Genomic DNA, 55658 nt, shown 5'->3' on the forward strand with positions numbered 1-55658 from the left:
TTTAACCTTCGACAACTTCGCGAAAGCGAACAAAAAAACAGCATCGCGCTGGAGGAGGCACCGCAGGCGGAAAGAGCTAATTTATCCACAGGTTAGCGAGCGCTCTTTTCACTTGAAATGTGGATAAGATGAAACTCTACCTGTCAACGTGGTTATTGTAATGGTGGTTATGGTTAGTGTGATCATGATGATCGCACTAATGGTTAATATTGAAATGGTAACCTAGGGTATTATTATCCTCATTGAAGGCACACAGCCTTCACACACAACCCAAAGGAATAAGACCATGAAAACCATTAAAACACTTACCATCGCCGCTGCTGCCGCTCTTTCACTGATGTCTGCTGCCAGCTTTGCCCAGAGCATCTCCGTTGAGTCTTCAACGCTGGACGGTGCAGAAGCGAAAGTAGCCGCAGTAGCTCAACAGCAGGGCGCACAGTACAAAATCACTGAAGCGAACACCAATAACCGTGTGCACATGACGGCAGAACTGTACAAATAATTTCAGTTTCCGCTTCAGCGTTAAGGCCGCCTCCGGGCGGCTTTGCTGTTTTTATCTTCAGCTTATTGCCTTTACAAAGCGCTGCGTGATTTGCTGAGGCCGTGTAATAGCTCCCCCGACGACCACCGCATGTGCACCGAGATGTAAACACTGAGACGCCATTTCAGGTGTTTCTACATTCCCCTCTGCGATCACCGGCACCTTGACTGCGGCGAGTACATCACGCAAGAAGACAAAATTATCCGCTGCCAGATAAGCGCCTTGGGTTTCCGCCGTATAGCCATGTAGCGTGGTGCCAATACAGTCGAAACCGAGTTCTGCTGCCAATTGTGCTTCTTCCACCGTGGCGATATCTGCCATCAGCAACAATTGTGGGTAACGTTGACGAACTGCCGCTACCAACTGTGGCAGCTGCAATTCGCCCGGTCGGTGATGCTGCGTAGCGTCTAAGGCTATCATCGCTGGATGAGCAGCCATCAGTTCATCCACCTCTTGCAGCGTTGCGGTGATATACACCTCGCTGCCCGGATAATCACGTTTGACGATCGCGATGATCGGCAGATCGACGGTTGCCATTATCTGTTGCACATCGACCAAACTGTTGGCACGGATGCCGGCCGCGCCACCTTGCTTTGCCGCTAACGCCATCCGAGACATGATAAATGGACTGTGCAGCGGTTCATTCTCCAGTGCCTGACAGGACACCACCAATTTTCCCTGAATCTGCTGCAACATGTTTGCTTTCATAGCGCGAGTAACTCCTCAACTTCATTTTTGATAATGGTGACGTGTGGGCCATAGATTATCTGTACGCCTTTGCCACGTTGGATCACTGCACGTGCTCCCGTGGCTTTCAATGCGGCTTCATTAAGCTTAGCGCTGTCGTGAAGCGTGATACGCAGACGCGTGGCGCAGCAATCAAGTTCAGCAATATTTGCTTTACCCCCCAGCGCTTCGATGACCTGCAAAGGGCGTTCTCCTGCAGCAATCAGCGGACTCTCTGCGCTGACATCTTCCCGACCGGGCGTTTTGAAATTGAAACGGGTAATCACAAAGCGGAAGGTGAAGTAATAGAGCAGGAACCACGGCACACCAACCAGCGGCACGTAGAGCCAGTGTGTTTTATCTTCACCTTGCAACACGCCGAACAGAATGAAATCGATCAAGCCGCCCGAGAATGTCTGCCCAATAGTGATGTGAAGCATATGGGCGATCATAAACGCCAGCCCATCGAATACAGCATGGACCACATACAACACGGGAGCGACAAACAGGAATGAGAACTCAATAGGTTCGGTAATCCCGGTCAAAAACGAGGTGAGGGCTGCGGACAGCAATAATCCTGCCACGCGTTTACGGTTCTCGGATTTAGCTGTGTGATACATCGCCAGACAGGCACCTAATAGCCCGAACATCATGGTAATAAAGCGACCTGACATGAATCGCGCCGTGCCGATGTAGAACTGTTGCGTGTTGGGATCGGCCAACTGAGCAAAGAAGATTCGCTGTGTGCCTTCAACCAGATGACCATTCACCATTTCGCTGCCACCTAAGGCGGTGGTCCAGAACGGCAAATAGAAGATATGATGCAAGCCAAAAGGCCCGAGCATGCGCAGTACAAAGCCGTAGATGAAGGTTCCCAAGTAACCTGTGGCATCAACCAGGCCACCCAAGCCAAAGATGAGCTTCTGGAAGTGAGGCCAGATGATGGTCATCGCCGCGCCGACCACAATCGCCACAAAAGAACTGATAATAGGCACAAAGCGTGAGCCGCCAAAAAAACCGAGGAACTGCGGCAGCGCGATTTTGCTGTAACGGTTATGCAGCAGTGCGGTGACCAAACCCATCACTACGCCACCAAAAACACCCGTTTCCAATGTTTGTGTGCCGAGCGCTATCCCTTGTCCTACCGCGCTGAGATTGCTGCTGGCCAGCACGCCGGTCAGTGTTAACAGTGCATTGATGGTGGCGTTCATCACCAAATAGGCCAGCAGTGATGCCAGACCTGCCGTGCCTTTATCACTTTTGGCTAAACCTACCGCCACGCCCACCGCAAACAGCACGGCAAGGTTAGCGAAGACCACTGATCCTGCACTTGCCATAACGGTGAACACACCTTGCAGCCAGCCGACATCGAGAAAAGGATAGGCTTTGACGGTATTGGGATTGGATAGCGCGCCCCCGATGCCGAGCAACAGGCCCGCAGCAGGCAATACAGCGATGGGCAACATAAAGGATTTACCAAAGCGCTGTGCTTTTTCAAACCAGCCTCCTGAGGAGGCACCACTCAATATCGACATAAATTTTCATCCCCGATGCGTTGTTGTGGTAAAAATTATTATCACAATCTACTTCATGGGATGAAAATTACTACCATTTGTGTGATAGCTTTCACTTATAATCGAATCTGCTGGCTTAACGTGGGACCTTTACGCACACTAAGCGCCATCGAAATTGGTCAACGGAGGGATGCCATGACGGACAATGAAAACATTTTGCTGCATTTGCGCCAGGGACTGCCGGGCTTCAGTCCGGCGCTACAAAAACTAGGCGATTTTATCCTCACCGAACCTCAGAAAGTGCTGTATCTCACCATTACAGACCTGGCAAAAGAGACGGATACCAGTGAAGCCAGCGTGACGCGTCTATGCCGCATTTTAGGTTGCAAAGGCTACACCGAGTTCAAGATGGCGCTGGCACTGAACGTTCAGCAAAATCAGCCTGTCGCAACTGACGACGGTGACAGCATCGATGCCTTGGTTGAGGAGTCTGTGCAGGCATTGCGCGATACCGGAAAATTTATCAATCGTGACGTCCTTCAGCAGGCGGCAACTGCGTTGCATCAGGCTCGCTCTATCCAGATCTACGGTGTGGCAGCCAGCGCAATAACGGGTGAATACCTGCATTATCGCCTGCTGCGTCTGGGGAAATCCGCCCAGTTATTTGGGGATATGCATCGTGCTGCCATGAACGCCTCGACATTGATCGAGGGTGATTTGGTGATTGCTATCTCTGCCTCTGGCTCGACCAAAGACTTGATGCATGTTGTGAACGTTGCGAAGAAGCGTAAAGCACAGGTGTTGATGTTGAGTAACACGCTACGCAGCCCAATGGGCAACCTGGCGGATATGCTCTTGGTGGCTGCACGTCCAGAAGGACCGCTGAACGCTGGAACGCTCAGCGGGAAAGTGGGTGCGATGTTAGTGGTGGAAGTGTTAATGGGGGAGCTGATGACGCACGATGCCCATTACATCACCGCCAGCCAGCAAACGGCGAGCGCGACCTTGCCCATGCTGATTTGATTATTAGTCAGGCCGCCTACAGATGGCGACCTGCTAAGGGTTACTCGCTCGCCAACGCTGCCACCGGGTCCATACGAGCGGCTTTGCGAGCCGGCAAATAACCGAAAATCATGCCGATGATGGTTGAGCAGGCGAAGGCCGCGCCCGCTGATTCCCAGGAGTAGATAGCGGTCAGCACGCCGCCCGCCATCAGGCTAATCAGTGGACCGATCACCAAAGAGAGCGCGACGCCGAGCGAACCGCCCACCAAACACACCAGCACGGCTTCGATCATAAACTGCTGCATGATGTCGCCACGCCGTGCACCCACCGCCATCCGTACGCCAATCTCATGCGTGCGTTCAGTAACGGACACCAACATAATGTTCATCACGCCGATGCTGCCAATCATCAGCGCAATCGATGCCACCATTAAAATCAACAAGGTCAACGTTGCCGCCGCACCTTCGATGGCTTTGCGGTACTTATCGCGATTGAACATCAGGAAGTCTTTGGTTCCGTGACGCGCGGTCAATAATTGCGTCAGTGATTCCACCGCCGGGCCGCTTACCACGTCATCTTTGAGTTTGATGCTGATACTGGTGAGCGCGGTTTGCCCGCTAATGCGGTACATCATGGTGCTCCAGGGCAGCCAAACGCTTAAGCGATTAGGGGAGATACCGTTATCTTCATGCGCAACACCAATGACGCGCACCGGCACGGAGCCCAATACAATCATCTTGCCGATGGGGTTCTCATGAGGGGCAAAGAGCTTGTTGCGCGTATTGGTATCAATGATGATCTCTTGCTGTGCGTGGCGCTCGTCACTGAAATTGCTGCCTTCAGTGAGTTTGATGCCCTGAATCTCAAAATAATCTTTGCCGACACCCGATACCGATGCTTTCGAAGCATTTGACAGGTAGCGGATAGGTTGAGTTGAAAGTAACTCTGGACTGACCTTATCCACAAACTGCTGACGAGCAATCACATCGGCATCGGCCATCACGAGCGTTAAGACGGGATGTGCGTCATCCTCGGCGAAATCCCCACCCGCATAAACAGACACCACGTTAGTGCCGAGGCCGGAGATGCTTTCCAAAGTCTTTTCACGCGCGCCTTGGCCTAATGCCACTACTGTGACAACGGCTGCGATGCCAAAGATGATACCGGTCATAGTCAGCGCAGTGCGTAAACGATGAGTATTCATGGCGTTCAGTGCCATGCTCATCGACTCGCGCAGGCGGTCAACAAAGCCCCTAAGCTTGCTCTGACTTTTGCGTGGCGCCGGGATATAACGCGCACGCACGGCATTTTGCTGGCGACCGCTGTCGGCAAAAATTTCCCCATCCTGAATTTCAATGATGCGCTCAGCATGCTGAGCCACCTTCATATCGTGTGTAACGATAATCACCGTATGACCTTCACGATTCAGGTCGTGCAGAATACGTAATACTTCCTCACCGGAGTGCGAATCCAGCGCACCGGTGGGTTCGTCGGCGAGGATGATCTCCGCGCCGTTCATCAGCGCACGTGCGATACTGACGCGTTGTTGCTGGCCACCGGAGAGTTCGCCCGGCTTATGGTGCTCTCGACCCTGTAGCCCCAACCGTTCTAGTAACTGAGCAGCGCGCTCACGGCGTAAATGTCCAGGCTGATTGGCATAAATCGCCGGGATCTCGACATTGCTTAACGCGGTGAGGTCCGGCATCAAATGGTAGCGCTGGAAGATAAAGCCAATGTGTTCGCGGCGTACTTTGGCTAGCGCATCGGGTGAGAGTGAAGCGGTGTTTTTGCCATCAATAAAATAGTCACCGCTATCGGCAGCGTCCAGACAGCCGAGAATATTCAAGAGCGTTGATTTACCCGAACCGGACGGGCCAATAATCGCCACCATTTCACCGCTGGCGATTTGCAGGTTGATGTCTTTCAGCACATGCAGAGATTGTGAACCGTTAACATAGCTGCGCTGAATGTTTTTCAGTTCGATGATACTCACATCACCACCTTGTCAGCGCCCACCGCTTGGGTGGCAAGGATCACTTTTTCACCCACCTTTAGGCCGCTTAACACCTGAATATCAACACTGTCAGAAATACCGGTGGTGATGATACGTTTCTCAGGCTGTTCCTGTTTATCCGCCACTTCAACAAAGGTTTTGCCTTCCGCATCTTTTTTGGTGGCTTGGACCGGAATCAACAGTGCATCTTTGGCCGCATCCCGCAATAAATTCACCTGCGCAGTCATCGAGATGCGTAGCGCGTTATCTGGGTTGGGCACATCGAGTAGGGCATTGTAATAAATGGCCGCGTTGGTGCTACTGGTGGGCGTGCTTTCACTGTTGCCCATCAATGCGTCATCTTTCATCACCGACTCTGGTGCCAACTCAATGCTGCGCAAAGTGGCGTTGTAGCGTTTATCCGGATTAGCAAACGTCGTGAACCACGCCTGCTGACCGGGTTTGACGTTGTTGATATCCGCTTCGGAGATCTGCACCTTGATAGTCATCGTGCCGAGCTGCGCCAGTTTGGCAATGGTCGGCGCACTCTGCGCGGCGTTGACGGTTTGACCCTGCTTGGTGACGATCGCGATGACCGTGCCATCCATCGGCGCCATGATGCGGGTATAACTCAGATCGAGCTGTTTTTTATCGACCTCAATTTGCGCCTGAATGACGCGCGCCTTCTGGGCTGTCAACTCCGCGCGCGCGGTGCTCCAGGCTTCAGCGGCTTCGTCGTAATCCTGGCGGGAGACGGCATTGGTTTTCAGCATCTGTTGCAGGCGCTTAAACTGTGCATCCTGTCGTATCAAAGCCGCTTCACGCGTTTCCAAATCGGCTTGGGCTACGCTCAATGCCGCCTGCGCATTGCGTAAATCACTGCGCTGCGGTTGATCGTCAATTTCAGCGATCAGTTCACCTTTGCTCACGGCATCACCGGCTTTGATATAGAGCTTTTTAACCTGACCGGACACCTGCGCACCGACATTCACGCGTTCAATGGCGTCCATCTTACCGGTAGCGGCAATCACGTTTTCAATATTGCCTTGGCGCACGACGGCAGTGACCAGTGAATTGGGTTTAGGCCGTGAGTTGCTGTATGCCCAGACCAAAAGAATAATAACCAGCGTTGCAATAGCGACCAAAAGCCGCTTTTTAGAGGTATTCAACATAATCATCCCTTTAATGAAGCGAGAATAATAATCACTAAATGCAACAAACAGGAGAAAATTCGTCAGGATTTTTCCACTAAACAGGGTGTGTTCAGAAAAAATTGAAAATTTTCCGAATAGAAATCGTTGTTGAGTTGTTTACCCACTAAATAACTCACTCTTCGGGAATTGCTATGTCTGTTTCGACTCGCCATAAATCGCGTCAACGCTATGACGCTTTCAGCATGACGCTGCACTGGATCACCGCCTTTAGCGTAATTTTTCTTTTTACTTCCGCGCATATCTGGGAACAACTGGAGAAAGGGACGCCGATGCGCAAAGGATTGCAGGCATGGCATATCTCATTTGGCATTTTATTGGCACTGGTGATGATTGTGCGTCCGCTGTGGCGGTTATATAGCCAACGTCAGTCGCACCTGGCTGTCGCGCCAGCCGATAACAGTGCGCTGATGCGTATCATGGCGCATGCGGTACACGGCCTGCTGTATCTGCTGCTGTTTACTCAGGTTGTATTGGGTTTCCTGTTCCGCTGGTCACAACAGGAACCTTTTAGCTTCTTTGGTTTATTCGATGTACCAACTTTTATTCATGTCGATACTGCGCTGCGCCACACGCTGGCGGGTTTGCATAATAACGTTGCCTGGGCGCTGATTGTTTTGGCAGGTGCACATGCAGTGGCAGCGTTACTCCATCACTACGTTCTGCGTGACAACGTGCTGCGCCGTATGCTGCCGTTGCGCGATTCAATGCCACTCCGTGAGGATAAATGATGAAGATGATCAATCAGGTTCGCTGGTTTGCCGTGCCCGTGCTGCTCATGGTGCTGCATGCACCCGCTGCATTGGCGATGGGTGATGACGACAGCGACAAGAAAACCCCGGACTGCCCGAAAGGGCAAGTGTATGACAGCAAAACGAAGTCCTGTATGCCGGAAAAAACCACCATGCTGAGTGATGAAGATAAGACGAACTATGCTTATCATCTGGCGAAAAAGGGCGAGTACCAAGCTGCGCTCAACCTACTGGATACGTTGCACAATCAAAACACCAAAGAGGCTTGGAACTATCGGGGTTACGCCACGCGCAAACTGGGCCGAACTGATGAAGGTATGGCTTACTATCAGAAATCTATCGCGCTGGATCCCAAATACGCGAAGGTCCGTGAATATCTGGGCGAGGCGTGGATGATTAAAGGGCGCCCCGATCTGGCGAAGGAGCAACTGACCATTATTAAATCGCTGTGTGGGGTTAACTGCGAGGAATATCGCGATTTGCATGCAGCCATCAATGGTCACCCAGAAACCTGATGATCACCGTTGAAGGGGGACGTAAAAATTACTAGCACTGAAGTTCGCCAGCATCTGGCGGCACATTTGGCGCGCATGTGGCGTTATGCGATGGTGCTGTCGCGTAATCGCGATGTGGCCGAAGAACTGGTGCAGTCCACCTGTGTTCGGGCGCTGGAACGCAGCGCCCAATACACACCGGGTACGCGCATCGACCGTTGGCTGTTCACTGTGTTGCATTCGGTGTGGATCAATGAACTGCGCGCGCAGCGAGTACGCATGGGGCAGGGATTTGTCGAAAGCGATGAGCTTCTGGCCCCCGATCACCAATATCAAAATGAGCAACGCATGCAGTACGCCAAAGTGATGCAGCGCGTGGGGCAGTTACCCGAAGCGCAACGCAACGCGGTATTCTTAGTTTATGTTGAAGGCTTCACCTATCAGGAAGCTGCTGACACGCTGGCCGTACCGATTGGTACCATAATGAGCCGCCTTGCTGCGGCACGCACCACTTTAGCCAGCGCAGTGAAGGCGCGGCCCGCGGTACAGGAGAAACGCTTGTGAATGCCCCTCGATTTACTTCGCCCTATGCCGATGAGGCGATAGTTGCCTGGCTGGATGGTGAGATGCGCACGGAAGATGCACAGGCGTTTGAGACCGAACTGAAACGCAGTGAAACATTGTCAGCACGTACTGCTGAGTTAATGAAAAGCAACCAACCTTTTGCCGATGCATTCGCGCCGATGTTGAATGACGCGCCGCTGGAACGCATGGAGTCACGGCTCGAATATTTGTTGGCTAATACGCCATCGGCACCGACTAACGTGCCTGCGCAAGTTAGCCGCCGCGCATTGATAGCCGCATCCGTGGGTTTTCTGCTGGTGGGCAGTGGTGTCGGTTTTTTGGCGCGCCCCGTGGCAAAAGCAGAACAAAGTGAAAGCGAGCGGATTCGTGAACTGGAAGCGCAATATATGTCGCTCTACAGCCCTGAAACCTTGGCTGATGTTGATAGTTCTGCCCCGGTGTTGGCGCGTTCACTAGAGCGCACAGCGCGCGATCTTGATCTGCATCTGACTGCGGCACAACTGACGCTGCCGGAAGCGAGCCTGAAGAGCGTGCGCATGCTGCGCTATGATGATGCGCTGATCACACAAATTGCGTGGAATCATCACAATTATGGACCAATGGCGCTGTGTATTTCGCGGGAGGAACATCCGCACCAAAGCGAACTGGCGCAGGAAAAACGCCATGGTATGAATCTGGTATGGTGGCACCGCAACGGTTATCAATACGTTTTGCTTGGGCGTAACCCGGCGGACCAGTTGAAGAGAGCGGCGCAGGCTCTGAGCGCCGCTCTGGTGTAAATTGCTACTGAGTGGCAGAGGCGCGATTCATCGCGCCGCTGCCGTCCTTTTCAGCAAATTACGCTAGCCCTAACTGCCGTTTCAACTGTGCAATTTCATCCTGCCATTGCGCTTGAACCCCCGGTTTTTGATGCTTAGGCTTGCGCGCGAGATCATCATCAAGCTTGCTTTCCAGTTCGCACAACGCCAACAGCAAGGCATCCTCATCGTCTAATGATTGAGGAGACACCGCTTGGGTGATTGAGGTTGTGGCCTCCATGGATTGCTCGGCGCGCATTTTCTCGGTAGCCTGGTCGAAATCATGCCATTCACTCAACTGTTGATCCTGTATCAGCCAGAAACGGTTACAACTGCTGGCAATCAAACTGCGATCGTGTGACACCAACAGTACGGCACCGACAAACTGATTCAGTGCCTCAGCCAGTTCCTCCTTGCCGACCATATCCAGGTGGTTGGTCGGCTCATCCAGCAACAACAAGGAATATCGCGCCAACGTTAAGCCGACAAACAGCAGGCGCGAACGTTCGCCACCGCTAAGAGAACCGACCCGTTGTTGATGACGCAAATAAGGAAACCCTGCACCAATCAGCGCCATTTTGCGCTGATCGTCACTCAGTGGGGCAAAATGCGCCAACGCCTCACTTAATGTTTCTTCATCTCGCAGCTGATAGAGACTTTGGTCGTAGTAACCGAGCCGCGCGCGAGGGTGAAACAGGGATGTGTTTTCGCTTTGGTAATCAAGCCAGAGCTGACGCAACAGTGAGGACTTGCCGCTGCCATTGCGTCCAACGATCGCCACCCGATCGCCGCTTTTCACCTGCAATGACGGCAAAGCAAACAGTGCAGGAGCATGTTCAGTGGGATGAACGGTCATCTCCGGTAGCGCCAGCACGCGGTCAGCGTCCAGAGATTCTCCCTGTAACTGTAGCCGCCACAGGCTGCCTTCGGTGAGTGTGGTTTGCGCCTCTTTTAACCAGCCCGCGCGTTTTTCCATTTGCTGCGCTTTACGCGACAATCCTTCGTTATCATAATTGCGCCCCCAAATAGCCAACCGTTTGGCACTCTTCTCGACCCGATCAATCTCGTTCTGCTCAGCCTGAAAGCGCAGCGCATCTGCCTCATCTTGCATGGCCAATGCGCGCCTTGCCGCGGTGCAGGGTAGACGGAAAAACCGCAGGCATTTATCACGAAGAATCCAGCTACAGTTGGTGACCTGATCCAGCAAGGTACTGTCATGTGAAACAAGGATAAAACTGCCGTTCCAGTTGTTCAGGAACTGCTCGAGCCACAGCATGGTGGGTAAATCGAGATGGTTGCTGGGCTCATCCAGCAACAGCAGATCAGGTTGCAGAATGAGTGCGCGTGCCAGCAACAGACGCATATGCTGGCCACCACTGAGCGTGCTAGCGGATTGATGCTGCTGCTCTGGGCTAAACCCAAGCGAGGAGAGTAATGCTTCGGCACGCCAGGTTTCGCTAAGCTGTTGTTCGGGGAGCATAGCGGTAACGCCTTCCAGCAACGTAGCCTGCTGCAACTGCGGCGGCAAATGTTGCTCGATACGCGCCAGCAAGCAGTGATTCGCCAGTGTAACGCTGCCTTGGCTGCTGGCAATCTCACCACTCAGAATCTTCAATAGGGTGCTTTTACCGGTGCCGTTGTCTCCCAGCAATCCGATACGATCGCCTTTTTTCAGGCTGAAATGGATGTTATGAAAAAGTGTACCGAAGGCATTATCGAAGCCGACAGCCTGGGCGGAAAGTAATGTGCTCATGTGCTTACTCATAAGTTGCAGGCGCAAAAAAGCCTGACGTCATTAATCGCTGACGACAACCCGGTAAGCCGGAGGAAGGGATTAGATTTTCAGTTAACTTCGCTCAGGCGGATTATCGCAGCACGAATGCAGAGATAGCTGAGCGCGGCCAATTACTATAAAAGTGTGCGTAAACAAACAACTCACACGGTGACATAGTAATCCTCCTTAATTATCAATGGGTGGTAGAGTGGGTTGATGATAGCCACCCTTACAGGCACTATCCAGAAAAGATTCAATATTCCGTGAGGCCGATGTCTCCGAATCGTTGAAATACCCTAGCGAATCCTACAAGTTAAAGGAGTAACTGATGAACACTGCCCCATTACCGATTGTTCTGATACCGGGTTTCATGCTGGATGAAACGCTCTGGGATGATTTTGTGCACAACTATCCTGAAGACCGCGTTTTTATCCGAGCCAGTCTGAGCAAAGGTAAAAGTATCGCGGAGTATGCGAGCCAAATCGTTGAAAATCTGCCACCCCGCTTTATCTTGGTCGGTTTTTCCCTCGGTGGATACGTTGCGCGCGCCATTGCAGAGGCATTCCCAGAACGCACCGCGGGTATGGTACTGATCGCGACTTCACTGCGCGAAGATACGCCCGAACAGCAGGCGCTACTGGATAAGGCTTCGCTCACGGCGCTTCAGGGAGATTTTAAGGGTTTCAGCGACGCCGTATTAAAACCGTCGTTACACGCATCGCGCCAAAATGATCAGGGCCTTATCCAAAAAATTCGGGATATGGGCAAACACCTTGGCGCTGAGGTTTTCCGGGCACAGGCGTTGTTAGACCGTCGTGATATCACGCGCAGCCCCATAGCCTGTCCTCTTTTGGTCATTGCTTCGGAAGGGGATGGCATGCGTGGTCTTAACGAGTCCCGCGAGATCAATGCACTCTTGGGTGGTGATTTCGTCACCCTCAGTGATAGTGGTCATATGCTCCCTCTGGAGCAGCCTTTGGTATTGGCTAGAACGCTTTCAGTCTGGTTTAACAATAACCACCTTTAATACAGGCGCTACAGCGCCGCTCGGCGCATTTCTCTGCAATGGGCCGTCGTGCATCCATGCTCAGAACGTCGTATATTGTTCGCATATACGAACAAGTGTACCTATATGGATTTTCTATGAGTGAAGTCGTCCGTTCTGCCGCCCGTGTTTTAGATTTGCTGGAATTCTTCAGTGAAAGCGGCAAAGAGGCCAATCTGGCCGCTATTTCGCAAACCTTTCATCTGCCTAAAAGTAGCGCTTTAGGGCTTTTACGTACGTTATGTGCACGTGGCTACCTGGATAAGACAGAACAGGGTATTTATCGACTCAATGACGCATTCCGCAGCCATGGTTTTAGCTGGGGAGGGGCACGACTGACAAAGTTACTGTCGCAGGCTCGGCCAGTGATGGCAAATATGGCAAGTGAGCTTGAAGAGACGGTTACACTTGGAGTGTTGTCTGCCGAAGGTAAAATTCGGCTTGTACATCAGGCATTAGCCTCACAGACCATCCGCTATGAAATGGCGATGTCAACCCAATTGCCGGTGCATTGTACCGCCATGGGGCGAATGTATCTGGCAATGAAAAGTACAGAAGAGCGGCAGGCGCTACTGGCTCGTTATCCCATTGTTCCGTGGACAAAATATACGGTTACCGACCCCAAACAGCTTGAGGCCTTATTAACGGAGGCTGCTGCACGTCACTATTCCATTTCTGCTGATGAAGTTGATATCGGTGGGACGGGGGTGTGTACGCCAGTTTTAGATGCGCAGGGCGAAGTGGTGGCAATGCTTAATGTTTCCTGTGTCTCTGCCAGGTTTAGTGACAAGAAGAGTCGCATTATTAAATCAGTCCTTGAAGAGGGGAAAAAGCTTTCCGATCTCTTGGCATAGTGTTTTCTGAGAAGAGAAATTTTTTAGTTATGATACGAACTTCTTATTTTTAACGTTAAGTTTCTCCTTTTCAAAGCTGCAAAACTGGCAGTTTTAATCACATAAATAGCGATAATTATCGCCATATACATGTTCATTAGTTTTTAATGCCGATCATTTTCGTTATCTGCGGGGATGCTACTTTTCTGTCGCGGTACTTCCGGTGCGATAGCCCCTCTTTATCTCCTGAATAAATTATGTCAGCGTAATTCATATATGGGAACCATTGTTCGCATATGTGAACCTCCTTTTTCTGCCGTCCTGACTGAGAGTTACACTATGAGCCAAGACCAGTTCACCCAGGCGTTAAATGATTACCCACAGGGCCATGCTGTTGCCCCGAAGCGGCGGCAGCTGTTTGCTGCAATGATCGGCAACGTGCTCGAATATTATGACTTTATAATTTTCGCTTACATGGCTTCGCTGATTGCCCAAAACTTTTATCAGGGAGACGGCGCAACAGGTTTATTGGCCAGCTTCGCTACATTCGGCGTAGGCTTTCTGGCGCGACCGCTAGGAGGCGCTGTAATAGGACGGATTGCGGATAAATATGGCCGTAGTCTGGCGTTGAAGATCACCATCTATGGCATGGCATTGGGCACCGTGGGTATCGGGCTACTGCCAACGTATGAAACTGCCGGAATCATCGCACCCATCCTGTTAGTGATTATTCGTTTAATTCAGGGCTTGGCTGCTGGAGGAGAGTGGGGGACTGCGACCACCTTCGTTGTGGAATCAGCCCCCATGGGAAAACGTGGATTCTATGGTGCCTTAGGTCAGGCGGCTATTGCCTCCGCACAGCTTGTCACAAGTTTGGTTGTAGCGGTGATCACGCTCATCTTCACTGAACACCAAATGGCTGAATGGGCGTGGCGCATTCCCTTCCTGTTAGGAGCCGTATTATTACCTGTTGGCGCATATATGCGTCGCAACCTGGAGGAAACGCCAGCCTTTATTGCCGCGAAAAACAATCCTGCTCCAGCAGAAAAAATGCCTACTCGTATCGCCATGCAACTGATGGGAAAAACATTTGGTTTTGCCATTATCTGGACAGTTTCCTACTACGTAATGCTTTCGTGGATGCCGACTTTCCTTAACAAACAAGTGGGTTTCACCCAGACTCAGGCGCTTTTTTCCAATGCAATTGCGCTGACGATTATGGTCACGACGATTCCTTTCTTTGGCGCGCTTTCCGATCGCATTGGCCGAAAACCTCTGTTGTTAGCCTGCTGCTTGGCGTTCGTCGTGCTTTCCTACCCCCTTTTTCTTTGGGTACTCACGAGTAAGACCTTGGCGGTTGTGCTGACGGTCCAGATTATTTTCAATCTATTTATTGCCGCCTTCTCAGGTGCTGCGCCAGCGGCGCTATGCGAGATATTCCCTACGGCTTCACGCACCATGTTGCTTTCAATTGGCTACAGCCTTTCCACAGCGATCTTTGGTGGATTCGCTCCGTTCATCTCAACGGGATTGATTGACCTGACCGGCATGGCCATCTCGCCAACCTTTTATTTAATGCTCGCGGGATTGGCCTCTGGGTTGGTCATCATGCGTTTACGTGAAACCGCTAAAGCGTCACTGCAATAATCTGGAGGTGAGTGTTATGGACAATAAAATATTGATCTGGGGCGCGGGTGCCATAGGTGGCACCGTAGGGGCTTATCTTGCGCGTGCAGGCTTATCTGTGACTTTTGTTGATATAGACGCAGACCATGTCTCCCAGATTCGCGATCCGCAGCGGGGGTTAAGGATTACGGGATTGGAAGACTTTAATGTGGTCGCACCCGCATTCTTACCTGACGAACTGCAAGGGCGTTGGAAACGTATTTTTCTGGCTGTGAAGTCACACCACACTGCACAAGCCACCGCTCTGCTGCAGCCTTTCCTGGCAGAAGATGGCTATGTGTTGTCATTACAAAATGGCTTATGTGAATCGACAATCGCGCAAGTTGTTGGAGCCGATCGTACTTTGGGCGCGTTCGTCAACTTTTATGCCGACTGGATGGCGCCGGGCGAGATCCATTTTTCTAACCGTGGTGCCGCAGTGATAGGGGAATTGGATGGGAGCATGACGACGCGACTGGACAAGTTGTGTCGGGATCTGCGCCATTTTGAGCCTGATGTCATCCAGACTAAAAACCTCAATAGCTGGTTATGGGGCAAGCTGGCTTATGGATCGCTATTGTTTGCACAGGCGACAGGTCAAATGGGTATCGCAGATTGTCTGGCAAGGCAGGATATCCGCCCCGTATTGACGCAACTAGCAGCAGAAATCGTGCAACTGGCTGAAGTGCTGCGAATCCCACTCAAAGGCTTTAATGGTTTTGAGCCTTCTGCCTTCCTACAGGCTGCCAGCGGCAAGGAAAGAGACAATACCTTTGCAGCGATGGTGGCGTTCAATCGTCCGAACAGTAAAACACATTCTGGTATCTGGCGGGATTTAGCCGTGCGTAAGCGTGTCACTGAAGTGGATGGTCAACTGGGAATTGTCACCAGGATGGCGGCAGAACAGGGAATGGCCTGTCTAACGGTTGAGGCACTCATCACGATGATTCAACAAATCGAAACGGGGCAGCGTCTCCAGGCCGATCACAACCTCAATGAGTTACTGCCATGATGATTTCATTTAGTGGTAAACGCATCGCCATTAGCGGTGGAGCTATTGGTTTTGGACGTGAAATGGCACAGCAATTTAAAACCCTGGGCGCCGAAGTCCATCTGTGTGATATCCGTGCAGAGTCAATGACGGATTTAGCGCAGTCAGGGATCGCGACGTCGGTGGTGGATCTTCTCGATCGCCAGGCGACAGCCGAATGGATGGCTGGCATCTGCGCATCAGGCCCCGTGGATGTCTTAATTAATAATGCCGGGGGTGTCGCGGGTCAACAAGGTAAACCCTTGGAACAAGTCAGTGATGATGAGTGGAATCGCGTCATTGATATTAACCTCAGCGCTGCATTTGTACTGAGCCGAGCTGCTGCGCCTGCGATGAAACAGCAGGGCCGGGGACGGATAATCAACATCTGTTCGGGTGCGGCTCTGAAAGCCTCGCTGACGGGCGTGCAAGCCTATTGTGCCGCCAAGCACGCGATGCTCGGCCTCACCCGTCAGCTCGCTCATGAGTTAGGTCCAGAAGGCATCCAAGTTAATGCTATTGCTCCAGGTTTTGTTTTTACAAACGAGGCAACGCAAAAGCAATGGGATAATTTTGGCGTATTACGTCAACAGCAGGTTTTAAACGCTATTGCGCTGCGCCGCCTTGGCACGGTTCAGGATATTGCCCATGCCGCGATTTTTCTGGCGTCGGATCTGGCGTCATTTATAAACGGACAAATCATCTCAGTTGATGGTGGGAGTTAAACAGATGCAAGATCAACAACCCTGGCAGTGGCCAGACTCTGTCTGGCAGGAAAAGGTCAACCATGTACGTGCAGGCAAGACGCTTAAACCTAAGCAATGGCCTAACGGGGCCGAATTTGCAGTGGCACTCTCTTTCGACAGTGATCATGAATCAAACGAATTACGCGATGGTGGCCAATCTTTTGGCCGTATGAGTTGGGGGCAATTTGGTACGCGCGTGGGGATTCCACGCATAGAGACACTGTTGAATAAATATCAGGTGCCTGCCAGTTTTTATGTGCCCGCCGTGTGCGCGATACTCTACCCAGAGGAGCAGACGCGTTTATGTGCGCAAGGACATGAGATCGGTTTACACGGATGGATTCATGAGCTGAATTCCGTGCTCTCATATGAAGATGAACGCGCACTGATGCTGAAGTCAGCTGATACGCTGGAAAAAGTATTGGGTAAGCGCCCTGTCGGGATGCGCACACCCTCGTGGGACTTCAGCCCCCACACGTTACGAATCGCTCAGGAGATGGGGTTGATCTATGACTCTTCACTGATGGCTGATGAAAATTGCTATGAGTTGATGCTGGATGGCGAGCCAACAGGCGTGGTAGAACTGCCGGTTGAATGGATAAGGGATGATGCAGTGTATTTTATGATGAACCGGTTTCAGGCTCATCGTCCTTACACGCCACCGGAAGCAGTATTTGATATTTTCCGTCGTGAATTAGAGTATGCACATCAGGAGGGCGGATTGTTCCAGCTCACCATGCACCCGCATATTATTTCAGCACGTTCACGCATCTGGATTCTAGAAGAAATTATTAAGCTAGGAAAATCCTATAATGCGTGGTTTGCTACTCATGAGGATATTGTTCGTTGGGTAAAGGCAAATAGCTGAAAACGCAGTCATTTGCCGTTGGAATAGTAAGCCGGAGCAAATCATGCTCTGGTTTATTTATTCATTACCTGAAACTCCATTGCACCGTAATAACAAAAACTGAAGGTATGATAATGCCTGATTCTATGCCGAAGTAAGGTGTGAAATTATATTGAAACCCATGGTAGATATAGGGTGAGAAACCAATACCTGTAGCTTTCTTAAAGTCATGATAGGAACCATGATCCCCGCAATTTTGAAACGCATCAAAGAAAAACTCACCGGTATAGCCGTATATTCCTTTAAATGTCCAGCCGTTGTCCCACTTTTCCCAGTCTCTGCGAACACCGATAGCGATACAGCGGTCATCAAAACTGTTTTTCATTGTCCCTACCAGCACACTGTATTTTGAGTCTTCTGAAAGTTTACGTTCTACAGAGAAGAAATTATTTTCAAAATTTTCAGTGTATTGGCCATGGTTCCCTGTTAAATGATAGACAAAGGACCCCGTATTAATTGAATAAAGATTAATTTCACTCGCGTGGCAGCAGAATGATAGTAAAAAAGTGAATGCTACGAAACTCCATAATAACTCGGTGTTTTTTGTGGCGTTATGTTCTGTTATACCATTCATATTTCCCTCACCTTAAGAATGAGACAATGAAATTAGAGGCAACAGCGTCATTTGAAAGATTTAACTTGTTGAGATTAACGGGAAAAATTAATAACTCTTTTCATGGTGGGATTAGCACCACCCGAAAACAAGAAATTAGCTATACATATTAGCATATTTTACAAATAACGATAAAAACTCGGAGTGTCTTCAGTTATTTACTACCACAACGATGTAGGCTGATCTAATGTCTTTAACATGTTGTTTATGCGGACATTAGGTCAAGCAAATGAGCATGACAAACCTTGGTTTCAGGCATACTATGGCGCTTACGAAAAATAATGTTGGATAGAATAAGCGCAGCGATCATGGGTAATTTTGTAACGAACAATGAACTCGTTTCTTTGAATTTACATTTGTCATCCATGCAAAATCACATGGATGGCTACGTATGAGCGTCGTGGAAGAGTTTGTTTCTGGGCGGGTTACGTTGCAAGCACTTCGCGCTCCGGATATCTGTCGTGATGATGTACTCAGTCGATTTACGCATCTCGTCAGCACTACGCTGGATGTACCTAGCAGCTTTATCTCCGTGCTTGACGATGATTTTCAGTACATCAAAGCGGCCCATAATTTTGTTGTTGCTGAATCAGTTCGCGCTGACTCGATTTGCCAATACGTTTTCGAGGGCGACGCTCCGCTTGTTATCAATGACACTCAGCAAGACAGTTGTTTTGCGACCAACCCCTTTGTCATTGGTGCACCCTTCGTGCGTTTTTACGCCGGTGTTCCGCTAACGAGTCAGGAAGGTAAGGTGCTGGGTACGCTGTGCGTTGTGGACAATCAACCGCGCGAATTTAGCGAAGAAAAACTGGCTACCTTGACATTACTCTCACAACTGGTGATTTCGTTCCTTGAAGCCTGGCATTCGGTTGGATACACCGATCTTGTGACGGGCTTGCCCAACAGACAGCAGTTGCTGCGCGACTTGCAAACCCTTCGTGCAGTGCGCGGTAGTCAAACTCATCGTTTAGTGCTCATTGATTGCATCGATATGCCGCGAGCCTATGAACTGGCGCGCTCACTCGGAATGGGGCCTGTTGAAGGGCTGCTAAGAGATATAGCGACCTTGCTGCCACTGCGGTTACGCCCTGGAAAAAACGAATTGCTTTATACCGTCGCAACGGGTCGATTCGCGTTGCTCTCTGTTGAAAGCCATCATTTTGATGCGGAATGGGTAGCCGCCAGGATGGAGGGCGTTCGCGCTGAAATAGGCGAGGGACTGTCAGTGGACCTCACCACACACACGGGTGAAGCCCTATTTGTACCCAGTGAAATATCCGCTCAGGAAGTGCTGCGTCGTGCAGTCAGTGCTCTTCATGAAGCCATCTGCCGCGATGTTCCCTGCATGAGTTTCAGTGAACAAAATGATGAGCGGCGCACTGATGATTTTACGCTGATGAATGATTTAGTCACCGCTGTTCGTCATAATCATGGTCTCTATCTGGTTTATCAACCCAAGATTTGCCTCATGACCGGATTGCCGATTGGGCTTGAGGCGTTAATTCGCTGGCGGCATCCCACCAGAGGAGAGCTGTCACCCGCTCATTTCATCCCGCTTGCTGAGCAAACCTCCCTTTTGCAAGAGATCACCGAGTGGGTGATTGATAAAACCATCGAACGCTTAAAAAGGCTTCAGGGGCAAGGCATACAGCTACCTATAACGGTCAATGTCAGCGTACGCGATTTCAGTCATGGGGATTTTGCCGACAGAATTGAAGCTAAAATGACGAAAGCGCGGCTTCCAACAAGTCTATTGGGCATCGAATGTCTGGAAACTGAACGCATTCTTGAGAGTCCCGCCGCTATTCGGGGACTTGAAATGCTGAAACAGCGAGGTTTTGATATCTCGCTGGATGATTTTGGCACTGGTTACAGTAACTTCAGTTACTTGCGGCGGATGCCTCTGGATGTGATTAAAATCGATCGTTCTATTGTTAGTGGGGTAACTACGGATACTGCCTCGCGCATTATTACTAAAAGCATTGTCACCATGTTAAAAGAACTGGATTACGTGGTGCTGGCGGAAGGGGTGGAGAATAGTGAGACGCTGGAAGCCTTAAAAGAATTAGGTTGCGATCAGGTACAAGGCTTCTTCCATTCCCGCCCTCTACCCGAAGACGAAATCGACCGCTGGTTAAGTTGGAAAATGAAAGTCTGATATTTTAAAAAAACTGCCAATTTTCAGAACGTCCAGAGAAAGCCTTCTCTGGACGATGTCAGTTTCTTTGCCTTGGCAAAGAAGTTGAAGGGTAATTAGTCCTGATTGACCCAAATTAGCTTATCAACCGCGAAACCCAGTCGTTTAGCCGTTGTAAGATACTGTTGTTTCACGTTGTCGGGGATTTTAGGTTGGCGCGATAAAATCCATAAATAATCGCGATTTGGGCCGCTGACCAGTGCGTACTGATAATCTTCATCTAGAGCGATAACGTTATAGCCACCATAGAAGGGGCCAAAGAAGGAGACTTTCAGCGCGGCGATATCAGGTTTCCCGGTAAAATACGCTTTGCCATCACTCTCGTTCCACTGTTTTTTCACTGGATCATAACCGCGATTTAGCACGTTAATGCCGCCATCATTGCGTTTCGCGTAGGTGGCAGTCACGTGATCTTTACCGCGCTCAAAGCGGTGATCGAGACGTGCAATCTCGTACCATTTTCCCAGATAACGATTCACATCGAATGGGGAGATCGGCGTGACACCTTTTGGCGGCGTTGGCGATTTACAGGCTACCAGCGTCAAAGATAACGCGGTAATTGCGGCGAGAGGCCATAACTTCATCACTGCTCCTTAATCAAACTGAATCCGTTGATCATGAAAATATCAGTGTGATTATAGGCAACATTTTCACAGGCGGTTTTAAACCGCCTGATCAAAACGTTTATTTTTTGTCTTTATCTTCATCAGCAGGAATAAGCGGCTCGTCGACCGCAATGGATGTATCTGACTTCAACAGTTGGATATCCAAAATCACATAGGTCATGGTGGTGATAAACAGTGAAATCACGCTGCCAATAACGCCGCTGGTGGTAAAGGTGAAATAGTTATACATCACCACCCAAGTGACACAGATAAACAGTGCCAGCGCGACATTAATCGCTGATTGAGAGTAGTTTGTTGTGCGCGCACCCATTTCGTTGATCTGAAGATAGAGCGTTGAGCCAGTATATTTTTCCAGAATAGAAATACTTTGATCCCAACTGCGTAAACGTCGCGCGCTGCTGCGGGTGAAAAACAGGAATAGCAGCGAAACAAAAAGACCAGAAAAAGCAATCAACACCGGCACGGCTTCTAGCGCGTAAACCAAGCTTTTGTGGCTGGGTGCCTGCGTGGTGAGATCCAGCGTCAATGACGCGCCTATGGCAGCATAGAGGAAAATAAACAGCACTAAGAACAGTGCATTGCGTCTCCAGTCGAGACCCGCTTCATGATTTTTCTGCTGGCGAGCCACCTGCAGTGCTTGCTGTAAACGCAAATCCGTCGAGGCGGTATCAACCTGTTCAATCTCTTCACCCAGCAAACGATGAATAAACGGCTGATCGGAGGAATCAATAATGATGCGCATAACTATCCTGATGGGGTAACTATCGTGGGCGACAGTGTAACGTAAATCAGGATGGAAACAGGAATCTGCGAGACAGACCGCATTTTAATCTCGTCATTGGCTCATCTTTTGGGTGTTATTCATACACTTTACTCTGCGGTCAACGTTGGCCGCGTGACGCACGACGGAGGACAACGCTATGTCGTATGTTGACGGTTTTGTGGTCGCGGTCCCAGAGATCAGCAAGGAAGAATACCGCGCCATGGCAGCGAAAGCCGCGCCGCTTTTCAAAGAGTTTGGCGCGACTCGCATTGTAGAGTGTTGGGCGGATGATGTTCCCGAGGGCACACTGACTGATTTCTACATGGCGGTCAAAGCGGAAGAGGGTGAAACAGTGGTGTTCAGTTGGATTGAATATCCCTCAAGAGAAGTTCGCGATGCGGCAAATCAAAAAATGATGTCCGATCCGCGTATGAAAGAGATGGGCGAAAACATGCCTTTTGATGGCAAAAGAATGATTTACGGCGGTTTCTCGATACTACTCGAAGAGTAAGTCTGGAAGGGCGCGCTGGCGCCCTTAACAATGTTATACCTGAGGCCACTGTTGACACTGAAGTACCGTGCGATAGCCATCATAATCCTGGAAGGTTTGCCCTTGCTGCTGCCAATAGGGATTAAACGAATCCACCGGTTTGAATCCAGCCTGAATCATCTGCTGGCAAGTCAGTTGCCACATGTCGCGATCGGGTAGATACAACACCAACAAATCTTCGGGGGTCGGGCTGGGCCCTACCGGATGTGAAGTACATTGCGTGAACTCAAGATGCCACGGCACGCCCGCTTTACCCAGCATCACACCATTAAAACCTTGATGATCTTCGAAGGCCCCGACAACCTCCAGCCCTAATCCAAGGCGATAAAGTTCTCGACTCCGCTTCAAGTCCGAAACGGGGCGCGCCACGCGAAGGGTAAGTGCTGTCATAAATAAACTCCTTGGCTGTTAAATGTATTTCCTGTTGCTTTGACTCTAGCTGACCCAAACGCGTGATGGTGCAATACGTGCTAATGCTAGAAAGCGCCATAGAGAGTGTGAGTTGTATCATTCATGCCGGTGGAATGATGTGCTGGGCGAGATTTACGTCGAATTTTGTGTTACTTATTGAAAACGAGTTGATGACTTAAGTTTTCATGCTGTCAGCGCATCTCATATCGACAAGGAGTTAATATGCTGGATATTATTCATTTCCCTCTTTTCCTCGCATCTGTATTTCTCTTATGCATCACACCGGGTCCGGACCTCGCTTATGTCGTAGGCCAAAGCGTGGCCAATGGCCGTCGCAGCGGGGTGATATCAGCAACGGGTGTGGCGCTTGGCAGTTGTACCCATGCGTTAGCTAGTGCAATAGGCTTAACGGCATTAATTACCGCCTCGCCGATGTTATTTACAGTGATTAAATATATCGGTGCTGCATATCTTATTTATTTGGGCAGTAAGATGGTGTGGGAAACCTTTGTCGTTAAATCTCAGTGTAATGAGGAGCAAATTGCGGCTCCGCGCACCAATACGCGTAATCTCTTAATACGAGGTTTTATTACCTCTATCACTAATCCCAAAGTATTATTGTTTTTCATTTCTTTCTTCCCACAATTCGTGGTGGTAGATGGTAACTATCATGCGAGTTCCTTCCTGTTGTTGGGACTGACATACGCGGTGATCGGGTTGATCACTGATGTGACATTTGCCCTGCTGGCGGGTGGTGCTGCGAGTGCGGTATCGCGCAATATTACGCTGCAAAAGCTGTTAGATCGTATCGTCGGTATGACATTCATTGGCCTGGGGATTCGCCTGGCCCTGACCCGACGTTAAAAATGCAGAAGAGACAGCAAGTCTGATGATTGGCGATAGGGACTTAATCGGGTAACTTGAGGTGTCTTACGTTACCTACAAAATAATGACCGCACGCTAAGTTGCAGGAGAGCTCTTTCATGGCCGTTAATCCCAATATCATCGGTATCGTCAGCGATGAATTCACTAACCCAAATACCGTCACGATGCTGAATGAAATGACGCGCCAGCTAAACGCGCGTGGTTTAGTGACACTGTTGCTGAATGTCGATTCAGCAGAAAACTATCAACGTATGTTGCAGAATGCCGCATCTTTGCCGCTGGCGGGGTTAGTGTTTCTGACATCCCTGTTTGAGGATGAATTGGATACCGCAGCAAAACTACTGCCTAACGTGACGACGGTGCATTTAAGCCAAAGTCGTGAGGTGGGTGCTGAGGTCGTGATAGCTGATGGTTTTGATGCGGGTGCCGAGATGGGGTTATTGCTACTGTCTCAAGGGCATCAGCGCTTTGGCTTTATGCACAGCCAAGAGCTTGCCGATCCCGCGCGTCAAATGACAGGACTGGTTTCCAGTCTTGAGGCAGAACACAAAACGCTGAACATTCAGTTGGTGGCCGGGGCTAACGACCGCGAACAGGCTTATCAGGCCATGATGGCCTACCTGAAGAAAACCCGTGCAGCGGAGCGCATTAATGCACTCTTCTGCGAAAGCGATGTGCTGGCCTTTGGTGCATTGCAGGCAGTGCGTGATTTTGGCCAAGGCGCTCACGTGGCGGTTGTAGGTTTTGACGATGTGGATGAAGCGCGCGCCTCAACCTGGCATCTGACCACTTGGGCACAGCGTCGTGACTTGCTGGTCAACGAAGCACTGAATCGCTTACTGGAAAACCGTGCGGATACCGGCAACGCCTGGCAGCAAGGTGAGTTGCAGGTGCGTCACTCCCATCACGGTAAATATGTGCCGGGTGAAATGTCGCAGTGTGGTTGTGCGATTCGACACTAATTTTATTGGGTCGCCTGCCTGGCGACCCGCTGCAATCAATTCCCTAAACGCCCGACAAGGCTTGCAGAACCCAGCGCGTGACCTTTCAATTTTGCGACTAACTGAGTGTGACTGAGTCCTGCGGGTAAACTGCCTTTCGCCAGGTCGGTCGCCACCAGCACAAAGTTGTAGTGGTGATAGCCCGCGCCCGCGGGTGGGCAAGGGCCATAATAGTTTTGCGTGCCGGGCGTATTGGTGCCATAGCTAAAATCTCCCCCTGTGCTTAACTCACCCTGTTGGAATTTATTACGCGTCGCATCAATGTTGTATGCCAGCATATGCGTCACCCCCAAGCCTTTGGCGCCAGCCGGATCGGTCAGCAGTAGCACATAACTCTGGGTGCCCACGGGTGGATTCGCCCAATTGAGCGCGGGCGAAAGGTTTTCGCCGCTGCAGGCGAGGTTGTTCTTATCATTGCCACCAAATGCTTTCTTCATCACGCCGTTGTCAGCAAAGTCTGCCGACTTAAGCGAAAACGTCGACGCATGGGCAAACAATGGCAGGCTGCTTAAGCAGAGTACGGTGATTAACTTCTTCATTATTGCTCCTCAACAAGGACGGGTTGTGCGTGCGACAGTCGATCCCACGCGTAAAAATCAGCGCTGGGATAGCGTCGTTGGCTGACGCGTATGACGCGCCGAATAGAGCACGACGATGGCAGAAAACAGGGCAAATGCGGCAGCGCACAGCAACATGCTGGCAAACCCATCGGCGTAACTGGTGATGACGAGTGGCTGTAACGAGACCTGATTAGCGGCGTCATACATTGCTAGTGCATGGCTGAAATCACCGGCGATAACCTGTGCGCTAAAACCGGGTTGAAGGGGCAACTGCGCGTTTAGCATCGCTGATTGTAAATGCCACTGTGTGCTGGCCGCCAGAATCGCACCCAGCGTGGCAAATCCTAACAAAATGCCGGAAAAACGGGCTGTCGTGCTGATACCCGATGCCATTCCTGCTTGTTGCGGAGGCACGGTTGCCATAATCGCCTTTTGAGTTTCGCCATTGAGCAGTCCACCGCCGCTGCCGAGTATGGACATACCCGCCAGGCTTAGCAGCAAATGGTGGTGGAACACGGCAGTAGCAATCACCATGTTGCCAAAGGAAACGGTGACCAGGCCAAGAGCCAGCAAAGTGGCGGCATGCAGGCGTTTGCCGAGCCAGCGCGCCACAACAGGAAACAGCAGCATTGCCAAAGCGAAAGGCAGCATACCCGCTCCGGCCATTAACGGCGTCATTCCCTCAACATTCTGTAATAACAGCGGCAGCAATGAGGTCATGACTTGCGCAGTAGCAGCGTAAGCAAACATCGCTAATACCGCCCCAATAAAGGGGAACGAGCGGAAAAGTTGCAGATTCAACATCGGCCTGCTTTTGCCACTTTCCACACGGATAAACAGGCCAAACCACAACGCGCCAAGACACAATCTGCCCACCACCTCACGGCTCAACCAGCCATGCTGCGGCGCTAATATTAATGCCCAGGTCAAACAGAACATGCCTGCGATAAACAGCGCGATGCCAGGTAAATCGAGTTTTCCCGCGTGTTCATGCCTGGATTCCTCAATGTGGCGTGTGACGGCCAGCATCAGCAGGGCACAAATGGGAATATTGACGAAAAATGTCCAGCGCCAGCCGAGCAACGTACTGATCATGCCGCCGGCCAACGGTGCCAGCACCATGGTCAATCCCATCACACCGCCCCAAATCGCCCATGCGCGGTTACGTGCCTGAGTATCACGAAAGCTGTGCGCGATAATGGCCAGCGCTGGCGCCAGCAGAAATGCGGAGCCAATACCTTGAACCGCACGGGCAATATTGAGTGCCAAAACGCTGGTCGCCATGCCACAGGCGAGTGAGGCCAGCGCAAACAGTAAAATGCCGCCGAGAAAGAGTCGGCGTCGGCCAAATTTGTCTGCCAGCGACCCTGCCGGCAAAAGAAGTGAAGAAAAGCTCAGCACGTAAGCGCCGATGACCCATTCCATGTCTGCAAAAGAAGCATGCAGACCTTTAGCGATGGTAGGTAACATGACGCCGACGATATTGGTGTCGATCACCGTCAATGCGCACCCGGTTGAGGCGACGAGTAAAACACGATTCAGATGGCGATGGTCAAGGGCGATTGTAGCAGTGGACATCTTTTCTCCAGCGAGCAAGGTAGTGAATGCACTACAGCTTGAATCCATCAATGAAGTCATTCAATAAACCGCACTGAAGTTATTGTTAGGAAAAACCTAACAACATTTATATTGCTGGCGTTTCGGTTTCCGGTAATGATCGACAGGTCGATCACCTAAGATAAGTAGGAGGTAAAACGTGGAATTGCGCCATCTACGCTATTTTCTGGAACTGGCAAAAACGCTGCATTATGGCGTGGCGGCAGAGAATCTCAATATATCCACTCCGACGCTGTCGGTGCAGATTAATCAATTGGAAGAGGAGTTAGGTGCGCCGTTATTTTACCGTACTCAGCGTAAAGTCGAGTTGACGCAGATTGGCGAAATTTTCCAACAGGAGGCGCGAGAAACGCTACAACATGCGGAACAGGCCAAAGCCCGAGTGCGGAGTGCCGCACGCGGCGAACGTGGCTATATCCGCGTGGGCTATGTTGCATCAGCGCTGTTGTCAGGTGTTTTAACGCGTTTATTGACGTGCTTCAGCGCAGGGGCGCCGGATATCTCAATCAATGCTCGTGAATCAGCCATGGATACACTGGCCACACAGGTCAGCGAGCGCACAATTGATGTTGCCTTCGTGCGCGGTCCTGTGCCGTTGCCCGCCGATGTCGGATATAGTGAGGTCGAACAAGATCACTTCGCGTTGGCACTGCCGGATAACCACCCGCTGGTTGCGCAAGAACAACCCATCGAACCTGCGCAACTAAAAGGGGAAATCTTTATTTTGCCTGAACAAGTTTCTGGCACCGTTACTTTTGCTCAACGTGGCGGTTTTATTCTTAGCCGTAGCTGGTCGGCGGGCAGTTTAAATGAAGTGCTGGCAAATGTCGCATTAGGTAATGGTGTCGCGGTAATACCGGCTATCCTGGTGACTCAATTAAAATTACCGGGCATTACTTATCGCGAAATACCCGGTGCCGTTATTCCTTCATCCATCTGGTTCTTATATCGTAAACGCGAACGTACTCCCGCAGTGAATAAATTGGTACGCATGATTGAACGAAACGCCTAACTATTTTATTTGCAACGTCGCAACGCGATCCTTCAATGCGCGCTCAATCGCCTTACGGTGATAAGGTGACATTCTCCGCCATTCCTGAGCCTCTTTACGCGTTCGGCCACAAGCGCGACACCAGCCATTTTTTCCTTCAAAAATACAGACATCAGTACAGGGTGATTTTACAGACATGGAGATCATTCCTTAGCAGTTTGGCCGCTGCAGCCGGTTAGGGCGGCAATATCATTCATGGTGTGCATCTCGTGTCGTGATAAGTTGAAAGCGTCATTGCAGTGCCGTAAAATCAAAAAACTCAAAGAAAATATACTATACACCAGTATACATAGAGATCAACAGGAGCCTAACATGGGCCATACACTCAAACATCAGAAAAGCCTGTTAACCCGCGTACGTCGTATTAAAGGGCAGGCAGCTTCGCTAGAGACCGCATTGGAATCAGGAGAAGAGTGCCTAAAAGTGTTGCAGCAGGTGGCTGCGGTACGCGGGGCTATCAATGGCCTGATGGCAGAGCTGCTGGAGGGACATATCAAAGAGCACCTGATGAATGACTCGGCCACTGAAGCGGAACGCAGTCAGGATTTGGAAGAGATTGTCAGTGTTATTCGTTCCTATCTGAAGTAGGAGCAAACCATGCTGTGGCTCATCGTAAAATACGCCATCACGGCGGGCATGGTGGTGCTGATCTCTGAAGTTGCGAAACGCAGTGACCGTCTCGGAGGATTGATTGCAGCACTGCCTTTAGTGACGGTATTGGTCCTGATCTGGATGAAGTTGGAAGGTCAGAGCCAGGCAAAGATCGCCAGCCACGCTTGGTATACCTTCTGGTACGTGGTGCCGACCCTGCCGATGTTTGTCGCCTTTCCTTTTCTCTATCAGCGCTGGGGATTTTGGCCCACGCTGGTAGCGAGTTGCCTGTTAACGATCGTGCTTTTTGTCCTGTGGGCAACGTTGCTAAAGCGCTTTGGCATACAGTTGATGTAGTCTGATTTTTCCTGATTTTTATGCCTTTTCCCGTTTTCTTTACGCCTTTTTTATATGGGCGCGGTATTAACCGCGCCCGTAAATTCAAAATAGAGCGTCAGCCGTTGCTGCAAGTTGGACAAACGGACCCGATAGCGTCTGGTTGTGATGGGCAATGATCTGGGCTGCGCTAATCTGCCCGTTGTCTGTCGTGCTATGCGCATCGCTGATTAATACCACACGAAAGCCTAAATCTGCCGCTGCCCGACAAGTGGTATCCACGCAATATTCTGTTTTCATGCCACAAATTACCAACTCTTCAATTTCGGCGAGTTGTAGCGAAGCCAATAGCGTCGTGCCACGGAAACAGTTGGGGTAGCGCTTCACAAACACACCATCCGACCCGGCATCTATCGCCAACTGTGGAATAAGCTGTGTGAGCGGGCTGCTCTCCGCAAGAGGCGATCCCTCAGGCCCGGTATGACGGGCTGCAAAGACCGGGGCTTTTACGTCGCGTGCTTGGGCAATTAACCTGTTGATATTGTTGAGCAGAGTCTCTGCGGCAAAAGGCTGCTGCGGCGCAAAAAACAAGCCGTGCTGCATATCGACAATCAATAGCGCTTTTTTACTTGGGGAGGGCATGCTGTGTCTCCTTTCACTGGGTGATGAACGGAGACAATCCCCGTCCATTGGCTGACGGGGTGAAGATTCTGTACGCTACGTTGTCGCTACAGATGCATCCACGCCGCCGCCGAATGCGGTGGTGGTGACCTCTGTTGTCAACGTAATGAACCAAGACATAATCGGCTCGCGGCAGATTTGGGAAGAGAATTGACGTTACCACAACATCGAACAAAATCCCTGTGTTTTTTACGTAGAGGAAAATACCTCAGAGTGGTGACGTCTGCAGGTGTGACAGGCCGCCTTGAGCCAAAAGAAAAGGCTGCAAAGATTAGAATTGCAGCCATGAATGAAGCCAATGTTATTTATAAAGTTGAGGCCTATAGCCCGGATTTAATGCTGTGTGTCTTTGCCCGTATTATCGCGATTGCGAAAAATGTGTGTGACGTTGTTAGTATCTTTAATCGTTACGCCTTCGGTGTTGGATGATTGCATGTTGTTCATCACTTCTGCCATGGCGCGCTGCAGTGCTTTTTGGCGGGTTGAGTTAGATTCCATGGATGCCATAAAGCGCAGCTTATCCAACAGGGCGCTATTGGTTATAGGACCTGCTTTTTGCAACAGTTGTAATACGGCATCGCCCATGACGATATCCGTTAATCTTTCTTCATCACTTCTGTTCATACGCGTTCTCTGTTGACCGCAACAGGCCTGCGACAGGTAGCAAAGTGGATTCAGTCTAACGTGAAATGACCTATGAGGCGGAAGCCACTTTGTCCGATGTCAGGTCAGCGCGCATGTTCTCGGGGGTTATCGCTCGGAGGTAAACATCAGGCCAATAAGCTGCTGCAAATGCAGTTCTTCTTCCAGACTATCGGCTTGCTCCAAATGGCAAATAAGCTTGGTACACAATGTCTTGCGGCTCAGAGATCGTCCTGATCGCAGGATCTCCACCACTATTTTCCCCAAGGTTTCCTGCTGAGAAGGCAGAGAGGCTTCATTAAAGTAACGTGCAATCGCATCCAACGTTGATGAGAGGTTCTTATCCTGACGCATGGTTCCATCCTCCAGGTTAACAAATGAGCACAAGGCTTAGTAAAGTTATACAAGGAAAAGCCTGTTGTACAGGAATATGGCCAAACATTAGGAAAGCTGTTTTTGCAAAAAGTGCTAGTTCATTAATTACAGATGCTTATATAAAAGCCGCAGTTTTGAGCATCATGAAAAATCAGTTTTGCTAAAAACAGGGTGTTGAATGGAGGTGTGATACTTAGTATCATAGATTTTGTATGTGGGGGACAAGGAGCGTCCTAATCGAATCACAGTAAGGAGACGCCATGGCAATTTATGTGTTAAAGCCATTCGATAGGAATACTAAAACTGAAGGTCTTGACGACGGCAGGTTATGCACTGCAGCGTTAGAGGTCATAGCGGGCCAGTATGAAGCTAATCTGGGCGGTGGGGTATATAAGAAACGCATTCCTTTGGGCAAAGGTAAAAGTAGCGGAGCAAGAGCTGTCATAGCTTTCAAACTGGGGAAACACCTCTTTTTTGTTAACGGTTATGCTAAATCAACCGTGAAAAGCACAATGCGAGAAATGGCAGAATCTGATCTCATACTCTATAAGCAGCTTGCTAAAGAGTTGTTCAATCTCACTTCAGAACAGGCAACGTAGGCTATCAATATGGGGAAAATGCGAGAGGTAAAATGTGATGGTTAATCACCTCAAGGATCTTCAAGAAATCGCGCATGATTTTAATGAAATTGGCGCGGTATCCGATGAGCTAAAAGAAAAAATCGACTCAAGGGTAAGATTGCGCGAGTTACGTGCGGCTCTTCCTGTTCTGCCTATGATGTCAGGTCAAGCTATTAGGCAACTGCGTGAGCGTTTGGGGCTGAGCCAAGCCATGCTGGCTGCTTGCGTTGGAATGTCAGTAGCAACGGTGATCAAATGGGAACGCGAAGAAAAAAAACCTAACGGTGCTGCGATTCGTTTACTTAACATCATGGATCGTAAAGGTCTTAGTGTTCTTCAGTGATAATGAAGCCCCTTCATCATGTGGCTTCATTGTTTTACGTTTCTGTTTCACGTGCGCCAACTTTATTTTCTGGCCCACCCGCTGTCTTTTATGCTGACAATACCGCTACTCCCCATCGGTAGAACGTGTCAGCGCTTCCCACGCTTCAATCTCTGCACTCATCGCTGCAAGTTTATCCTGCACTAGCTTCAATGCATCGCTACCGAGCAGCAAATGCGCAGGTGGGTTATCGCTTTCAATGATAGCCAGCATCGCGCGGGCGGCTTTCTGTGGGTCGCCTAACTGCTTACCACTTTTCTTTTCACGCGCCTGACGAATAGGATCAAAGAGAGCATCATAATCACTGATGCTGCGTGCGCTGCGCACCATGGAGCGACCTGCCCAATCAGTACGGAATGAGCCCGGAGCAACAGCGGTGACATGAATATTGAAGGGCGCAAGTTCTTTACTGAGGGTTTCTGAAATACCTTCCAGCGCAAACTTACTGCCACAGTAATAGCTAATGCCTGGCATGGTGATAAATCCACCCATCGAAGTGATGTTAAGGATATGCCCACGCCGGCGTTGGCGCATGAAAGGCAACACCGCTTTAGTCATCGCCACGGCACCGAACACATTGACGTCGAACTGGCGGCGCATTTCCTCCAGTGAAGACTCCTCCATAATTCCTTCGTGTCCATAGCCCGCGTTGTTGACGAGAACATCAATCGGACCTTGCTTGTCTTCAATGTCGGCAATAAGCGTATCAATAGAGGCGAAATGGGTGACATCCAATACAAAACCCAGCGCATTTTGGCCATGAAGCTGTTCAAACGCCGCTTTTGCTTCGGCATTTCTCACTGTACCGATCACACGATAGCCGTTTGCTAAGGCCTCCTGCGCCAGTGCACGGCCAAATCCGCTGCTGACACCGGTAATCAAAAGTGTTTTAGAAGTAGACATCGTTTTTCTCCCGACATGAATGATGCATGCATAATATTCTCTGGAAGTCGGCGCTATAAGGCCGTATCTTCTATTTTTATTGCCTAATCTTATGAGTAAGGGGAAGTAGTGGTAGATCCAGATGCACACACGCGCACGGTGCAATTGCTCAAAGAACTCGCACCACGCGAGGGATACAACCTGACGGCACTCTCTGATGTGCGCATTTTGCGTTCAGATCGCCCATTAGCCCGCACGCCGGTGCTTTACGATCCCGGTATTGTGATTGTTTGTCAGGGCAGTAAACGCGGATTCTTCGGTGATCAGGTCTATCTCTACGATGAGCAACACTATCTGGCGGTTTCCGTGCCGGTTCCCTTTACCATGGAAACCGCGGCCAGCGCAGAACACCCGCTGCTGGCGATCTATATGCACCTTGATTTCAGTGTGGCGACAGCATTGTTGCTGGAATTAGAGCAGCAGCAGGTGCCTTTTGCCGCTAAAGCGGCGCAGAGCATGATGTCGAGCCCAATGGATCAAGCGCTACGTGATTCAGTGTTACGGTTCCTGACGGCCCTGAGTCATCCTCTGGATGCTCAGATCCTCGGACCCGCACTGGTGCGTGAACTCTATTATCGAGTGTTGACGGGTGCACAAGGTCAGGCACTGCGTGCCGCGCTGACATTGCAGGGGCAGTTCGGCAAGGTGGGCAAAGCGCTGCGCCATATTCATGCCAGCTACGCACAGACGCTCAATCTCGCGCAGTTGGCGTGTGAGGCAGGCATGAGCGTGCCGACGTTCAGCGCGCATTTTAAAACCATCACGCAGCAGTCACCGATGCAATACGTGAAATCGGTTCGCCTACATCAGGCGCGTATGCTGATGGTGCGTCAGGAGATGACGGCGGCGGCGGCGAGTCATGCGGTGGGCTATGAAAGCGCCTCACAATTTAACCGTGAATTTAAACGTCTGTTCGGGCTGCCACCGGCGGAGGAGATCAAACGCATGCAGCGCAATTTCGCGGTGCCGCCTGCACAACAAGCTGCTGTGTTTGTCTCTTCGCATTAAGGCTCATATTGCCGGTTTCAGCACCAATACCGCATAACGGCAAATGTCATCGGTAGCATTGCTAAACACGCAATCCGTGGGATCGCCCAGCTCCAGACAATCACCCACATTCATTTCAAACAGATTATCGCCTTCCAGGAAACGTAAAGTGCCTTCCAGCACCCAAATTAACTGGCGGCGTGAAAGGTAGGAAATGGCTGGCATGGGCACGTCGGTACGCGGCGGCAGTTCAACACTCACGACATCCAACGGAATATCGCCAGGTGAGACATGGCGACGAATGTAGCCGGTTTCCGGATCTTGCCATACCGGTTGTTGTGCATGACGCAGCAATGTACCAGGTTGCACTTCGGTGAGCGCGATCAGCTGTGACATGCTCATCGCGAATGAACCGGCGAGGCGCGCCAGTGAAGTCGCGGTAGGGCTACTTTCACCTCGCTCTATTTTGTGAATCATCGCCCGTGAAACACCGGATTGTTCTGCCAGGTCGGTTAACGACCAGCCGCGTTTTTCTCGTTCGACTTTAATGTTCTGACCAATGCGTGCATTGATACCATCTTCTTTACTGGACATTTTGTCTAACATAATGGATAACTACGATAGTAAACGAATCATCCACTATAGTGACGAGGCGGACATCATGCAAATACGTGCAGCAGAAGAGGGCGATGCAGGGGCGATCGCGGAGATCTACAACGACGCAGTACTCAACACCACCGCGATTTGGAATGAGAATACCGTGGATATCGCTAACCGCATCCAGTGGATGGCTGCACGGCAGGCCGCTGGGTTTCCGGTATTGGTGGCGGTTGAGGAGCAAGCCGTCATCGGCTACGCCTCCTATGGTGACTGGCGTCCCTGGGACGGCTATCGTCATACCGTGGAGCATTCAGTCTATGTTCATAAAAACGGGCGCGGCAAAGGGGTGGGCGGCATACTCATGGTTGCCTTGATTGAGCGGGCGCGCGAGCAGGGCAAACACATGATGATTGCCGGGATTGAGTCAGAGAACAGCGCTTCAATCGCGCTGCATAAGAAACTGGGTTTCAGTGATGGCGGCAGATTAAATCAGGTAGGCTGCAAATTTGGCCGTTGGCTCGACCTGACCTTTTTGCAGCTTCAGCTTGATGCAAGGCCGCAGCCTTAAGTTAGTGTTTCTGCAATACGTATTCACTGGGTAAGCTGTCGATATCCTGCATGATCCGCGATACATGCTTGCGCATGCGATTACGTGCTACGGCGGCGGATTTTATCCCATTGAACGTTCAGCCAGTCGCCACGCTTTTGGCGACATCCCCGTCTCGCGTTTAAACGCATGGCTGAAGGCGCTTTCTGAAGTGTAACCCAGCGACTGCGCCACCACGGCCACCTGATCGGACTCCTCACGTAAGGCGCGTTCGGCTAATCGCATGCGCCATTGTGTCAGATAGGCAACCGGTGTCACACCCGCAACAGTACGAAACTGCTGAGCAAAGGTGGTGCGTGACATGGCGCAGGCTTTTGCCAACTCTTCCAGATGCCAATTTCTTGCCGGATCGCCATGCATCAGTTGCAGCGCAGGCGCAAGACGCGCATCACCAAGGGCACGCAGCCAACTGGCGGGGAGTGCATCACAGGTTTGCAGATGAGCACGCAAAATCTGAATAAACAGCAGTTGCGCCAACTGTGACGAGGCCAGTTGTGAACCTGGCTGTGTGGTACGACGCTCTTGTACTAACTGGTCTAGTAACCAACGGAACGAGGCCGCTTGCGGGGAGGCCGCAGGGACATGAATCCATGGCGGCAAAACGTGCGTCAATAAACGGCCACTGGTGGGATTCAGCAGGACGTGCCCACCGATATGCGCAAAATCATCCCCTTCACCAATGGGGGCGTGAGGTTTTCCGGCACCGAAAAACACGCTCATGGCATCAACCGGCTCAACGTCGGGCTCGCTGGACAGTACAAAGGCGCGCTTTGCACTCAGTAAACCGACATCGCCGGTTGAGAACAGAATCGGCCTGGCGTCGTCGTCAAACTGAACCCAGCATTGTCCTTTCAGGACGGCGAAAAACTTAATCTTCTCAGGCGCAGGGAAACGTAACGCCCAGCGGCCGCCCGCGCTAAAGCCTCCTGTCACCAGGGATTCCGCGTGGACGAATTTCAGGATGTCGGAAAAAGGGTCGTTTTGCATTTCCGTACTATCACGCAACTCACACGCACTATCAAGCATTCACAGTCCGGTCATGGGTGTTTACTCTGCTCAGTATCACAACAGCGAGGCATTTTTCATGACTAAAGAAACCGTTTTGGTGACGGGTGGTACCGGTTTTATCGCACAACATTGCATTATTTCCCTGCTTAAACAGGGATACAGAGTGCGCACGACGGTGCGTTCAGCCCAGCGAGAGAACGAAGTGCGACAAAATCTCCAGCAAGGAGGTGTAGAGCCAGGTGAAAACCTGACATTTGTCGTGGCAGATTTAATGGCCGATCAGGGTTGGGATGTGGCCACTCAAGGCTGTACTTATGTGCTGCACGGCGCATCACCTACACCATCGGGTGAGCAGGTCACCGAGGCCGATTGGATCAACCCCGCGATTGAAGGAAATTTGCGCGTTCTGCGGGCCGCGAGGGATGCAGGCGTTAAACGCGTGGTGTTAACGTCGGCATTTGGTGCGGTCGGAGTCGGTCACTCGTCGGACTACCCGCGCCCATTTAAGGAGACGGATTGGACGAATTTGGACAGCGATTTATGGCCGTATCAACGTTCCAAAACCTTATCGGAACGGGCAGCCTGGGCCTTTATTGAGAAGGAAGGTCGGGGTTTAGAGCTGTCAGCTATCAATCCCGTGGCAGTACTCGGACCTGTACTGGGCGCAGATTACTCACACTCGACCCGGATTATCAAAGAGATGTTAGAAGGACAGCCGGGTTGTCCTGATATCAACAGCTGTTTTGTGGATGTTCGGGATGTCGCCGATTTACACGTCATCGCCATGAAGCACCCAGCAGCCAAGGGGGAGCGATTCCTTGCCAGTTCGGGCCATAGTTTGCGTCTGGTGGAGGTTGCCCATACCTTGAAAACGTCACTGGGTGACGCCGCCCGCTGCGTATCGACGATCGAACTCACGGATGAGAGTGTGCGGGCTGCTGCAGATAAGAATCCAGTGATGATTGGGATGGTGAAATTGTTGGGGGTAGATATGAACGTCACTGCAGAGAAAGCGATGTCTGTATTGGGCTGGCAGCCGCGCACACCCCAACAGGCGATTATCGCGACGGCGCAGAGCTTGATTGAGCTGGGTTTGATCTCACACAGCTAGCGCCTGCGGGAAGCATGTAGCTATGTACTGACAGATACTGCGGCATTTATTCCCACTTAAACATCAACACGATGCTATATAAATGATAACGATTATCATCAATTGCTTTGTGCTGAGGTCAGGATGCAACCAACAGAACACACCGCCGACTGTTGTATCGTCGGCGGCGGACCAGCAGGATTAATGCTGGGTTATTTACTGGCGAGATCAGGATTAAGCGTCGTGGTGATTGAAAAACATCCCGACTTCCTGCGCGATTTTCGTGGCGATACCATCCATCCCTCGACGCTGGAGATCATGCGCCATCTCGGGTTGCTGGATGAGCTACTGACCTTACCGCATCAGAGAGCCGAAAAATTACAGGCAGAAGTAGCCGGTCAGGAGATCACGATGGCTGATTTCTCGCGCTTGCCGGTGCAGTGCCGCTTTATTGCCTTTATGCCGCAATGGGATTTCCTCAATTTTCTCGCGAGCAAAGCGGCCGCTTTTCCCGGCTTCATGCTCTTACAATCCACCGCTTTCGATGATTTGATCTATGCAGAGGGAGTGGTGTCGGGTGTTAAAACGTTACAGGGTAACGATGCGCACATCATTCATACCTCGTTGGTGATTGGCGCGGATGGGCGTAACTCGCAGGTACGTACCAAAGCCGGATTACAAAGTAAAAACTTTGGCTCATCCCGTGATGTGCTGTGGTTCCGGCTGGGCAAACAGGAAACCGATCCCGAATGGGGTATGGGTCATAAAGGGCCAAAGCAGAATTTCATTGTGATTGATCGCGGTGACTACTGGCAGTGCGGCTACACCATCCAAAAAGGAGAGTTTGACGCGTTAAAGCTCGCCGGTCTGGAGACGCTAAAACAGGCTATCGCTGAAGTGGCACCCTTCAGCGCTGAGCGCATGGAGGAGCTCGACGGTTGGGACCAATTGAAACTGTTGTCGATTCGTATAGACCGGCTGGATCAGTGGATGAAGCCCGGCGTGCTGTGCATTGGTGATGCCGCCCATGCGATGTCGCCGATTGGCGGCGTTGGCGTCAATCTGGCGATTCAGGATGCGGTGGCAGCGGCCAATTGCCTGACTCTTCCACTGAAAAAAGGTCATGTCACAGTACGTGATCTGCAGAAAGTGCAACAGCGCCGACAGTTTCCCACCGTTGCCACGCAATTCCTGCAAATTAAAATGAGCAGTAATAAACGTAAGCGCACTACGCCGAGTAAAGTGCCGCAGATGATCAGCCGTTTCCCGTTCTTGCGCCATCTGTTCGGTCGTTTGATTGGCTTAGGCTTTAGAACTGAAAGACCAGAACATCTCAATTAGAAAGTTTGGCTTTCTAATCCTGAAAGCCTTCTTCCATTTATCCCGATGCCTCTTGCGGCAACAATAGATTCACAGCAACAGACAACAGTGGGTTGTCTGCTAAACCTATGAATAGGATGTGAATATGCCGATTGCTTTATTTGCGCTGACGGTGGGTGCGTTTGCTATTTGTACTTCTGAATTTGTCATCGTTGGCATGCTGCTCAACATCAGCCACGACATGTCTATCAGCGTTGCTTCGGCAGGGATGTTGGTGACGGCCTATGCGTTGGGTGTGGTGATAGGAGCTCCTTTGCTGACACCTTTAATGGTGCGCTTTAAACGTAAAAATGCGCTGGTGATGTTGATGTTGCTGTATGTGGCAGGAAATTTTGCCTGTGCTGTCGCAACCAGCTACCAATACTTGCTGCTGGCGCGTGTTATTGCTGCGTTGGCACATGCATCATTCTTTGGATTGGGCGCGGTCGTTGCCACACAACTAGTCAGCAAAGAGAAACAGGCCAGCGCTATCGCGGCCATGTTCCTTGGGGCGACATTAGCCAATGTTTTCGGTACGCCACTGGGTACGTTAATGGGCGAGCACTTTGGCTAGCGCAGTACTTTTATCGGTTGTTCCGCTCTGGGTGTTTTAGGGATGTTGGCGATGATGGTGTTTGTACCCGACATCAAAAATGCCAAACCTCAACATCTGGCCTCAGAGTTCCGGGTGCTACTGCAACCCCAGGCGCTCAAAGCCATGCTAATAACGATTATTGGATTTGGCGGGATTTTCACCGCATTAACTTACATTGGGCCTTTGCTGACTCAGGTGACTGGTTTCCCTGAGAGTGCGGTGTCCTGGCTACTGCTGGTGTTTGGTGTGGGGATGGTGCTGGGCAATCCGTTAGGCGGGCGTCTCACTGATTTTAATCTGCGACTTGGCATCCTTGTGACCCTGGCGATCGTCCTGAGCGTGCTGGTTGCGCTGGGGTTGTTTGCCGGATTCAAAGCGATAACCGCACTGCTGGTTTTCTTATTTGGTGCCGCGATGTTTTCTGCAATTACCCCGTTACAGGTCCAGGCAATGCATGCCACCCAAAATGCGCCTGTGCTGGGGTCGTCGTTTAATATCGCGGCGTTCAACCTTGGTAATGCAGGCGGCGCATGGCTGGGCGGTTATATGCTAGAGCAAGGCGTTAAAGTGGCTCAACTTCCTCTGGTTGCGGCGGCGGTGACAACTGTCGGATTATTGTTTGCCTACTTTGCTCGCGCTGGGGTGGCGACAAAAAACACCGGTGAAGCGCATTGACATCATAAGGTATTGATCGAAGGATCAATACCTTGGGCACAAGGACGGAAAGTCGCAAATGGATTTACTCAAAAGCATGGCCATTTTTATCGATGTGGTCGATCAGGGCAGCATGACTGCAGCGGCAACGAAGTCTGATGTGACGCCTCAGATGATAGGCATGCATATCAAAGCACTTGAGCAGCAATTTAGCGCCACATTCCTTCATCGCACCACGCGTCAAATGGGTCTGACCGAGGCAGGCAAGGTGTTTTATCAGCACTGCCAACAAGTTTTGGGGCTGATCGGTGAGACCCATCAGGTGATCAACCAGTTGCATGTGGAGGCTAAAGGGCTGTTGCGCCTCTCTGCACCTGCCACCTTTGGTGCAAGGGTGATTGCGCCAACGCTGGGTGAATTTCGTCTGCGTCATCCTGGCGTTAACGTCGACCTTTTTCTGACTGATTCCGTGATGGATTTGCAGGCAGATGAAGTCGAAGTGGCGATTCGTATCGGCAGTTTACAGGACTTATCTCTGGTGGCTCGGCCACTAGGACGTTACCGCATGGCGATTGCCGCTGCGCCTACTTATTTGACTGCGCAGGGGATGCCACTGCGCCCGGAAGATCTGGCTAACCATTATTGTCTGGGCTTTAGGCTCAAACAGGCGCAACGACATTGGCATTTCCAACGCGGTGAGGAAAAGGTGAGTGTCAGCGTTGATGACTGCATCAGTATTAATCACGGCGAAGCGCTCCGGCATGCGGCACTCGCAGGGGCTGGGGTTATCATGCAGCCTGAGGTGTTGTTGCAACAGGACTTTACCAGCGGTGCTCTAGTGCCATTACTGACGGATTTCACCATTCCTAATCGAGCGGTCAATATGGTTTATCGGCAGGATCGTTTTGCCAGCGCCAAATTAAAGGCCATTATCGACTTTGGCCTGAAACACTGGAAGATTTAATTATCATCAAGCTTCGATTTGTGAGGGTTTAATTTCACACCGACAATCCATCTAATCGCAATATAACTTTCAGATTGTGACAGTAATATGACGAAATGTTCTTGCTCGAATAAATCTATTTGGTGAGACTGCCGCTGTGGTTTTTTGTTCAATCTATTTTTTGAAGTGGATAAATAAAAACCACAACAGCATTGGCATATCACCTTAAGAGATGAAATAAATGAAAGCGAAAATTCTCGTATTAGCCATCGCGGCGAGTTGTGCAATGAGCGCGCAGGCGGCAGAAATCTTTAATCATGATGGTAATAAGTTAGATGTTTACGGTCAGGCCGTTGCGCGTCATTACTTTAGCGACAATAAGAGTGTTGATGGTGATAACACCTATATTCGTTTTGGTTTTAAAGGTGAAACCCAGATCAATGATTCGCTGGTCGGATATGGCCAGTGGGAATATAACGTACAGGCCAACAACTCCGAAGGCAGTGATGCGCAAAACGGGAATAAGACGCGCCTTGGCTTTGCTGGACTGAAATGGGGCCAATGGGGTTCAATTGATTACGGTCGTAACTACGGCGTGATCTATGATGTTGCAGCGATTACTGATACTCCCGTCATCTTTGATGATGAAACCTTTAGCGCCTCGGACAACTTCCTGACCGGTCGTGGCAACGGCATGCTGACTTACCGCAACAAAGGCTTCTTTGGTCAGGTTGACGGACTGAATTTTGCTTTGCAATATCAGGGTGCCAACAGCGACAACACCAATAATGGTTCACTGCGTCCTACCAACCGTGCTAACGGCGATGGCTATGGTATCTCTGCCAGCTATGATGTCGGTTACGATATTTCCCTGTTAGCGGCCTATGCTTCATCCAAACGCACCACGGCGCAGAACCAGATGCAGTTGGGTGAGGGCGACAAAGCAGATATCTGGGCAACAGGCGCGAAATTCGACGATGGTCATATCTATCTCGCCGCAACCTATGCAGAAGCACACAACCTGACACCCGTACGCAGTTTTGGTTACGCCAACAAGACCAGCAATATTGAGTTGGTGGCGAAATACCTGTTCGACAGTGGTTTCGCGCCTGAAGTCGGTTATTTCCGTTCCAAAGCCAAAGATCTGCAGGTTACGGGCGATCAGGACCTGCTCAATTACTGGGACTTCTCGCTGGCCTATTACTTCAACAAAAACATGTCAGTGTATGCGGACTATAAACTCAACCGCATCGACAGTGACAACAACCTGGGCATTGCATCTGATGACCAGTTAGGGCTGGGGCTGACTTACCAGTTCTAATCCGCAAGGGTGATAAAATAGGGGCTGCCATTAGGCAGCCCCGCAATGCGTAGATGCCTGTCACCTTATCCCGTTTGCAACGTCATGCGAAAGCTAATCCCGCCTAATGAACTGGGTTCACATTTAACCTCGCCACCGTGCGCTAAAACGATGGCGCGAACCACAGAAAGCCCTAATCCGGAAGCACCGACGTGCGAGGGTCTTTCACTGTCTGCACGGTAAAACGCATCGAAGATCTTTTCGCGCTCTTCGGGAGCAATGCCAGGACCTTCATCTTCCACCACGATCTCGACATTACCTGCCTGCTCACGACAAGTAACCACCACTTTCCCTTGAGAGGAATAATCCAGCGCGTTATGAAGCAGGGCTAAAATGCCTTGTTTAATACGATGTGCATCAACATAACAATTCACATCTTCCAACTGCTGTACCAACACTTTGCCTTTCTCAGTAAATTGCGGCGCTAACGTGCTCAGCAGGGTGCGCATCTCTACTTTTAAGTCAACAAACTCTCGGAACAGGCGCAGCTGCCCAGTATCTGCCAGGCTGATGACCCGTAAATCCTCAATCATGTGAGTCAGGCTATCGGTGTGTTTGATCAATCCTGCGATATTGGTGCTATCAGGTTGGATCACACCATCATGAATGCCCTGTAAATGGGAACGCAACACGGTGACTGGGGTGCGAAGTTCATGCGCAATGGCCGCATTCCATACCTTCATTTCACGAGACATATGGTCGAGTTTTTCCGCCATCAAATTGAAATCGCTGACCAGATGGTCCATCTCCGTGATGCGATATTTACCCCTGCTAGCACGAGCTGAGAGCTCGCCCTCCGCAATCTTTCGCGCGCTCTCGATGATGGAGGCGATAGGAGTGATCATGCCGCTGGTAAAGCGCAACGACAGGCCAAGCGCAACGGTGATCGCCAAAAAAGTCGAAATCAGGGCGTTGAGATAGTCGCTAAAATTAAAAGTTTCAATTACAGCACCATTGGCAATCCATGAGTAGAGATAGCAAACGATAAACGAGATGATCATACCGATCACCGTGACCTTGGCCGACAGGAAGAACAGCCGATAGCGAATACTGTGTTTCTTCACCCTCAATCTCCTAACCGATAACCAAAGCCACGAATGCTTTCGGGTACAAAATTAATGCCTGATTTCTCGAGTTTTTTTCGTAACTTACTGATATGACTGTCGACAGTACGTTCACCGGCACCGCTCTCTGCCAGGCAGGCATCAAGAATTTCGCCACGGCTAAAGACACGTTTGGGGTAGCGGATGAGATGCAGCAGAATACGATATTCGGTGGAAGTGAGTTGATTTGAGATATCCACGCGCTCCGGTCCAACGAGGACTTGGTGTGTCATCTGGTTGATATAGAGTTGTTTGGTTTCATAAATCTGCCTGACATCATCTTTAACGTGATGGCGTAAGCGTCTCAGAATGACATGGATTCGGGCAATGACCTCGCTGGGATTGAAGGGCTTGACCACATAATCATCGGCGCCGGTACGCAGTGCATAGACTTTGTCAGCGTCGGTATCCAGCGCGGTTAGCATCATCACGGGCGCGTCAGTGAAGTGGCGAATATCAGCCAGCACGGCCCAGCCATCTTTACGCGGCATCTTAATATCGAGGATGATAAAGTCTGGTTCATGTTCTTGTACGTAATTTACCGCTTTTACGCCATCATCTGCGTGAAAAACAATAAACCCTTCACGGTGCAAATAGGCCATTAATGCGCTGGCGATATCTTTGTCATCTTCCGCAAATACAATTTTCACGGCGTCACTGGCGGATAATTTCATTTATTCACACTTCTCCATGCAATCTCCATATAACCTCCACACAGAAGAGAAAAATGGGCGATAATATCTCTGCATCAAACGTTGGCGCTATATTAACGGTTGGATAGATAAGTTCCTATACCCGAGCGTGCGTTTATTTTTACCCATAACAATAATCTCCATATTTTATTCGATGATAGTGAACAACAAATTGATTCACTAACAAATTAAGTTTCCAGGAGTATTTTATGAAAAAGTCTATTTTCAGCGCTGCCATGCTATTTAGCTTGGTCATTTCCGCCCCTTTGATGGCAGCAGCCTCGTCCGTTAATCCGGGAACAGTGATTGGCCACGTCTCGGTTATTGGTGCGGGTACATTGGATCAGGCAGAACAGATGCTCAATAACAAAGCCCGTGCGATGGGTGGCGATGCTATCCATATCACCAGCATGGGCGGCAAGAATAAACTGTTTGCTACAGCTGAGGTGCTGAAAAACTAAGCAAAATGGCAGGCGATTTCTGACTCATTGCCTGCCATTTGTAACATCCTGTTAACTCCCCTGCCGTTATTAATAAAATTTTCTAATTGTTTTTTTGGCTAAATTAACCACTTAGTGCCTTTTATGCCTCGTATTGTATGTTCAAATCTCAATGTTTTATCAACGGCATTTTTATTTTAAATTATTGATGCAGTTAGTTTCTAACCTCAATTAAGTCTTTTGCTTGAACCTGGTTTCAGGCTGTTACATCGCAATGCCACAGTTTCACTATGGTTAATGAGCTCTATTAAGACCATAAGAAACTGAGGAAACAACAGGTATGAAATTAGAAAACTTATCTCGTCGAACCTTCATGGCATTTGCAGCGGGTGGTACCGTGGCGTTGGCAGCGGGTAAAGTTCATGCCCACGATGCAACAGTGGCCACTTACCCAGCAAGCGATCCCCACCATCCCCGCGACCCCGGTCCACACGATCCTATCCGTGAAGGGCTCAATCCCGATATTGTCGATCCACCAGCAACAGACAGCGGTACATTACCGAATCTGCGCTTCTCTTTTAGCGATGCGCATGTACGCAAAGGTAGCGGAGGGTGGACGCGGCAGGTGACACAACGCGAATTAGGGATTTCCACCACCATCGCAGGTGTAGATATGCGGCTCGATAATGGTGGCATTCGTGAACTGCACTGGCATAAAGAGGGCGAGTGGGCTTACATGCTCTATGGTAATGCACGTATCACTGCACTGGACACCCAAGGTGGATGGTTTGTGGATGATGTTGGCGTGGGTGACCTGTGGTACTTCCCGCCCGGTGTACCGCACTCTATCCAGGGGCTCGGTCCCGACGGTTGTGAGTTTTTACTGGCCTTTGATAACGGTAACTTTGATGAGGACAGCACTTTCCTGCTTAGCGATTGGTTTAAACACATTCCGCCTGAAGTGCTCGCTAAAAATTTTGGCGTCTCAGCGGACGTTTTCAACACGCTGCCATCACCGGCCGACGAGTATATTTTTGCCGGGAAGGCGCCGGAAGGCGAGGCTTCAGCTGCTGTGAAAGGTGGTGTGAAATCTGCGCTGAATTTCTCGCATAAGATGCTGGCTCAAAAACCGATCACCCTGCCGGGTGGTACCGTACGCATTACCGATACCAGTAATTTCCCCATATCAAAAACTGTCGCCGCTGCATTGGTGGAACTTGAACCCGGCGCTATGCGGGAATTGCATTGGCATCCAAACAACGATGAGTGGCAATACTATCTGGAAGGTGAAGGACGCATGGGCGTGTTTGCCTCATCGGGGCAGGCTCGGACCTTCGATTTCCGCGCAGGTGATGTTGGCTATGTTCCTTTCGCCATGGGGCATTACATTGAAAATATCGGCGATAAGCCGCTGCGGTTTTTAGAATTATTTAAAAGCGATTACTACGCGGATATTTCATTGAATCAATGGTTGGCCAGTACGCCAGCAGATTTGGTGCGGCAGCATCTGCATCTGGACGATAAATTTATGCAGGCACTGCAGTTTGCTAAGCATCCGGTGGTGAAATAGCATGGAAAGCGCGTCGTGGGAGCGGCGCGCTGTAAGGGTTTAATGCCTTAAACGATAGATATCAGCAAAGTACAGATAACCTTTCTTGGCGCGCATCTCTTTCAGTCGAGTTTTTTCACTCTCGGTCAGAATGGCGCTGTCCAGCAGTTCATCGACAAAAGCGTCCCGGACATGGACTTCCATATACCAGTCACCGGTGTAACAATTCTTCCAGGCACCTTTATCGATATCCTTCGCTTTGTACGACGGATTGACATGGAAGAAGAAGAAAAAATTACACACCGCAAAAATCAGGATGCAGACCACATATTCGATGGTGCCGAAAGAGTCGGAGTACAACAGGAGCGCCATGGTAAGAACAAACAGTATCCACATCAGGCTGAATAAACCGGGGTAATTTTTGATAAAGGAGATATCAAAGTAGGGGCGGTCATTACGCTGCTCTTCTACGTTGATTCTATCCAGCTCGGTTTGTAGTCGCTCATCCAGTTGATTACTCATGCATTCACCTCAGTGGTTTCCTTATCCATACTTAGCCCGCGCGAGTCTAACAGATAACCACCACGATTTTAGCCTAACCTTTATGGTTATCAGGGGAATTATCTGTGGGGAATAGGATGGAGTATGAAACCGTATTGGCATTCTGGTTTAACGCGCGCCATGAAAACTATTGGTTCAAACAGAATGACGGGTTTGATGAAGCTATACGGGGTGGTTTTTATGATTGTTGGGAAGCGGCTCGTCGCGGTGAGCTGTCGGCTTGGCGGAAAGACATTCGAGGTCGATTGGCAGAAATCATCGTGCTGGATCAATTCTCCCGCAATCTCCATCGGGACAGTGCTCTCGCCTGGCAGCAAGATGGCATGGCGCTATTGCTCGCGCAGGAAGCGGTGAAAATTCCGGGTTATAAATCACTGAGCCTGGATGAAAAAGGCTTTCTCTTGATGCCCTGGATGCATGCCGAGTCTCGTGTTGTCCATCAACAAGCTGAAGTGCTATTCGGTGCGCTGAAAGGATCCTCTTACTATCAGAGTGAGTTAGAACATCGGCAGATTCTCGAGGCGTTTGGTCGCTATCCACATCGTAATCAGCGCCTTAATCGCCCATCCACACTGGAAGAACTGGCGTTTCTTAATGAGAAACAACGCTCATTTTACTAACTCAGCATCTGCCTCAGGTATTGGGATGGGGCGTGAATGGACAAAAAAATGCCCGCTAAGCGGGCGGGGTAATTAAACCAAGGAAAAAATTCTCGTAGCAACGCATTGCTGTGTGTTGCGTTGCTATATTAGCAACGTTATGCGCACAGTACAGAAAATGATCGATGATTAAATTTTGCTGATTTGATAAAGGTTATATTTGTGACGAGAGTGTTATTTTGATGTTTACAACTGCACGCTGAACAGGCGTTGAAGCGCCTTTTTCCCGGCTGGTGTGACATTTATCTCTCGATAGCCAGCCGTGCGGCTTAGCCATTGTTTATCAATTAGCAGACTAAGAAGCGCGGCTACTGCTGCGCCACACCACTTATCCCACCCAGCGTGACTGACGGATGACGCTACAAAAGTTCATTGGTGAGAAGTCAGGCTGCTTGTCGGCTATAACATCGGCTTTGACATTGCCGAAGGTGGTATCAGGTTTGTTTTTAATGCCATCGTAGAACGCCTGAATAATCTCTTCCTTAAACTGAGCGGGGCGAGGATGCTGTTGTACTACTGCTTCACGCTCCGTATCGCTGAAATGATCATAGTTGATGCCCAAGACATCCATTTCCACGCCAGCGGTGACTAACGCAATTTCCGGGGCCATAAATTGCGGAATGCCCGGAGTGGTATGCAGCGCAATCGCGGTCCAGACTTTATCGATATCGGCCTGCTTTACACCATACTGTTGCAAGAAATCACGCGCCGCATTGGCGCCATCCACCTCAAAGCGTTTGTCGCAGCTGCAGTGTTCGTGCGTCAGTCCAACATCATGGAACATACAGCCGACATAAAGCAGCTCAGCATCCACCTTAAGATCTAACCGGCGTCCTGCGAGTGCGGCCCAGTAATAGACGCGGCTGGAGTGGTGAAACAGCAAATCGGATTCGGTATCACGGACAAAAGTCGTCGCGTCACGGGTCATTGCAGTATCGGGAATAGTGATGCCGTTAATGGAAAATTTCATGGAGGTTCTCCGCTCGGTTAAGTTGCAACCAGCTTAATACCGAGGCAGAATGTCTTAAATAATCTTTTAACGACCTTTTAAGACATTAAGACTTTTACAGACGGGAATAGCGCATGAATCATCATCTTGCGATTTTGGCGGTGCCAGGGGCGCAATTGCTCGATGTCTCTGGCCCGTTAGATGTGTTTGCCGAAGCTAATCGACTGCTCAATCGTACCGTTTACCAGCTGCAAGTCATGTCACTGGAAGGGGCCAGTATTCGTTGTTCGTCAGGTGTGCGTTTGATGGCGGATGTCACACTGCAAGATATCCAGCAAACTGACACGTTTCTGATCGCGGGCGCACCCGAGGCGCGGGATATGCAATTAACTGCGCGGCAAACCGCACGTCTGATTGAGCTATGCCATGAAAGTCAGCGCTTTGGCTCGATTTGCACCGGTGCGCTGCTGCTGGCACAAACCGGGTTGCTGAGTGGTAAAAAAGTGACGACCCATTGGGCCTGCGCTGACGCACTGGTGGAACAGGTACCGGATGCGCAGGTGGAGGCTGATGCGCTTTACATCGCAGATGGGCGATTACGTACTGCCGCTGGCGTCACGTCGGGGCTCGACCTGGCTCTGAGGTTGGTGGAAGAAGATTTGGGACGCGAATTGGCACAGGATATCGCCGCCAATTTGGTGATGTTCTTTCAACGGCCAGTGAATCAGGGACATTTTGTTCGCAAACAGCAACTTTCTTTGGGTGGTCGCAGTGCGTTTCAAGAGATGCAGCGATGGGCTTTGGCGAATTTGGCACAGGTCAATTCGCTTGACGATCTCGCCGCACATATGCAAATCAGCACACGGCACTTAGCGAGGCTTTTCCGTCAACATATGGACTTACAGGCGGGCAATTGGCTGGAGAATGCGCGAATTGATCAAGCGCGAAAGTTGTTGGAAGCAGGTTCAATGCCGCTGAAAGCCATTCCGGCCGCTTGTGGTTATCGCAGCAACGATGTTTTAAGACGGGCTTTTGTGAAGGTGACAGGCATGACGCCTTCGATGTATCGCAAGATGTTCTTAAAAACCTGAGGTCGCCACCAAGGGCGACCTCATAATAATGTTTTAGGGTGCGCATTCATGCGCACCAGTCTTATTCCGGCCAGTTATCCAGAATGCGCTGACGCACTTCTTCCGGGTAACCTTGCGCGAAAGAAGCATGCAAATGGCGTTTAGTCTGTAAGGTGTCAAACACCACTTTGGCGCCTTTCCCGGCAACGTATTCTGCCTCGTCATAACACTGTGGCAGACGAATGACACGTTGATCCTCAAACACCGCACGACGGCCTACCGGGTGTACGCGAGTTGACAATGCCCAGACGACTTCGCGCAGGTTAGTGGGGTCAAAGTCATCATCCACGACATACACTTTAGGGATAAACACCATGGCATCGGTTTTAAACAACACCTCACCGATTCGCTGGGTCAGTTCTTCGCTGCTAACACCCGGCAACAGCTCGCGCCAGTTCTCCGGCATCACGACCAGCAGCCAGTGGACGGTGGAGTCTTCAGGGATCCAGGTGGTTTTTATCGGTAATTCCGCTTCACGTAAATAGGTCAGTGCATCGGCGGCCAGCCCCATCGCCCACAGGGTATGAGATTCATCGGTCGGACGGCCAGTGATCGACATCGGCCAGATAGGATCGTTGCGATGGGTAATGGTCTCGACGTGGAACGTAGGCTGCGCCGATGAGCCTTCGCCGAGATAGCCGCCATATTCGCCATAAGGACCTTCCTGGCAGTCACGCTCAATGGAAACGTGGCCTTCAATCACGATCTCGGCTGTGGCAGGCACATCAAGATCGAGGCTAATAGCTTTCACTACCGGAACCGGTTCACCCGCTAGCGTGCCGATATAATCGGCTTCATCCGCATTGGCTGGAATGGGAATGCCGGAGACGCAGGAAATCGCCGGAGCAGGACCCTGCACCAGCGCATAAGGCATGGGTTCACCGCGCGCCACCCACTGCGTCCAAATCTGCCCGATGTGCTGGCTCGGCACGATCAAGCCGACCATGCGTTTACCATCGACCTTCATCACGCGAGCAATCGACCAGTTAACCCACTTGCCATCTGGTGTCTTAACAATCAACGTGCCCCAGGTATTGGCATAGCGCCCACCATCTTTGTCATGGGCGAAAGGAATAGGGAAGTTATCGAGGTTGGCTTCTTCGCCACGTAAAATGTTTTGCTGACATTCAGCTTGAGCGGACTCAACGCGTACAGGGGGAATACCAGGTTTAAAGCGGGCTGCAGACAGGGCTTCGATGATTTCCGGGCCGGTGGACTCTGGTGCTAAACCCAGTGACATGGCCACACGCGCATACGGCATGTCACTGCGTGATGAGAGGGCCGCTGGTGCACCGAACAAACGAAAACCGGCTGCCACGCCCGCGACCTTGTGAAACAGTGGGGCGGGTGACTGAATTTCATAGCTGCGCCGGGTAATGGCGCTAGGCTCGAAATCGCCATCGACTTCGCGATGCACATGCATGATGTCGCCCATTTCGTCGAGGGCAGTGATAAAGCTGCGTAAATCGCCGTAATATTTCATCAGGCTCTCCTTAAGCCGTGGTGGAACGTGGACCGGCCCAGCGCTGGGTGAGGCTGTTCTCCAGGCCGAACTGGTCGAGAATGCGGGAAACGGTATGATTGATGATGTCGTCAACGCTTTGCGGGTTGTTGTAGAAGGCGGGCATCGGCGGCAGCATCAGTGCACCAGCACGAGTAAGCGCCAGCATGTTCTCCAGATGAATCGCGTTTAGCGGCGCTTCGCGCGGCACCAGCACCAGCTTGCGTTGTTCTTTCAGGGTGACGTCAGCAGCGCGTGTGATCAGTCCATCACCGTAGCCGCTGCGAATGCCTGCGAGGGTTTTCATGCTGCACGGCACAACCATCATGCCGTCGATACGGAATGAACCGCTGGAGATCGCTGCCGCTTGATCGTGTTCGCTATAAGTCTTGGTCGCGAGAGCCGTGACCTCCTGTACACTGTACGGCGTTTCCATCTGGATGGTGGCGCGCGCCCATTTCGAAATAACTAAATGAGTTTCGACTTCAAGTTCGCGTAATGCCGTTAGAACGCGTACGCCAATTGCCGCACCCGTTGCGCCGGTCATCCCTACAACAAGCTTCATAAGTGATCCATTTTGCATTATAGTTTAAGTTCAAACTGTTTGTGTTCGAACTATAAGTTTGACGATTTAAGGAGTCAAGTGCGTCTATGTCACAAAATCCCGACTTAATTCTCGCTGCCCCCTTGTGGCCGCACGGCGATTGTTCGTTAATGCACCTTGTACGCCGTGCTGGGCAACACTCGACATTTTGCTGGTCACAGTGCGTGGATACCGGGCTTTCAGCGGTGCAATATGCCATTTTGGTCGTGCTGGCAGAGGAAAAAGTCTGCGATCAGCAAACGTTGGGTAACCGCGCTGGATTTGATAAAGCGACGGGTACCTATGTGATTGACCGCATGAGTAAAAGCGGTCTACTGAATGTGGAAACAGACGCAACTAACCGCCGCCGTAAATTGGTCACGATGACCGCTGAAGGGGAAGCCATGTTGAACCTGATGGTCGAGCAGGCGAAAAGTGCCGAGAAGATGATTACCGCCAATCTCGATATGCAAGATATTGCCGATCTAAAACGCTTGTTGAGCAAACTGGGCGGATTGCAGGAACCTGAAGACGATGCCGCAAACAACCCTCGCTGATCAGCACAGCGAACCGAAGCCGGATCTCACCATCGGCTTTCTGCTGATGAAAAGCTTCACGCTGGCTTCGGTGGCCGGCTTGGTGGAGTCGTTGCGCTTTGCGGCAGATGAATCTTTCACCAGCCGACAGATTTTTTGCCGCTGGGAGTGGATGACCTGCGACAACCAGCCAGTCACCGCCAGCTGCGGTTTGCCGGTGTCACCCACCGCCGATCTCGACTTCACTAAAAAATGGGATTACTTCGTGGTGGCAGGTGGTTTGTTGGAAGAGACGCGCCAGCCGCCACAGTGGCTGCTTGAGGCGCTGAAGGCACTGCATGCGCGCAATGTGCCGATTATCACCCTGTGTAGCGGCGCTTTTGTTGCAGGAAACGCGGGTTTATTGGATGGGCGGCACTGCGCGATTCACTTCACCACGCGCGATGAATTCCGTTTACGTTTTCCGAAAGCCATCCCGGTGATCGATAAAACCTACATAAAAGATGGCGGCATTATCTCCTGCCCTGGCGGGACCGCGATTGATCTCGCCGCAGATCTTATCCGCCAGCATTGTGGGCTGGTTCGCTCACAAAAAGTCCTCAAATATCTGCTGGTGGAAGAGCCTGCGGCGCCGGTAAGGAAGTCTCAGCAGAAGAGCAATCTTAACGAACCCGATGTGTATGAAAATGAGCTGGTGAATAAGGTGATCGAGTTTATGAAACATCACCTAGATTCCCCTGTGCCACTGGCCGATGTGGCCGATTTCGCAGGCGTCACTTTCCGCCAGCTCAACTTGGTATTTACCAAGTGTACCGGCTATTCGGCGGCGGTGTACTGGCGGCGCATGCGCCTGGAGCAGGCGCGTAAACTGATGGCGGATTCCAGTAACAGCATCAACGCGATAGCCACTGCCACCGGTTTTGCTGATGCCTCACATTTAATTGCCTGGTTCCGTAAGCAGTATGGCGAAACACCCAGCTCGTTCCGTAAACGCCGGCGTGTAGTGGAAAGGTTAGTGAAAGAGTAGGGGCAATAACGCTGGCTATAGGCACCTAAAACTATTTTCCCCTGTTTTATAATGAGTCCGTGGTGCTGCAAAAGAAAAATGAAATTAATGCGATTAACTCTTATCTGTTCATGTAAAAGGTTGGGTTAATAGCTTTAGTTTTTTCGCGTGAAATATGTGATCTGTCTCGAGGAATTATTTGATGTTTGTCCTTTTCATTATTCATTTTCTAACAGGCGGGTGTATGTTTTCTCCCGCAATAGTGGGTTGCCTACTTTGAGTGTTAATTTGGTGAGATATAATTCTCAAGCGTTAGGGGTATGCAATGCGCGCATTTATTTTAATGGTCATGACCGCTTTATCGGTATTAACGTCATCCTCATTTCTTTCGGGGGCAGGTGTCAACTTCCTTGGTTGGATGCCATTTAATTGTAATTTATCTAAGTGGGTGGTGACAATTGCTAATACGGTGGTTTTTGTCAAAATAGCCATCATATTGCATGAGAAAATCTATAGCATCTTTAGTCCTAAAAAATAAAAAGCGAGCTTAAAAACAAGCTCGCTACTTGAAATATACCTTTTAATACTGGTTTCTGTGTTTATTCAAGCCGCCGGAAGATACCCGTGGCTCTGTTTCCTCATTTAGCGATGCCGCATCATTCAGGTCACGTGCGGCTGTTTCCGGTGCAAGGAACCAAGAAACAATCAGACCAATGAAGGTGATGCCCGCTGCGATGTACATCGTAGAACCAATACCAATGCTTTGCAGCGAGATCGGTACCAAATAGGTCCCCACTGCCGCACCTATACGTGACATGGATGTACCGACGCCCACCGCTCCAGCACGGATCTCGGTCGGGAAGATCTCGTTCGGGTAGACCAGTTGCAACACTTGTGCACCACCGATAAACAGCGCGTAGGCACCAAACATCAGCAAGATGATCATCGAGGGCCCATCGCGTAATGCTCCCAGCAATAACAGCGCCAGGCCAGACCACAGGAAGCTATGCAGCAGTAACTTACGGCGTCCCAAGGTATTGACCAGTCGCGTGGCGATAATGCAGCCAACCACAAAGAGGAGGGTGATCGCAATAGAACCGTAAGAGGCCCAATCTCCGCTGAGATGCAGCGCTTCCAGCACTTTCGGCGCGAAGGCATAAACCGCAAACACCGGGGTCACAGAACACATCCAGAATATCGTGACGAAGGCCATACGTTTGCCATATCCGGAGTGGAGCAGACTGGCAAAGGATAAATTTTTACTCTCTGCCTGTTCAGGCAAGTTTTTCAAAGAAAAACCACTGCCATAGACGCGACGAATAATGGCTTCCGCTTCCTTGTGGCGGCCCTTACTGATTAACCAGCGAGGTGACTCTGGTGTGCCTAAGCGCACCAGGAAAAGCAACGCGCCGATCACTGCAGTACTGGCCAGGGTGTAACGCCAGGCATCTGTGCCGCCAAAATTAAGGATTGCATCGCCCACCAGGTAGGCGGTGGCAGCTCCGGCAAACCACAAAATAGTCAACGTAGCGAGGCAAGGTCCACGTGATTTTTTTGGCATGAATTCGACCAAAAAAGCCGTTGCGACGGGATATTCAATCCCCACTGCCACGCCATTAAGGAAGCGTAACGCAAACAGCACCTCACCGCTTTGTACCCAAAATTGCGCGACCGAACAGACGATAAACAGTGTTGGGCCAACGAAGTAAATCATTCGACGGCCAAGGCGATCGGTCAGGGCGCCGCCTAAAAAACCACCAAAGAAGATGCCAATCAGTGCTGAGGCTGCTATTAACCCCTCCCAGAAGGGACTGAGGCCTAGAGCAGGCGACACTTTCGTCATGGCTATACCAATGATGCTAAGCACATAGCCATCGACGAAAGAGCCGCCACCGGAACGCACGGTTAACAAACGATGAAAGCGATTTAAAGGAACATCTTCAACAGAAATGTTATTCGACATTTTGTACTCCTGTCTTTCCTGCGCGCTGAACAGCAGCGTCGCCAAAGCGACGGAAATAAGCACGATAAGCGATGGGTGCCTTATTTCATCAGGGCGCCGAAATAAATATAAACCTGTAGCGATCGTTAAAACGTTATCCAGAACAGATATTAAGATCGTGATGTGTTAAGAGTAATTAACGTGTTTCAAGTTAGATACGTCATAGGCAGATTCCTCCGGTGCAGGATGGTCGGATAAATAAAAACTTTGCTGTCATAAATCGTTATGATGTGGCTTTTTTATAGCGGGAGGGGGTTAACCTCCCGTTTCATTATTCAGAGACTTTACTACTCATACTTTTGCTTTCAACTGTGCGCGTTGACCACCAACACACCAACGATCCCAGACTCACCATGGCAGTGCCTTGCCAGAATGACATCGTTAAATGCGAACTCAGGATGAACGCCGCTAAGACCGAGGAAATAATCGGAATAAAGTAGGATGCTGCCGCCAATACCGTAACGTTGCCGTGCAGAATGCCCACGTTCCAGGCCGCGTATCCGAAGCCCATTGCCATCGCTGCCAATGCCAGAGAGATCCACACCTGGAAAGACAAAACAAAGGGAGGCTGAGGTGAAAACAGGAACTTAACCCATAACGTCAGCGCCGTTAAAATAAAGAATAAGGTTATTCCGTTGCTGCCGTTGGCAATTTTTTTCGTCACAACACAATATATTGCCCAAATAATCGCGCCAGTGAATGCCAAACCGTAACTGAGGGGATTATCCATGACGTTGCGAGTCATTTCAGTCAATGAAAAACCTTGGTCGCCACCCAATACACGACAAATCCCTGCCACAGCTAAAATCACGCCAGGAATAATCAGTGGGCTGACTTTTTGTCGATTAACTATCACGGCAAGTACAATTGTCATACTCGGCCAGAGATAATTGACCATGCCAACTTCTATCGCCTGTCGACCGTTATGGGTGAAACCCAGTGAGAGCGACAGACAGAGTTCATAGCAGACAAACAGCACGCTGCCGATAATCAGATAGTTGCTGGGAAATTTGCGCAGATTGGGGAAGCCCACAGTGAACAGCAGCAGGATGGCGCTGCAGCTGTAGATTAATGCTGCGCCCGCGATCGGCCCAAAGCCTTCGCTAACGCTTTTAATTAATCCAACAATCGCGCTCCACAACAGGATGGCAATCAAGCCTATGAGCGTCGCTTTCTTTTGGGGCATAACCCGCTACCTCTTTTTTACTGAATATTCACCCGAACTGAGGGTGAAAGCTTACCTGTTAAATTCAGGTTAAAACCAGCATAAAACTATGCTC

The 55658-nt window shown here is 50.5% G+C and carries 60 protein-coding genes and 1 pseudogene (1 of these 61 cut by a window edge); 35 read left to right on the forward strand and 26 right to left on the reverse strand.

Annotated elements, in window-relative coordinates:
- Positions 1-5, forward strand: partial view of a cupin domain-containing protein gene (locus F3J38_RS02625; RefSeq protein WP_167134824.1) — the end only. Its footprint begins 307 nt before the window's first position; only the last 5 of its 312 coding nucleotides appear in the window; the start codon falls outside the window, past its left edge; the stop codon is at positions 3-5.
- Between the two features lie 281 nt (positions 6-286).
- A complete protein-coding gene (locus tag F3J38_RS02630; protein ID WP_034829885.1) occupies positions 287-502 on the forward strand; it encodes a YdgH/BhsA/McbA-like domain containing protein in 216 nt (71 codons plus the stop codon).
- 57 nt (positions 503-559) lie between these two features.
- Here F3J38_RS02630 and F3J38_RS02635 read toward each other — a convergent pair whose 3' ends face one another.
- Together F3J38_RS02635 and F3J38_RS02640 are read right to left on the reverse strand one after the other, a co-directional pair.
- On the reverse strand, positions 560-1249 hold the full coding sequence (locus tag F3J38_RS02635; RefSeq protein WP_167134826.1) for an N-acetylmannosamine-6-phosphate 2-epimerase: 690 nt from the start codon (positions 1247-1249) through the stop codon (positions 560-562).
- Positions 1246-2802, reverse strand: coding sequence for a PTS transporter subunit EIIC (locus tag F3J38_RS02640; protein WP_167134828.1), 1557 nt, complete (start codon positions 2800-2802; stop codon positions 1246-1248). The genes F3J38_RS02635 and F3J38_RS02640 overlap by 4 nt, the downstream gene beginning before the upstream one ends.
- Before the next feature lie 174 nt (positions 2803-2976).
- Between F3J38_RS02640 and F3J38_RS02645 the strand changes: the two genes are divergently transcribed.
- On the forward strand, positions 2977-3804 hold the full coding sequence (locus F3J38_RS02645) for a MurR/RpiR family transcriptional regulator (protein WP_167134830.1): 828 nt from the start codon (positions 2977-2979) through the stop codon (positions 3802-3804).
- Positions 3805-3844: 40 nt separating this feature from the next.
- Here the strand turns inward: F3J38_RS02645 and F3J38_RS02650 are convergent, their stop codons facing one another.
- Together F3J38_RS02650 and F3J38_RS02655 are read right to left on the reverse strand one after the other, a co-directional pair.
- Entirely contained in the window at positions 3845-5779 is a 1935-nt protein-coding gene (locus tag F3J38_RS02650) for a MacB family efflux pump subunit (protein WP_167134832.1), read from the reverse strand.
- On the reverse strand, positions 5776-6951 hold the full coding sequence (locus F3J38_RS02655; protein WP_167134834.1) for an efflux RND transporter periplasmic adaptor subunit: 1176 nt from the start codon (positions 6949-6951) through the stop codon (positions 5776-5778). Before F3J38_RS02655 ends, F3J38_RS02650 begins: the two co-directional genes overlap by 4 nt.
- A gap of 173 nt (positions 6952-7124) precedes the next feature.
- Here F3J38_RS02655 and F3J38_RS02660 point away from each other — a divergent pair, with 173 nt between their 5' ends.
- The 4 genes from F3J38_RS02660 (at position 7125) to F3J38_RS02675 (ending at position 9600) form a co-directional block, all read left to right on the forward strand.
- Positions 7125-7721, forward strand: a complete 597-nt coding sequence (locus F3J38_RS02660) for a cytochrome b (RefSeq protein ID WP_167134836.1) — start codon at positions 7125-7127, stop codon at positions 7719-7721.
- Positions 7721-8257, forward strand: a complete 537-nt coding sequence (locus tag F3J38_RS02665) for a tetratricopeptide repeat protein (RefSeq protein ID WP_240155899.1) — start codon at positions 7721-7723, stop codon at positions 8255-8257. Before F3J38_RS02660 ends, F3J38_RS02665 begins: the two co-directional genes overlap by 1 nt.
- A gap of 75 nt (positions 8258-8332) precedes the next feature.
- On the forward strand, positions 8333-8800 hold the full coding sequence (locus F3J38_RS02670; protein ID WP_370661717.1) for a sigma-70 family RNA polymerase sigma factor: 468 nt from the start codon (positions 8333-8335) through the stop codon (positions 8798-8800).
- Positions 8797-9600, forward strand: coding sequence for an anti-sigma factor family protein (locus F3J38_RS02675; protein ID WP_167134842.1), 804 nt, complete (start codon positions 8797-8799; stop codon positions 9598-9600). The genes F3J38_RS02670 and F3J38_RS02675 overlap by 4 nt, the downstream gene beginning before the upstream one ends.
- 58 nt (positions 9601-9658) lie before the next feature.
- Here F3J38_RS02675 and F3J38_RS02680 read toward each other — a convergent pair whose 3' ends face one another.
- Entirely contained in the window at positions 9659-11371 is a 1713-nt protein-coding gene (locus F3J38_RS02680; protein WP_167134844.1) for an ATP-binding cassette domain-containing protein, read from the reverse strand.
- Between the two features lie 349 nt (positions 11372-11720).
- Here F3J38_RS02680 and F3J38_RS02685 point away from each other — a divergent pair, with 349 nt between their 5' ends.
- The 6 genes from F3J38_RS02685 to F3J38_RS02710 all read left to right on the forward strand — a co-directional run bounded on the left by F3J38_RS02685 (position 11721) and on the right by F3J38_RS02710 (position 17579).
- Positions 11721-12419: an alpha/beta fold hydrolase gene (locus F3J38_RS02685; protein WP_167134846.1), complete on the forward strand. Its 699-nt coding sequence runs from the start codon at positions 11721-11723 to the stop codon at positions 12417-12419.
- Positions 12420-12535: 116 nt separating this feature from the next.
- A complete protein-coding gene (locus F3J38_RS02690) occupies positions 12536-13291 on the forward strand; it encodes an IclR family transcriptional regulator (protein ID WP_167134848.1) in 756 nt (251 codons plus the stop codon).
- 318 nt (positions 13292-13609) lie between these two features.
- A complete protein-coding gene (locus F3J38_RS02695; RefSeq protein WP_167134850.1) occupies positions 13610-14917 on the forward strand; it encodes an MFS transporter in 1308 nt (435 codons plus the stop codon).
- Positions 14918-14933: 16 nt separating this feature from the next.
- Positions 14934-15947 (forward strand): ketopantoate reductase family protein, encoded by a 1014-nt coding sequence (locus tag F3J38_RS02700; protein ID WP_167134852.1) that lies wholly within the window; start codon positions 14934-14936, stop codon positions 15945-15947.
- Positions 15944-16690: an SDR family NAD(P)-dependent oxidoreductase gene (locus F3J38_RS02705; protein WP_167134854.1), complete on the forward strand. Its 747-nt coding sequence runs from the start codon at positions 15944-15946 to the stop codon at positions 16688-16690. Before F3J38_RS02700 ends, F3J38_RS02705 begins: the two co-directional genes overlap by 4 nt.
- A 4-nt stretch (positions 16691-16694) precedes the next feature.
- Entirely contained in the window at positions 16695-17579 is an 885-nt protein-coding gene (locus F3J38_RS02710; protein ID WP_167134856.1) for a polysaccharide deacetylase family protein, read from the forward strand.
- 64 nt (positions 17580-17643) lie between these two features.
- Here F3J38_RS02710 and F3J38_RS02715 read toward each other — a convergent pair whose 3' ends face one another.
- On the reverse strand, positions 17644-18192 hold the full coding sequence (locus F3J38_RS02715; protein ID WP_240155875.1) for a hypothetical protein: 549 nt from the start codon (positions 18190-18192) through the stop codon (positions 17644-17646).
- A 430-nt stretch (positions 18193-18622) separates the two neighbouring features.
- Between F3J38_RS02715 and F3J38_RS02720 the strand changes: the two genes are divergently transcribed.
- Positions 18623-20392: a sensor domain-containing phosphodiesterase gene (locus tag F3J38_RS02720; protein WP_167134858.1), complete on the forward strand. Its 1770-nt coding sequence runs from the start codon at positions 18623-18625 to the stop codon at positions 20390-20392.
- A gap of 95 nt (positions 20393-20487) precedes the next feature.
- Here the strand turns inward: F3J38_RS02720 and blc are convergent, their stop codons facing one another.
- Positions 20488-21015: an outer membrane lipoprotein Blc gene (blc, locus tag F3J38_RS02725; protein WP_167134860.1), complete on the reverse strand. Its 528-nt coding sequence runs from the start codon at positions 21013-21015 to the stop codon at positions 20488-20490.
- A gap of 100 nt (positions 21016-21115) precedes the next feature.
- Positions 21116-21799 (reverse strand): RipA family octameric membrane protein, encoded by a 684-nt coding sequence (locus tag F3J38_RS02730; protein WP_167134861.1) that lies wholly within the window; start codon positions 21797-21799, stop codon positions 21116-21118.
- Between the two features lie 178 nt (positions 21800-21977).
- On the opposite strand from F3J38_RS02730, the gene F3J38_RS02735 reads away from it, so the two are divergent.
- Positions 21978-22331, forward strand: coding sequence for a DUF1428 domain-containing protein (locus tag F3J38_RS02735; protein WP_167134863.1), 354 nt, complete (start codon positions 21978-21980; stop codon positions 22329-22331).
- A 33-nt stretch (positions 22332-22364) separates the two neighbouring features.
- Here the strand turns inward: F3J38_RS02735 and F3J38_RS02740 are convergent, their stop codons facing one another.
- A complete protein-coding gene (locus F3J38_RS02740) occupies positions 22365-22760 on the reverse strand; it encodes a VOC family protein (RefSeq protein ID WP_167134865.1) in 396 nt (131 codons plus the stop codon).
- 243 nt (positions 22761-23003) lie between these two features.
- On the opposite strand from F3J38_RS02740, the gene F3J38_RS02745 reads away from it, so the two are divergent.
- The gene (locus tag F3J38_RS02745; RefSeq protein WP_167134867.1) at positions 23004-23645 is read left to right on the forward strand and encodes a LysE family translocator; all 642 of its coding nucleotides are present in this window, start codon (positions 23004-23006) and stop codon (positions 23643-23645) included.
- Between the two features lie 119 nt (positions 23646-23764).
- On the forward strand, positions 23765-24628 hold the full coding sequence (locus tag F3J38_RS02750) for a substrate-binding domain-containing protein (protein ID WP_167134870.1): 864 nt from the start codon (positions 23765-23767) through the stop codon (positions 24626-24628).
- A gap of 35 nt (positions 24629-24663) precedes the next feature.
- On the opposite strand, the gene F3J38_RS02755 is transcribed toward F3J38_RS02750, so the two are convergent.
- Complete coding sequence (locus F3J38_RS02755) at positions 24664-25206, reverse strand: YbhB/YbcL family Raf kinase inhibitor-like protein (RefSeq protein ID WP_167134872.1); 543 nt, start codon at positions 25204-25206, stop codon at positions 24664-24666.
- A gap of 57 nt (positions 25207-25263) precedes the next feature.
- On the reverse strand, positions 25264-26805 hold the full coding sequence (locus F3J38_RS02760) for an MFS transporter (protein ID WP_167134874.1): 1542 nt from the start codon (positions 26803-26805) through the stop codon (positions 25264-25266).
- Positions 26806-26983: 178 nt separating this feature from the next.
- Between F3J38_RS02760 and F3J38_RS02765 the strand changes: the two genes are divergently transcribed.
- Complete coding sequence (locus F3J38_RS02765; protein ID WP_167134876.1) at positions 26984-27856, forward strand: LysR substrate-binding domain-containing protein; 873 nt, start codon at positions 26984-26986, stop codon at positions 27854-27856.
- On the opposite strand, the gene F3J38_RS02770 is transcribed toward F3J38_RS02765, so the two are convergent.
- The gene (locus F3J38_RS02770; protein WP_369410980.1) at positions 27857-28042 is read right to left on the reverse strand and encodes a DUF1289 domain-containing protein; all 186 of its coding nucleotides are present in this window, start codon (positions 28040-28042) and stop codon (positions 27857-27859) included.
- 165 nt (positions 28043-28207) lie between these two features.
- On the opposite strand from F3J38_RS02770, the gene F3J38_RS02775 reads away from it, so the two are divergent.
- The gene (locus F3J38_RS02775; protein ID WP_167134880.1) at positions 28208-28483 is read left to right on the forward strand and encodes a metal/formaldehyde-sensitive transcriptional repressor; all 276 of its coding nucleotides are present in this window, start codon (positions 28208-28210) and stop codon (positions 28481-28483) included.
- Positions 28484-28492: 9 nt separating this feature from the next.
- The gene (locus tag F3J38_RS02780; RefSeq protein WP_045832441.1) at positions 28493-28843 is read left to right on the forward strand and encodes a DUF3147 family protein; all 351 of its coding nucleotides are present in this window, start codon (positions 28493-28495) and stop codon (positions 28841-28843) included.
- 84 nt (positions 28844-28927) lie between these two features.
- On the opposite strand, the gene F3J38_RS02785 is transcribed toward F3J38_RS02780, so the two are convergent.
- From F3J38_RS02785 to ycgZ, 3 genes are all read right to left on the reverse strand, one after another.
- Positions 28928-29464 carry a cysteine hydrolase family protein gene (locus F3J38_RS02785; RefSeq protein WP_167134882.1) on the reverse strand — a complete coding sequence of 179 codons (537 nt, stop codon included), beginning with the start codon at positions 29462-29464 and terminating at the stop codon, positions 28928-28930.
- Positions 29465-29836: 372 nt separating this feature from the next.
- Positions 29837-30127, reverse strand: a complete 291-nt coding sequence (locus tag F3J38_RS02790; protein WP_167134884.1) for a hypothetical protein — start codon at positions 30125-30127, stop codon at positions 29837-29839.
- 126 nt (positions 30128-30253) lie between these two features.
- Positions 30254-30499 carry a regulatory protein YcgZ gene (ycgZ, locus tag F3J38_RS02795; protein WP_167134886.1) on the reverse strand — a complete coding sequence of 82 codons (246 nt, stop codon included), beginning with the start codon at positions 30497-30499 and terminating at the stop codon, positions 30254-30256.
- 281 nt (positions 30500-30780) lie between these two features.
- Here ycgZ and F3J38_RS02800 point away from each other — a divergent pair, with 281 nt between their 5' ends.
- Together F3J38_RS02800 and F3J38_RS02805 are read left to right on the forward strand one after the other, a co-directional pair.
- Positions 30781-31119: a type II toxin-antitoxin system RelE/ParE family toxin gene (locus tag F3J38_RS02800; protein WP_167134888.1), complete on the forward strand. Its 339-nt coding sequence runs from the start codon at positions 30781-30783 to the stop codon at positions 31117-31119.
- A gap of 37 nt (positions 31120-31156) precedes the next feature.
- Positions 31157-31483: a helix-turn-helix domain-containing protein gene (locus F3J38_RS02805; RefSeq protein WP_045815646.1), complete on the forward strand. Its 327-nt coding sequence runs from the start codon at positions 31157-31159 to the stop codon at positions 31481-31483.
- Positions 31484-31588: 105 nt separating this feature from the next.
- Here F3J38_RS02805 and F3J38_RS02810 read toward each other — a convergent pair whose 3' ends face one another.
- On the reverse strand, positions 31589-32425 hold the full coding sequence (locus F3J38_RS02810; protein ID WP_167134890.1) for an oxidoreductase: 837 nt from the start codon (positions 32423-32425) through the stop codon (positions 31589-31591).
- Positions 32426-32533: 108 nt separating this feature from the next.
- On the opposite strand from F3J38_RS02810, the gene F3J38_RS02815 reads away from it, so the two are divergent.
- Complete coding sequence (locus F3J38_RS02815) at positions 32534-33472, forward strand: AraC family transcriptional regulator (RefSeq protein WP_167134892.1); 939 nt, start codon at positions 32534-32536, stop codon at positions 33470-33472.
- A gap of 3 nt (positions 33473-33475) precedes the next feature.
- Here F3J38_RS02815 and F3J38_RS02820 read toward each other — a convergent pair whose 3' ends face one another.
- A complete protein-coding gene (locus F3J38_RS02820; RefSeq protein ID WP_167134894.1) occupies positions 33476-34057 on the reverse strand; it encodes a helix-turn-helix domain-containing protein in 582 nt (193 codons plus the stop codon).
- 55 nt (positions 34058-34112) lie between these two features.
- Between F3J38_RS02820 and F3J38_RS02825 the strand changes: the two genes are divergently transcribed.
- Positions 34113-34619: a GNAT family N-acetyltransferase gene (locus tag F3J38_RS02825; RefSeq protein WP_167134896.1), complete on the forward strand. Its 507-nt coding sequence runs from the start codon at positions 34113-34115 to the stop codon at positions 34617-34619.
- A gap of 102 nt (positions 34620-34721) precedes the next feature.
- On the opposite strand, the gene F3J38_RS02830 is transcribed toward F3J38_RS02825, so the two are convergent.
- Positions 34722-35684, reverse strand: coding sequence for an AraC family transcriptional regulator (locus tag F3J38_RS02830; RefSeq protein WP_167134898.1), 963 nt, complete (start codon positions 35682-35684; stop codon positions 34722-34724).
- Positions 35685-35742: 58 nt separating this feature from the next.
- Between F3J38_RS02830 and F3J38_RS02835 the strand changes: the two genes are divergently transcribed.
- The 5 genes and pseudogenes from F3J38_RS02835 to F3J38_RS02855 all read left to right on the forward strand — a co-directional run bounded on the left by F3J38_RS02835 (position 35743) and on the right by F3J38_RS02855 (position 41628).
- Positions 35743-36777 (forward strand): SDR family oxidoreductase, encoded by a 1035-nt coding sequence (locus F3J38_RS02835; RefSeq protein WP_167134900.1) that lies wholly within the window; start codon positions 35743-35745, stop codon positions 36775-36777.
- 123 nt (positions 36778-36900) lie between these two features.
- Positions 36901-38097 carry an FAD-dependent oxidoreductase gene (locus F3J38_RS02840; RefSeq protein WP_167134902.1) on the forward strand — a complete coding sequence of 399 codons (1197 nt, stop codon included), beginning with the start codon at positions 36901-36903 and terminating at the stop codon, positions 38095-38097.
- A 124-nt stretch (positions 38098-38221) separates the two neighbouring features.
- Positions 38222-39385: pseudogene (locus F3J38_RS28070) on the forward strand (MFS transporter).
- 58 nt (positions 39386-39443) lie between these two features.
- A complete protein-coding gene (locus F3J38_RS02850) occupies positions 39444-40328 on the forward strand; it encodes a LysR substrate-binding domain-containing protein (RefSeq protein WP_167134903.1) in 885 nt (294 codons plus the stop codon).
- A 220-nt stretch (positions 40329-40548) separates the two neighbouring features.
- A complete protein-coding gene (locus tag F3J38_RS02855; RefSeq protein WP_167134905.1) occupies positions 40549-41628 on the forward strand; it encodes a porin in 1080 nt (359 codons plus the stop codon).
- 65 nt (positions 41629-41693) lie between these two features.
- Here the strand turns inward: F3J38_RS02855 and F3J38_RS02860 are convergent, their stop codons facing one another.
- On the reverse strand, positions 41694-42731 hold the full coding sequence (locus F3J38_RS02860) for an ATP-binding protein (RefSeq protein WP_167134907.1): 1038 nt from the start codon (positions 42729-42731) through the stop codon (positions 41694-41696).
- Between the two features lie 2 nt (positions 42732-42733).
- The gene (locus F3J38_RS02865; protein WP_167134909.1) at positions 42734-43444 is read right to left on the reverse strand and encodes a response regulator; all 711 of its coding nucleotides are present in this window, start codon (positions 43442-43444) and stop codon (positions 42734-42736) included.
- A gap of 227 nt (positions 43445-43671) precedes the next feature.
- Between F3J38_RS02865 and F3J38_RS02870 the strand changes: the two genes are divergently transcribed.
- Both F3J38_RS02870 and F3J38_RS02875 read left to right on the forward strand, forming a co-directional pair.
- A complete protein-coding gene (locus F3J38_RS02870; protein WP_167134911.1) occupies positions 43672-43923 on the forward strand; it encodes a YdgH/BhsA/McbA-like domain containing protein in 252 nt (83 codons plus the stop codon).
- A 352-nt stretch (positions 43924-44275) separates the two neighbouring features.
- The gene (locus tag F3J38_RS02875) at positions 44276-45472 is read left to right on the forward strand and encodes a cupin domain-containing protein (RefSeq protein ID WP_167135568.1); all 1197 of its coding nucleotides are present in this window, start codon (positions 44276-44278) and stop codon (positions 45470-45472) included.
- A gap of 39 nt (positions 45473-45511) precedes the next feature.
- Here the strand turns inward: F3J38_RS02875 and F3J38_RS02880 are convergent, their stop codons facing one another.
- Positions 45512-45973: a YlaC family protein gene (locus F3J38_RS02880; protein WP_167134912.1), complete on the reverse strand. Its 462-nt coding sequence runs from the start codon at positions 45971-45973 to the stop codon at positions 45512-45514.
- A gap of 116 nt (positions 45974-46089) precedes the next feature.
- Between F3J38_RS02880 and F3J38_RS02885 the strand changes: the two genes are divergently transcribed.
- Entirely contained in the window at positions 46090-46632 is a 543-nt protein-coding gene (locus tag F3J38_RS02885) for a DUF924 family protein (protein ID WP_167134914.1), read from the forward strand.
- 367 nt (positions 46633-46999) lie between these two features.
- Here F3J38_RS02885 and F3J38_RS02890 read toward each other — a convergent pair whose 3' ends face one another.
- On the reverse strand, positions 47000-47641 hold the full coding sequence (locus F3J38_RS02890) for an HD domain-containing protein (protein ID WP_167134916.1): 642 nt from the start codon (positions 47639-47641) through the stop codon (positions 47000-47002).
- Positions 47642-47754: 113 nt separating this feature from the next.
- On the opposite strand from F3J38_RS02890, the gene F3J38_RS02895 reads away from it, so the two are divergent.
- Positions 47755-48711, forward strand: coding sequence for a GlxA family transcriptional regulator (locus F3J38_RS02895; protein ID WP_167134918.1), 957 nt, complete (start codon positions 47755-47757; stop codon positions 48709-48711).
- A 61-nt stretch (positions 48712-48772) separates the two neighbouring features.
- On the opposite strand, the gene F3J38_RS02900 is transcribed toward F3J38_RS02895, so the two are convergent.
- Positions 48773-50233: a UbiD family decarboxylase gene (locus F3J38_RS02900; protein WP_167134920.1), complete on the reverse strand. Its 1461-nt coding sequence runs from the start codon at positions 50231-50233 to the stop codon at positions 48773-48775.
- 10 nt (positions 50234-50243) lie between these two features.
- The gene (locus F3J38_RS02905) at positions 50244-50816 is read right to left on the reverse strand and encodes a non-oxidative hydroxyarylic acid decarboxylases subunit B (protein WP_167134921.1); all 573 of its coding nucleotides are present in this window, start codon (positions 50814-50816) and stop codon (positions 50244-50246) included.
- Positions 50817-50902: 86 nt separating this feature from the next.
- On the opposite strand from F3J38_RS02905, the gene F3J38_RS02910 reads away from it, so the two are divergent.
- Both F3J38_RS02910 and F3J38_RS02915 read left to right on the forward strand, forming a co-directional pair.
- Positions 50903-51391, forward strand: a complete 489-nt coding sequence (locus F3J38_RS02910; protein ID WP_167134923.1) for a MarR family winged helix-turn-helix transcriptional regulator — start codon at positions 50903-50905, stop codon at positions 51389-51391.
- A complete protein-coding gene (locus tag F3J38_RS02915) occupies positions 51369-52397 on the forward strand; it encodes a GlxA family transcriptional regulator (protein ID WP_167134924.1) in 1029 nt (342 codons plus the stop codon). Before F3J38_RS02910 ends, F3J38_RS02915 begins: the two co-directional genes overlap by 23 nt.
- A gap of 559 nt (positions 52398-52956) precedes the next feature.
- On the opposite strand, the gene F3J38_RS02920 is transcribed toward F3J38_RS02915, so the two are convergent.
- The gene (locus F3J38_RS02920; RefSeq protein WP_167134926.1) at positions 52957-54339 is read right to left on the reverse strand and encodes an MFS transporter; all 1383 of its coding nucleotides are present in this window, start codon (positions 54337-54339) and stop codon (positions 52957-52959) included.
- A gap of 310 nt (positions 54340-54649) precedes the next feature.
- Complete coding sequence (yddG, locus tag F3J38_RS02925; RefSeq protein ID WP_167134928.1) at positions 54650-55564, reverse strand: aromatic amino acid DMT transporter YddG; 915 nt, start codon at positions 55562-55564, stop codon at positions 54650-54652.
- Positions 55565-55658 lie beyond the last annotated feature (94 nt).

The sequence above is a fragment of the Candidatus Pantoea formicae genome, assembly GCF_011752625.1.
GTDB lineage: Bacteria > Pseudomonadota > Gammaproteobacteria > Enterobacterales > Enterobacteriaceae > Pantoea > Pantoea formicae.

Excerpts from the sequence above, each read along its gene's own strand:
- F3J38_RS02630 (WP_034829885.1), top strand. The coding sequence starts at position 287 with ATGAAAACCATTAAAACACTTACCATCGCCGCTGCTGCCGCTCTTTCA.
- F3J38_RS02635 (WP_167134826.1), bottom strand. The coding sequence starts at position 1,249 with ATGAAAGCAAACATGTTGCAGCAGATTCAGGGAAAATTGGTGGTGTCC.
- F3J38_RS02640 (WP_167134828.1), bottom strand. The coding sequence starts at position 2,802 with ATGTCGATATTGAGTGGTGCCTCCTCAGGAGGCTGGTTTGAAAAAGCA.
- F3J38_RS02645 (WP_167134830.1), top strand. The coding sequence starts at position 2,977 with ATGACGGACAATGAAAACATTTTGCTGCATTTGCGCCAGGGACTGCCG.
- F3J38_RS02655 (WP_167134834.1), bottom strand. The coding sequence starts at position 6,951 with ATGTTGAATACCTCTAAAAAGCGGCTTTTGGTCGCTATTGCAACGCTG.
- F3J38_RS02660 (WP_167134836.1), top strand. The coding sequence starts at position 7,125 with ATGTCTGTTTCGACTCGCCATAAATCGCGTCAACGCTATGACGCTTTC.
- F3J38_RS02665 (WP_240155899.1), top strand. The coding sequence starts at position 7,721 with ATGAAGATGATCAATCAGGTTCGCTGGTTTGCCGTGCCCGTGCTGCTC.
- F3J38_RS02670 (WP_370661717.1), top strand. The coding sequence starts at position 8,333 with ATGTGGCGTTATGCGATGGTGCTGTCGCGTAATCGCGATGTGGCCGAA.
- F3J38_RS02680 (WP_167134844.1), bottom strand. The coding sequence starts at position 11,371 with ATGAGCACATTACTTTCCGCCCAGGCTGTCGGCTTCGATAATGCCTTC.
- F3J38_RS02685 (WP_167134846.1), top strand. The coding sequence starts at position 11,721 with ATGAACACTGCCCCATTACCGATTGTTCTGATACCGGGTTTCATGCTG.
- F3J38_RS02690 (WP_167134848.1), top strand. The coding sequence starts at position 12,536 with ATGAGTGAAGTCGTCCGTTCTGCCGCCCGTGTTTTAGATTTGCTGGAA.
- F3J38_RS02695 (WP_167134850.1), top strand. The coding sequence starts at position 13,610 with ATGAGCCAAGACCAGTTCACCCAGGCGTTAAATGATTACCCACAGGGC.
- F3J38_RS02700 (WP_167134852.1), top strand. The coding sequence starts at position 14,934 with ATGGACAATAAAATATTGATCTGGGGCGCGGGTGCCATAGGTGGCACC.
- F3J38_RS02705 (WP_167134854.1), top strand. The coding sequence starts at position 15,944 with ATGATGATTTCATTTAGTGGTAAACGCATCGCCATTAGCGGTGGAGCT.
- F3J38_RS02710 (WP_167134856.1), top strand. The coding sequence starts at position 16,695 with ATGCAAGATCAACAACCCTGGCAGTGGCCAGACTCTGTCTGGCAGGAA.
- F3J38_RS02715 (WP_240155875.1), bottom strand. The coding sequence starts at position 18,192 with ATGAATGGTATAACAGAACATAACGCCACAAAAAACACCGAGTTATTA.
- F3J38_RS02720 (WP_167134858.1), top strand. The coding sequence starts at position 18,623 with ATGAGCGTCGTGGAAGAGTTTGTTTCTGGGCGGGTTACGTTGCAAGCA.
- blc (WP_167134860.1), bottom strand. The coding sequence starts at position 21,015 with ATGAAGTTATGGCCTCTCGCCGCAATTACCGCGTTATCTTTGACGCTG.
- F3J38_RS02730 (WP_167134861.1), bottom strand. The coding sequence starts at position 21,799 with ATGCGCATCATTATTGATTCCTCCGATCAGCCGTTTATTCATCGTTTG.
- F3J38_RS02735 (WP_167134863.1), top strand. The coding sequence starts at position 21,978 with ATGTCGTATGTTGACGGTTTTGTGGTCGCGGTCCCAGAGATCAGCAAG.
- F3J38_RS02740 (WP_167134865.1), bottom strand. The coding sequence starts at position 22,760 with ATGACAGCACTTACCCTTCGCGTGGCGCGCCCCGTTTCGGACTTGAAG.
- F3J38_RS02745 (WP_167134867.1), top strand. The coding sequence starts at position 23,004 with ATGCTGGATATTATTCATTTCCCTCTTTTCCTCGCATCTGTATTTCTC.
- F3J38_RS02750 (WP_167134870.1), top strand. The coding sequence starts at position 23,765 with ATGGCCGTTAATCCCAATATCATCGGTATCGTCAGCGATGAATTCACT.
- F3J38_RS02755 (WP_167134872.1), bottom strand. The coding sequence starts at position 25,206 with ATGAAGAAGTTAATCACCGTACTCTGCTTAAGCAGCCTGCCATTGTTT.
- F3J38_RS02760 (WP_167134874.1), bottom strand. The coding sequence starts at position 26,805 with ATGTCCACTGCTACAATCGCCCTTGACCATCGCCATCTGAATCGTGTT.
- F3J38_RS02770 (WP_369410980.1), bottom strand. The coding sequence starts at position 28,042 with ATGATCTCCATGTCTGTAAAATCACCCTGTACTGATGTCTGTATTTTT.
- F3J38_RS02775 (WP_167134880.1), top strand. The coding sequence starts at position 28,208 with ATGGGCCATACACTCAAACATCAGAAAAGCCTGTTAACCCGCGTACGT.
- F3J38_RS02780 (WP_045832441.1), top strand. The coding sequence starts at position 28,493 with ATGCTGTGGCTCATCGTAAAATACGCCATCACGGCGGGCATGGTGGTG.
- F3J38_RS02785 (WP_167134882.1), bottom strand. The coding sequence starts at position 29,464 with ATGCCCTCCCCAAGTAAAAAAGCGCTATTGATTGTCGATATGCAGCAC.
- F3J38_RS02790 (WP_167134884.1), bottom strand. The coding sequence starts at position 30,127 with ATGAACAGAAGTGATGAAGAAAGATTAACGGATATCGTCATGGGCGAT.
- ycgZ (WP_167134886.1), bottom strand. The coding sequence starts at position 30,499 with ATGCGTCAGGATAAGAACCTCTCATCAACGTTGGATGCGATTGCACGT.
- F3J38_RS02800 (WP_167134888.1), top strand. The coding sequence starts at position 30,781 with ATGGCAATTTATGTGTTAAAGCCATTCGATAGGAATACTAAAACTGAA.
- F3J38_RS02805 (WP_045815646.1), top strand. The coding sequence starts at position 31,157 with ATGGTTAATCACCTCAAGGATCTTCAAGAAATCGCGCATGATTTTAAT.
- F3J38_RS02810 (WP_167134890.1), bottom strand. The coding sequence starts at position 32,425 with ATGTCTACTTCTAAAACACTTTTGATTACCGGTGTCAGCAGCGGATTT.
- F3J38_RS02820 (WP_167134894.1), bottom strand. The coding sequence starts at position 34,057 with ATGTTAGACAAAATGTCCAGTAAAGAAGATGGTATCAATGCACGCATT.
- F3J38_RS02825 (WP_167134896.1), top strand. The coding sequence starts at position 34,113 with ATGCAAATACGTGCAGCAGAAGAGGGCGATGCAGGGGCGATCGCGGAG.
- F3J38_RS02830 (WP_167134898.1), bottom strand. The coding sequence starts at position 35,684 with ATGCTTGATAGTGCGTGTGAGTTGCGTGATAGTACGGAAATGCAAAAC.
- F3J38_RS02835 (WP_167134900.1), top strand. The coding sequence starts at position 35,743 with ATGACTAAAGAAACCGTTTTGGTGACGGGTGGTACCGGTTTTATCGCA.
- F3J38_RS02840 (WP_167134902.1), top strand. The coding sequence starts at position 36,901 with ATGCAACCAACAGAACACACCGCCGACTGTTGTATCGTCGGCGGCGGA.
- F3J38_RS02850 (WP_167134903.1), top strand. The coding sequence starts at position 39,444 with ATGGATTTACTCAAAAGCATGGCCATTTTTATCGATGTGGTCGATCAG.
- F3J38_RS02855 (WP_167134905.1), top strand. The coding sequence starts at position 40,549 with ATGAAAGCGAAAATTCTCGTATTAGCCATCGCGGCGAGTTGTGCAATG.
- F3J38_RS02865 (WP_167134909.1), bottom strand. The coding sequence starts at position 43,444 with ATGAAATTATCCGCCAGTGACGCCGTGAAAATTGTATTTGCGGAAGAT.
- F3J38_RS02870 (WP_167134911.1), top strand. The coding sequence starts at position 43,672 with ATGAAAAAGTCTATTTTCAGCGCTGCCATGCTATTTAGCTTGGTCATT.
- F3J38_RS02875 (WP_167135568.1), top strand. The coding sequence starts at position 44,276 with ATGGCATTTGCAGCGGGTGGTACCGTGGCGTTGGCAGCGGGTAAAGTT.
- F3J38_RS02880 (WP_167134912.1), bottom strand. The coding sequence starts at position 45,973 with ATGAGTAATCAACTGGATGAGCGACTACAAACCGAGCTGGATAGAATC.
- F3J38_RS02885 (WP_167134914.1), top strand. The coding sequence starts at position 46,090 with ATGGAGTATGAAACCGTATTGGCATTCTGGTTTAACGCGCGCCATGAA.
- F3J38_RS02890 (WP_167134916.1), bottom strand. The coding sequence starts at position 47,641 with ATGAAATTTTCCATTAACGGCATCACTATTCCCGATACTGCAATGACC.
- F3J38_RS02895 (WP_167134918.1), top strand. The coding sequence starts at position 47,755 with ATGAATCATCATCTTGCGATTTTGGCGGTGCCAGGGGCGCAATTGCTC.
- F3J38_RS02900 (WP_167134920.1), bottom strand. The coding sequence starts at position 50,233 with ATGAAATATTACGGCGATTTACGCAGCTTTATCACTGCCCTCGACGAA.
- F3J38_RS02905 (WP_167134921.1), bottom strand. The coding sequence starts at position 50,816 with ATGAAGCTTGTTGTAGGGATGACCGGCGCAACGGGTGCGGCAATTGGC.
- F3J38_RS02910 (WP_167134923.1), top strand. The coding sequence starts at position 50,903 with ATGTCACAAAATCCCGACTTAATTCTCGCTGCCCCCTTGTGGCCGCAC.
- F3J38_RS02915 (WP_167134924.1), top strand. The coding sequence starts at position 51,369 with ATGCCGCAAACAACCCTCGCTGATCAGCACAGCGAACCGAAGCCGGAT.
- F3J38_RS02920 (WP_167134926.1), bottom strand. The coding sequence starts at position 54,339 with ATGTCGAATAACATTTCTGTTGAAGATGTTCCTTTAAATCGCTTTCAT.
- yddG (WP_167134928.1), bottom strand. The coding sequence starts at position 55,564 with ATGCCCCAAAAGAAAGCGACGCTCATAGGCTTGATTGCCATCCTGTTG.